Raw genomic sequence first — 55318 nt, forward strand, 5'->3', positions numbered from 1 at the left:
GTGGTGCCGCGCATGTGGGGCGGCGTCACCAATTCCGGGGAATTGCGGGCGATCGCCGACGTGGTCGACAAGTTCGATATCCCCCTGGTCAAGGTGACGGGAGGCCAGCGCATCGACCTGCTCGGCATCGAGAAGGAAGACCTGCCGGCGGTCTGGGCGGATCTCGGCAAGGCCGGCTTCGTCTCCGGCCAGGCCTATGCCAAGGGGCTGCGCACGGTGAAGACCTGCGTCGGCTCCGACTGGTGCCGCTTCGGTACTCAGGATTCGACGGGGCTCGGCATCCGCATCGAAAAGTTCATGTGGGGCTCGTGGACGCCGGCCAAGCTGAAGATGGCGGTCTCCGGCTGTCCGCGAAATTGTGCCGAAGCCACCTGCAAGGATATCGGCGTCGTCTGCGTCGACAGCGGCTTCGAGATCCATTTTGCCGGTGCCGCCGGCCTCGACATCAAGGGCACGGAAGTGCTCGGTCTGGTGAAGACCGAGGACGAGGCGCTGGAGCATATCGTGGCGCTGACGCAGATGTATCGCGAACAGGCCCGTTACCTCGAGCGCATCTACAAATGGGCGAAACGCATCGGCCTCGACGAAATCCGTCGCCAGATCATGGGTGATGCCGACAAGCGCAAGGCCCATTTCGACCGCTTCGTCTTCAGCCAGAAATTCGCCCAGGTCGATCCCTGGTCGGAGCGCGTCTCCGGCAAGGACAAGCACGAGTTCCGGCCGATGGCGACGGTCGGTTTTTCAGAAGCCGCGGAGTGAGGGCATGGATATGAACTGGATCTCAATCGGCGACATCTCCGACATTCCGCTGAGGGGCGCGCGCTGCGTGAAGACACCCCAGGGCAAGATCGCCGTGTTCCGCACGGGCGAAAACGAGGTCTTCGCCATCGAGGATCATTGCCCGCACAAGGGTGGACCGCTGTCGCAAGGCATCGTGCACGGCACGGCGGTGACCTGCCCCTTGCACAATTGGGTGATCTCGCTCGAAACGGGCAAGGCGCTCGGCGCCGACGATGGCGCGGTGCGCACGATCCCGGTGCGCAATGAGGGCGGCGCGCTGTTCATCGCCCTCGAAAGCCTGTTGATTGCGGCGGAGTAATCGCATGGATGATTGCGTTCCCCGTTCTGTTCTCTTGCTCGCTACCTCATGCTCTTCCTCATCCCTGTGCTTGTCACAGGGATCCAGCGGCGCCGTGTCCACAGCGCCAAAGAGTTCGTTCACGCGGAAGACTTCGCGTGGCTGGATTCCGGTGACAAGCACAGGAATGACGGCGGAGGGGCTTCAGGAAGCCGGTTCAACAGCGCCTCAATGCCGGAGGAGGACAGGCAATGCCCTCTGAAACGAGAACCACCTGTCCCTATTGCGGCGTCGGTTGCGGCGTCATCGCGACGGTGGCCGAGGACGGCGCCGTCTCGGTTCGCGGCGACGCCGATCATCCTGCCAATTTCGGCAGACTCTGCTCCAAGGGCTCGGCGTTGGCCGAGACCCTCGACCTCGATGGGCGGTTGTTGCATCCCGAGATCGACGGCAAGCAGGCCGGCTGGGACGAAGCGCTCGATCTCGTCGCCACGCGCTTCGCTCAGACGATTGCCGAACACGGCCCGGACTCGGTTGCCTTCTATGTCTCCGGGCAGTTGCTGACCGAAGACTATTACGTCGCCAACAAGCTGATGAAGGGCTTCATCGGGTCGGCCAACATCGACACCAACTCGCGGCTCTGCATGTCCTCCTCGGTCGCCGGTCATCGCCGCGCCTTCGGCTCGGACACGGTGCCGGGCTGCTACGAGGATCTGGAGCTTGCCGATCTCGTGGTGCTCACCGGCTCCAATCTCGCCTGGTGCCACCCGGTGCTCTACCAGCGCCTTGCCGCGGTAAAGGCGGCGCGGCCCGAGATGCGGGTGGTGGTGATCGATCCGCGCCGGACGATGACCGCCGATATCGCCGACATGCATCTTGCCATCCGGCCGGATGGCGACGTGGCGCTGTTCAACGGCCTGTTCGCCCATCTGGCCGCCAGCCCCACTATCGACCGGTCCTATATCGCCGCCCATACCAGCGGCTTTGCCGAAGCCATCACTGCGGCGAGTGCGCTCGATGCGGTCGCCTTGGCGCAATTGACGGGGCTCGAAGCGTCGGAAATCGCAGCCTTCTTCCGCCTGTTCGAAACGACGGAAAACGTCGTCACCTGCTACAGCCAGGGCGTCAACCAGTCCTCCTCCGGCACCGACAAGGTCAACGCCATCATCAACTGTCATCTAGCGACCGGCCGCATCGGCCGGCCGGGCATGGGGCCGTTTTCGCTCACCGGCCAGCCCAATGCCATGGGCGGCCGCGAGGTCGGCGGCCTCGCCAACATGCTCGCCGCCCATATGGACATCGAGAAGGCCGGGCACCGCGATCAGGTGCGCCGCTTCTGGGGCGCGCCATCGATCGCGACCAGGCCGGGGCTGAAGGCGGTCGACATGTTTCGTGCGGTTGCAGACGGCCGGATCAAGGCGATCTGGATCATGGCGACCAATCCTGTGGTCTCCATGCCGGATGCCGACGCGGTCGAGGCCGCACTCAAGTCCTGTCCCTTCGTCGTCGTCTCCGACGTGCTGCGGGAGACCGACACCACCCGTCACGCCCATGTATTGCTGCCCTCGCTCGGCTGGGGCGAGAAGGACGGGACGGTCACCAATTCCGAGCGCCGTATCTCCCGCCAGCGCGGCTTTCTCGCGGCCCCGGGTGAGGCTCGCGCCGACTGGTGGCAGTTGAAGGAAATGGCGCTCCGTATGGGGTTCCAGGGTGCCTTCGCCTATATCTCGCCCGCAGAAATCTTCGCCGAACATGCCGGTCTTTCGGCGTTCGAGAATAACGGGCGGCGCGATTTCGACATCGGCGCCCATGCCGAGATCGATGCTTCGGCCTACGACGCGCTCGCGCCGTTCCAATGGCCGCAATCGCTGGGGAAGCCAGAGGGCGAGACCCGCTTCTTTGCCGATGGTGGCTTCTTCCACGCGGATGGGCGTGCCCGCTTCGTCGCGGTTGCGAGCGCCGTGCCGGCCCGCGTCAGTGGCGGCTTCCCTTTGACCTTGAACACCGGCCGCGTGCGCGACCACTGGCACACGATGACCCGCACCGGTAAGAGCGCGCGCCTCTCCGCCCACCTCGCCGAACCTTTCGTCGAGATCCACCCGCGTGACGCGATGGATCTTGGCATCGCCCCCGCCGATCTCGTTTCCCTTGAGAGCCCTTACGGCTCGGCGATCGTCCGCGCACTCATCACTGAGCGCCAGGCGCGTGGCAATCTCTTCGTGCCCATGCACTGGAACGACCAGTTTGCCGCCAAGGCGCGCATCGATACGCTGGTCCCGCCGGTTACCGATCCGGTCTCGGGCCAGCCGGCCTCGAAAAATGCCGCCGTTGCGATCCGCCGTTTTTCCGCTTCGACCTACGGCTTTGCGGTCAGCGCGTCGAAACCCTCGGGTCTCGATCTCGGCTACTGGGCCGTCGCCAAGGCGAGGGGCGGTTGGCGTCTGGAACTTGCTGCAGAGACGACGCCGGAGGATTGGGTCGCCTGGTGCCGGAAGACCTTTGGCCTTACTGGGGACATCGAGCCGATCGGCTATGCGGATGGGCCCTCCGGCCAAAGACGGCTCGCCTTCTTCGACGGCGATCGCTTGCTGCTGGCGCTGTTTCTCGCACCTGAACCCGTCGCCGTAGCCCGCAACTGGGCGGTCGAACAGCTGAGCGCCTCGCATACGGACCTGCGCACGCGCTTTGCGCTCGTTGCCGGCCGGCCGGGCGCCGACCGGCCGGACCCCGGCGCGACCGTCTGCTCCTGTTTCAATGTCGGCGTCAATCAGATCGTCGCGGCTGTCCGCGGCGGCTGCCGTTCGGTTGAAGCTGTCGGGCGAGCGCTGAGCGCCGGAACCAATTGCGGCTCCTGCCGCGCCGAGATCAGGGGGATCGTCGATGGATGCCTTGCTGCCGCTGCGGAATGAAATTCAATCGCGCCGCGAGCCGGTGCGCATGGCCGCGCTTGCCAAGCTGCCGGTCTTCTGGTCGCTCGAAGCCAAGCGTGTCGTGGTGGCGGGCGGCAGCGATGCCGCGGCCTGGAAGGCGGAACTGCTGGCCGCCTGCGGCGCCGAGGTTCATATCTATGCGCCGGAGGAAGAGCTCGGCGAGGTCTGCGCGGCTTTGATCAGCCAGGGCGCCGCTCATCCCACTGGTCGTCTCGTCCATCACCGCGAGAGCTGGCAGGCGAATGTGCTTGCCGGTGCCGCGCTTGCGGTCGCCGATTGCGAGAGCGACGACGAAGCGCAAGCCTTTTTTGCGGCGGCGCAACAGGCCGGCGTACCGGTCAATGTCATCGACAAGCCCGCTTTCTGCCAGTTTCAGTTCGGTTCCATCGTCAACCGCTCGCCGGTCGTGGTGTCGATCTCGACCGATGGTGCGGCACCCATCCTCGCCCAGGCGATCCGCCGGCGCATCGAGACGCTGCTGCCGCCGGTGCTGAAGGATTGGGCGGTGCTGGCGCAGGCGCTGAGGGACAAGGTCAATGCCCGGCTCAAGCCCGGCGCACCGCGCCGCGCCTTCTGGGAGCGGTTCGTCGATCTCGCTTTTCAAGCGACACCGGAGGAGGGTGTCGAGACGCGGCTGGTGGCGGAGATGGAGCGCTTGTCGGCGAACCATGCCGCCACCGGTCGCGTGACGCTTGTCGGCGCTGGCCCCGGCGACAGCGAATATCTGACGCTGAAGGCAGTGCGGGCCCTGCAAGCCGCCGACGTCATCCTGTTCGACGATCTCGTTTCGAACGAGGTTCTGGAGCTCGCCCGGCGCGAGGCCAAGCGCATGCTGGTCGGCAAGCGCGGCGGGCGCGAGAGCTGCCGGCAGGAGGACATCAACGACATGATGGTGGCACTGGCGCGCGCCGGTAAACGTGTGGTTCGCCTGAAGGCCGGCGATCCCATGATCTTCGGCCGTGCCGGCGAAGAGATCGCCCGTCTGGAGCAGGAAGGGATCCCGGTTGATGTCGTGCCCGGCATCACCGCTGCGAGCGCCATGGCGGCGCGTCTCGGCCTGTCGCTCACCCATCGCGACCATGCCCAGGCGGTGCGCTTCGTCACCGGCCACTCCCGTCATGGCGGTTTGCCGTCGGACATGGACTGGCGCGCTTTGGCCGATCCGAAGACCACGACGATCTTCTACATGGGCGGTCGCACTGCACCTGCTATCGCCGCGCGCCTCCAGGCGGAGGGATTATCCGGCGAGACCCCGGTCGTCATCTCGGCCAATGTCAGTCGCGACAACGAGCGGCGCTGGCAAGGCGCCTTGCGCGACCTTGCCACAGGCATCGCCGTGATCGGCTACGACGATCCGGTCCTGATCGGCATAGGTGCCGCTTTTGGCGTCAGGCGGGTGCCGAGGGCGGCCATCCGACCTGCGCCTTTTGCCGCAGGTTCGCTTGCAGGTTGAAACTTTCCCTCGCTCGGCGTTGCAATCACCGGCCGCATGCTTACCTTGCCGCGCGGTAGAGTGATGTCGATGACGGGAGATTCGCCAGATGCTGGACCTGCGTGTTCACTTCCTTGAGGCCTATGGATCGCTTGCCGCTTGGCGCGAACAGATTTTGCGCCAGGTGGACGAGACGGCCGAGCGGGTCGGCGCGCGTGTTCCTGCCGCCGACAGTGCCGCTCCCATCGATATCGTCGTCGAAAACAGGCCGGGAGAGACCATTCCCGAACTGGGTGTGGCCGGTAGCTGCTATCGCAGAGGATTGGTCTACCTGACGCTCGACCCCGACAACGAGAACTTCCATGCCAGCCTTGCCGCCGGCGAGTTGCGGAGAATGTTGACGCATGAGCTGCATCATTCCTTCCGCCACGCGACCTGCGGCTACGGCTCCAAGCTCGGCGAAGCTCTGGTCACCGAGGGCCTTGCGGATGCCTTCGATGTCGAGATCAATGGCGGCGACGGCCATCCTTGGAACCACGCGATTGCAGCGGGCGATTGGGCAGATTTGCTGGAGCGCGCCGAGCGGGAACTCTGGGCGGAGGGCTATGATCATGCCGGCTGGTTCTTTGGCTGCGATCGTGCGCTGCCGCGCTGGGCCGGCTATACGATCGGCTATCACCTTGTGAAGACTTATCTCGCAGCGAACCCCGATGCACACCCGTCGCAGATGACGGCGACACCTGCTTCCGTCGTCATCGGCGAAGCCTGGGCGCCGTTGAAGCAAGGCCTGCTGGCCGCCGCTTGAGCGGCCAGAGCGGGATGAGGAAAAGTGTGTGCGGTTTTCCGCCCGCATCCCGCTCTAAACCATCGTGATCTAAGAGTAGGGCGCCTCATCGCGGTCGCGTCCGGGCAGCTTCCTGACGTTGCCGACCCAGGGCAGTGCCGAAGAACACCAGATCTGTGATCGCGGCCTGAGCTCCCGGCGCTGGTTGATCGTGCCGACCCGGATGCCGACTTCCAACGCATCCTCGTCCGTGCCGGTCGTATAGATCGGCGAGCCGCAATTCGGGCAGAAGAATTGCAGCCGCTGGCGACCGTTTTCAGCGACCTTGACGTAGAGCTTCGGTTCGCCGCCGGTCAGCCGGAAGTTCTCGCGGGCAGTACCTGCGGTCACGCGATAGGCGGATCCCGTCAGTTGCTGGCAATCGGTGCAATGGCAGATCGCGACGTCGGCCGGATCGATCTCGGCCTCATAGGTCACGTAGCCGCAGTGGCATTGCCCGTCGATGCGCATGGAGGCCTCCCTGAAAGCACAGAAGCTAGAGCGGAGCGGCAAAAAGTGTATGCCGCTTTCCGCGTTTGAGCTTGGATAGCTCACGCCTGACTATCGACGACAATCGCCACTGGCTGCAGCGGCGGAGGCATGGGGCCATGATTGCGTAAGTAGATACTTACACGCCTGTGAAAAGCCACTCGTGTTCGCGGGCGTTGTGAAATTTCCAGATACGCTTCGGCCCGGCCATGACGTTGAGATAATAGACATCGTAGCCATGCACGGCAGCGACCGGGTGATAGCCCTTCGGCACCAGCGTCACGTCGCCGTCTTCGACCGCCATGGTCTCGTCTAGCGAACGGTCGTCGGTATAGACGCGCTGCATGGCAAAGCCCTGCGGCGGGTTCAGCCGGTGATAGTAGGTCTCTTCCAGATAGCTTTCGGCCGGCAGATCGTCCTGGTCGTGCTTGTGCGGCGGATAGGAGGAGGTGTGTCCGCCGGGCGTAATCACTTCTACGACGAGCAGAGACTGCGCCGAACCGTCATCCTCAGGCATAATGTTGGTGACGTAGCGGGTGTTGGTGCCCTTGCCGCGGGTCATCTGCGGATGCGTGCCCGGCGCGATCACCTTCGCCTTGAAGCCGTCGCCGCCTGGTGCCGAGCAGATGGCGAGATCCAGATCCGAAGTCGCCGTTGCCTGCCAGCGGCTGCCCTTCGGCACATAGACGGCGTAGGGCTGGCCCTCGAACGGCGTCATGCGCTCGCCGAGTTCGCCGAAGCTTTCGCCGTCAACGGATACCTTCGCCTTGCCGGAGACCAGAACCAGGCAGATCTCCTTGTCGGCGGTCTCGCCCTCGGTCGTCTCGCCGGCCTTCAGCCGCTCGAGCGCGAAGCCAACATAGGTCCAGCCGGCGCTCTCCGGCGTCACGTTTTGCATCAGGCCGGACTTGGCCTTCGGTTTGACGAGCAGCTTGGACATATCGGTCTCCTGGTCTTCGTTTCTGCGGGCTTGCCCCTCTCCTCGGGTTTAACCCGAGGACTAACCCTCTCCCCGCAGGCGGGGAGAGGGAATCCGGAGTTTGCCGCATGCTCTCCACCTTACGTCGCGAGGAATTGGGGAGCCAGCGGCATATCCCTTCTCCCCGCAAGCGGGGAGAAGGTGGCGGCAGCCGGATGAGGGGCAATCCCCGTGAAGTCCGGCGACCGAAACCGTGAGCTTACTTGTCGAGCCCGGCTTCCTTGGCAAGGGCCTTCAGCGACTTCAGCCCGAGTGACTGGTATTCGAACGGGTTGCGCACGGCCGAATCCTGTTCGGCCTCGATCACCAGCCAGCCGGAATAGTCGTGCTCGGCCGCGATCTTCAGCACGGGCAGGAAGTCGACGCCGCCCTCGCTGTCGCCGGGCACGGTGAAGACGCCGCGGCGCACGCCTTCGAGGAAGGAGAGGTCTTCACCTTCGACGACTTTGCGGATGGCCGGCCGCACGTTCTTGCAATGGATGTGGCGTACACGGTGCATGTACTTGCTTGCGACTTCCGCCGGATCGGAGCCGCCGAACCAGGCGTGGCCGGTATCGAGCAGCAGCTTGGTCGCCGGCCCGGTGTTCTGCATCAGGAGGTCGATTTCCTCGCCGGTCTGGACGATCGTGCCCATGTGGTGGTGGTAGACGAGGTCGATGCCCTGGTCGGCGCAATACTCAGCGATCGCTTCGAGGTCGGCACCGAACTTCTTCCACTGGTCGGCCGGCAGCACCGGCTTATCGTTGGCAACCGACTTCGTGTCGTCGCCATGAATGGCGTTCGAGGTTTCGCAGACGATCGCCACCTTGCAACCATTGTGCTTCAGGAGGTCGAGATGTGGCTGGATCGCCTTCTTCTCGGCCTCGACGTCGTGGGTGAGCAAGTTGGTCGAATGCCAGCCGGAAACGAAGACGAGATCGTAGGAGGCGAGCTTCTGCTTCAGTGCCTCCGGATCGCTTGGCATCTTGTGCCCCTTCTCGATGCCGTCGAAGCCGATCTTCTGGCAATCGGAGAGGCAATCCTCGAGCGTCAGATGCGCGCCGATCGTATGATCGTCGTCGTTGCTCCAGGCGATCGGGTTGGTTCCGTAGCGGATCATGTTAGTCGTTTCCTATAGCATTGTCCGCGCAGGCGGATCGTTCGTGGTGCCTCATGGGTGCGCAGCGGGGACGGGGCGATTGCCCCCTCATCCGGCTGCCGCCACCTTCTCCCCGCAGGCGGGGAGAAGGGAAATGCCGCGCCCTCCGTGTTCCCTCTCCCCGCTCGCGGGGAGAGGGTTAGGGTGAGGGGCCGCTCTCGATGTCTCATCCTTCCGGACGTTGCCCGACAGGCAAAGACGCGGGCGCCGAAAGGGCAATCTTAGCCGAAGCGCTGGGAGGTGAGCGCCTTTACGTAGCCCTCGCGCGCCTCGTTGACTTGCTTGCGGCCCGAGACTTCGGGCACTGCCACATCCCACCAGTGGCCGCCGGCCTCGGTGGTGATCAGCGGGTCGGTGTCGATGACGATGACGGTCGTGCGCGCCTCGCCCGCCGTCTCCTTGAGGGCCGCTTCGAGCTCGGAGATCGAGCCGACCTTGCGGGTGACGGCGCCCATCGCGGCAGCGTGGGCCGCGAAGTCGATCTGCGGCAGCTCGACGTGATGGGTGTCCTTCAAGAGATTGTTGAAGTTGGCGCCGCCGGTGCCCATCTGCAGCCGGTTGATGCAGCCGTAGCCGGCATTGTCGAGCAGCACGATGGTGAACTTGGCGCCGAGCATGATCGAGGAGGCGATCTCCGAGTTCAGCATCATATAGCTGCCGTCGCCGACCATGACGATGACATCGCTCTCAGGCTTCGCAAGCTTGACGCCAAGGCCGCCGGCGACCTCGTAGCCCATGGTCGAGAAGCCGTATTCCATGTGGTAGCCGCCAGGCTCTTCCGCCTGCCAGAGCTTGTGCAACTCGCCGGGCAGACCGCCGGCGGCGCAGACGAGCGTCGTGTTCTTGCCGCCGCGGGCGCGCTGCACGGCGCCGATCACCTGGGCGTCGGAGGGAAGCGCCGAATTGGTCGTGGCGGTCGCCTTGTCGGCAGCGGCGAGCCATTCGGACTTGCCGGCCTTCGCCTTCGCGGTCCAGCTCGGATCGGCCTTGTAGCCGCCGAGGCCACCGGAGATGCGGTTGAGGCCGGCGCGTGCGTCGGCGATCAGCGGCAGGCCGTTGTGCTTGCCGGCATCGAACGGTTGGACGTTGAGGCCGATGATCTTCAAGGCATCATTCTTGAAGAGCGCCCAGGAACCGGTGGTGAAGTCCTGCAGGCGCGAGCCGACAGCAAGCACCACGTCGGCCTCTTCTGCGAGCGCGTTGGATGCGGAGGTTCCGGTCACGCCGACCGAGCCCATGTTGAGCGCGTGTGAGTGCGGCAGCGCCGACTTGCCGGCCTGGGTCTCGACGACGGGGATGCCGTGCTTTTCAGCGAAGTCGCCGAGTTCCTTGGTCGCTTCCGAATAGAGCACGCCGCCGCCAGCGACGATGATCGGCTTCTTCGCTTCCTTGAGCGCCGCAATCGCTGTCGCCAGCTCGTCGAGATCGGGCTCGATCCGGCGCGGCACCCAGACCTTCTCGTCGAAGAAGTTTTCCGGATAGTCGTAGGCCTCCGCCTGCACGTCCTGGCAGAGCGACAGCGTCACCGGACCGCAATCGGCCGGATCGGTCAGCACCTGCATGGCGCGGCGCAGCGCCGGGATGATCTGTTCAGGGCGGGTGATGCGGTCGAAGTAGCGCGATACCGGACGGAAGCAGTCATTGGCCGAGATCGTGCCGTCGCCGAAGCTCTCGACCTGCTGCAGCACCGGATCGGGGCGGCGGTTGGCAAAGACATCGCCCGGCAGGAAGAGCACGGGCAGGCGGTTGACGTGGGCAAGGGCAGCCGACGTCACCATGTTGAGCGCGCCGGGGCCGATCGAGGTCGTGCAGGCCATGAAGCGGCGGCGGAAGCTCGCCTTGGCAAAGGCAATCGCGGCATTGGCCATGCCCTGCTCGTTCTGGGCGCGATAGGTCGGCAGCGTGTCCTTGATCGCATGCAGCGCTTCGCCGACGCCGGCGACGTTGCCGTGGCCGAAAATGGCGAAGACGCCGCCGAAAATCGGCACCTTCTTGCCGTCGATGACGGTCATCTGGCGCGTCAGGAACCGCGCCACGGCCTGTGCCATGGTCAGGCGCACGGTCTTCTGGCTCATAATCTGTTTCCTCCTCGTGGCGGAATCGTCCGGTTCCGCCCTGCTTGCCGCATTGTCGACGGGTGCCCGTCGATCCTATGCCGCCTTTGTTTCACCCAGTTGCAGCCAGAGATCCACCAACGCTCCAAATTTTCCGGCCATGTCGGCGATCGCCTGCTCGTCGCTCATCGTACCGCCGAGCCAGGCCTTGCCGGCATCGGCGAAGATCGTGCGGCCGACGGCGAAGCCCTTGACCGTCTTCGAGGTGCGGGCGGCTGCAAAGCCATCCTTCAGCTGCTCGTAGGGCGCTTCCAGCCCGAGCAGCACCACGCCGCGGCAGAGCGGATCGCGCGCCTCGATCACGGCGTCGATCGCCGCCCAGGCGCCGCGGCTTGCCTGCGGCTCGAGCTTCCACCAGTCGGGCTTGAGGCCGGCGTCGTAGAGTTCGGTCAGCGCCCGCGGAATGGTCTGGTCGTCGAGCTTGCCGTGCTTGCCGGCGATGATCTCGATCAGGATCTCGCGGCCGACCTTGCGGGCCGCCTCGAAGGCCGAGCGAAGCTTCGCCACCTGCTGCGCCTTGAGGTCTGCCGGATCATCCGGGTGGTAGAAGGAGAGCACCTTGATGCAATGATCGACCGGCCAATCGATCAGGCGACTGCCGAGATCCTGGCTGAATTCGAACTGCAGCGGCCGCGAGCCCGGAAGCTCGATCGGCTTGCCGATCCAGAAATCCCGGTGTGCGCCGGCGGCATAGAGCGCATCGCGGCCGTACTTGTCGTCGATCAGCATGCCGAAGCCCGAGCGTCCCGCAGCAACTTGTGCCGCAGCCTTCACGGCCAGCACCTTGAAGGCGGGAATACGAGCAAGCAGAGCCTGGTCACCGGCGGCCATGTCTTCGAGCTGGCTGCGATGGTCGATGGCGAGCGCCATCAGAAGCGGAATGTCGCGGCGGCGGGTGGTGGCCCAGTGCACGTGGTTGATCGCCTCGTCCTTGCGCAGCGCCCGCTCCTTGCTACCGTTATCGAGGAAGAACTGCAGCTCGGTCCAGGTCGGGATTTCCGGGGCGCAGAGCAGGCGCGAGACGGCAAAGGCGCCGCAGGCATTGGCCCAGGTGGCAGACGTCGCATGCGGCTCGTTCTTCAGCCAGCCGCGCAGGAAACCGGACATGAAGGCGTCGCCGGCGCCGAGCACGTTGTAGACCTCGATCGGGAAGCCCTTGCCGACGATTCCGTCCTCGAGATTGTCGGAGATCGGGCCGTCATAGACGATGCAGCCCATCGGCCCGCGCTTCAGTACTATCGTTGCCTTGGAAAGCGAGCGGATCGTCTTCAGCGCTTGCAAGAGGTCGCTTTCGCCCGATGCGATCAGCACTTCCTCTTCCGTGCCGACGATCAGGTCGCAATCGGCAAGAACGGTCTTCAGGTGCGCCGAGACGCGGTCCGACGCGATGTAGCGGCTTTCGCCGGCGTCATGGCCGGCAAGGCCCCAGAGGTTCGGGCGGTAGTCGATGTCGAAGACGACCTTGGCGCCGCTTTCCTTGGCGATGCGGATCGCCTTGCGCTGGGCGGCGTCGGTGTTCGGCTTGGAAAAATGCGTGCCGGAGACAAGCACGGCGCGCGCGGAACGGATGAACTCTTCCGAAACGTCGTCTTCGCAGAGCGCATTGTCGGCGCAGTTGTCGCGATAAAAGAGCAGCGGGAAGGACTTGTCGTTCTCGACAGCGAGGATCGCAAGTGCTGTCAGCCGTTCGGGGTCGGTGACGATGCCGCGCGTCTCGACGCCTTCACGGGTGAGCTGCTCGCGGATGAAGCGGCCCATCTGCTCGTCGCCGACGCGGGTCAGCAACGCCGACTTGAGGCCAAGACGGGCCGTGCCGACCGAGATGTTGCACGGGCAGCCGCCGACCGACTTGGCAAAGCTCGAAACGTCTTCAAGCCGTGTGCCGATCTGCTGGCCGTAGAGATCGACCGAGGCCCGGCCGATGGTGATCAGGTCGAGCGGTTTTGCTCCCTGTGCCGAAACGTTCTGGCTCACTGCTTCCTCCCCGCGGACACCTTGGCGGGCCCGACCATTTTCGTACTGTGGGTGATGGCGCTATGAAACATAAATTCCGACGTTTCGTCAATATGGAATTTTCATTCTATCTGTTCCGTTTGGCCTAGCCACCTTCGGCAAGGCGCTGACGCTTCTCCGCAATGGCGACCGTAAGCGCCATGGCAAAGGCCATGCTGGCGGAAAGCGAACGGAACCCGGCATGGTCGGCCTCGACCAGTTCGAACCAGACCTTCGAGGATTCCGCGAGCGGCGAGAAGGCCGAATCCGTCAGCGACACGACCGGCACCTTGCGTTCGGCGAGAAGCCGCGCCTGGGCGGCGCTTTCGGAGGCATAGGGGGAGAAGCTGACGGCAAAGGCCGCATCGTTCTTCGTCGCCATGGCCAGCACATCCTCGTCGATGCCGGCGGCCGTGCCGACGAGCTGGTACTTCACCTTCAGCTTGCCGAAGGCATAGGCCATGTAGCTGGAGATCGGGTAGGAGCGGCGCTTGGCGATCAGGTAGATCGTGTCGGCCTTGGCGAGGATATCGACGGCGCGCTCGAAGGCTTCGGGATCGACCGAGGAGGCGATGTTGTCGAGCGAGCGGTGGGCGGCGGCGACGAAGCCGTTGAAGATCGAGCCGCTTTCGAGCTTGCTGTGATCGTTGGCGCTGAGCGCCTTCAGCCGATCCTCGTAACCGGGCGTGCGCTCGCGCAGCCGCGCGCGAAAGATCTGCTGCAGGCTGGAGAAGCCCTCGAAGCCGAAATGCTGGGCGAAGCGCACCAGAGTCGACGGCTGCACTTCGGCGGAGGTCGCGATGCTTGCCGCCGTGCCGAAGGCGATTTCGTCAGGGTTGTCGAGCGAGTAGGCGGCGACCTGGCGCAGCCGTTTCGGTAGCTGCGCCTTGCGTTCCAGAATGGCGGCCTTCAGCGCCTCGAAATCCTGCGGGACCTCCGTCGTCGTTTCCGGCATGGCCATGTCTTATTCGTCTCCTCGGTCTTCGGTGTCGTTTGCATCCTCACTCTAATCGATTAGTCGGGAACGGCATAGAACAGACGTTCCATTTTCTAGATATGCACCCATTCATTGGTCCTGGCAGACTGATAGGTCGCCGACAGCACCTTCTGTACCTCAAAGCCTTCGCGGAAATCGGTCGAGGGTGATTTGCCCCCGGCGATGGCGTCGAGGAATTCCTTGACCTCGATCGCCTTCAGGTCGTTGAAGCCGATCTGGTGGCCGGGAGCCACGCAGAAGGCGCCATAGGGCGGATGCTCGGGTCCCGCCCAGATGGTGCGGAAGCCGCGGGTGCGGATGTCGTCGCCAGTCTTGTAGAGGCGGATTTCGTTCAGCCGCTCCTGGGTGAAGACGATGCTGCCCTTGGAGCCGTAGATCTCGAAATCGTGCTGCATCTTGCGCCCCGTTGCGATCCAGCTGGCCTCGAAGCTGCCGGTGGCGCCGTTCTCGAACCGCACGAAGGCGCGCGTGATGTCGTCGACCTCGACGGCGCGTGTTTCGCTGGAGCCGGCGGCAACGGGGCGTTCCGGAATCTGGATGATGGTTTCGGCCAACACCGCTTTGATCGGGCCGACGAGGTGGCGCATGGAGGCGATGATGTGGCTGCCGATATCGGCAAGCGCGCCGCCGCCGCTGGCCGGGTTCAGGCGCCAGCCCCACGGCACGTTGGCATCGGCCATGAAATCTTCCGCATGGATGCCGCGCATCGAGCGGATCTCGCCGATCTCGCCGCTTTCGATGATGTCTTTGGCAAGGAAGATCAGCGGGTTCTTGAGATAGTTGAAGCCAACCTGGGTGACGACGCCGGCCTTCTCGGCGGCCTCGACCATCTCGCTGCATTCGGCGACGGTCGGCGCCAGCGGCTTTTCGCAATAGACATGCTTGCCATGGGCGATTGCCGCCAGCGCCATTTCCTTGTGCAGGAGGTTCGGCGTGGTGATGTCGATGATGTCGATATCCGGATCGGTCAAAAGTTCGCGCCAGTCGGACGTCGCCTTGCGGAAGCCGAGCTGGCCGCGCGCGCGTTCAGCGCTTTCGACGGTCACGTCGGCGACCGAAACGAGATCGAGCTCGAAGGGCAGGTCGAAGACCCGCGCGGCAATGGTGAAGCCGAGCGCATGGGCCTTGCCCATGAAGCCCGTGCCGATCAGGCCGATCCCGAGTTTGCGCTTGCTGGCCATGTTGAAGTCCTCCCGGTCGGCGCCGCTGCAATCGGTCTAAAATGAAATGAATTGTGCAAGTTTTGTCAATATGGAATATTTATTCGAAATGCGACGGTAATAGGGGAACGGTGTCCATCGAAACGGCCAAATCTGTGCGTTCCGGCCAGGCTCATCTTGACGAAGGGGGAATGTGTTAACGCATTTTTACCATGTTCCGTTGGAACATCGCACTTCGTCATGGTTAACGAATCGCTCCGGAGTCTACGGGGCGGAGCTGGAGTGAAATCAGCATGTGCCGCTGGGCAGCCTATCGCGGGGACCCGCTCTATCTCGAGGAACTGGTAACCTCTCCCGCGCACTCGCTGATCGAACAGTCCCATTGCGCGACGCGGGCGAAGACGGCCACCAATGGCGACGGCTTCGGCATCGCCTGGTATGGCGATCACCCGGAGCCGGGGCGCTACCGCGATATCCTGCCCGCCTGGTCGGACTGCAACTTGAAGAGCATTGCTCGCCAGATCCGCTCGCCGCTCTTCCTTGCCCATGTGCGCGCCGCGACCGGCGGTGGCACAAGGCGCGACAACTGCCATCCCTTCGTCTTCGGCCGCTGGTCGTTCATGCACAACGGCCAGATCGGCGACTTCGAGCATCTGCGCCGGCCAATGGAGAGCATGCTCGACAACGACCTCTATTCGGCCCGCACCGGCACGACCGACTCCGAGCTTCTGTTCCTGCTCGCCATGCAGTTCGGGCTCGACCGCGATCCGCTCGGCGCGATCGCCGAGGCACTCGCCTTCGTCGAGCAGCTTGCCGAACATCTCGAACGCCAGGTGCTGGTCCGCTTCACCGCCGCCTTCTCCGACGGCCAGGATCTCTACGCCGTGCGCTATGCCTCCGACTGGAAGGCGCCGACGCTCTACGCTGCACCCATGGGCCCAAGCGGCGGCTATTGCCTCGTTTCCGAGCCGCTCAACGACGACGATAGCGCCTGGGTGGAAATCCCGGACGGCACGGCGGTCATTGTCGGTGAGAATGGTGTCGATGTCCGGCTGTTCTCGACGCAGGGGACGCCGGTGAAAACACGTCAGATGGCTTGAGGCGCAGTATCTTGATGGTCGATGGCAGGTGGCCCCTCATCCGGCTGCCGCCACCTTTTCCCCGCAGGCGGGGAGAAGGGACATGCCGCACTCTCCCGAACCTATCTGCTTGCTGCGAACGCTTCGTTCACTCAGGGCACGTCCCCCCTCGCCCCGCTTGCGGGGAGAGGGCTAGGGTGAGGGGCATCGGTAATTCGGAGCTAGCCCTTGTCGATCCGCGCCAGTTGCTCGGCAATCATCACGGCCAGCTTTTCCGCAACCGCGTCCTTGTCCATCTCCGGCCAGTCGTCGTTGCCGGCAGGGGAGATCAGCTTCACCTTGTTGCGGTCGCCGCCCATGATGCCGGTTGCCGGCGAAACGTCGTTGGCGAGGATGAAGTCGGCGCCCTTGCGCTCGAGCTTGGCGCGGCCGTTGTCGGCGACGTTTTCGGTCTCGGCGGCAAAGCCGATCACGAGCTTCGGCCGCTTGGTATGATGGCCGACCGTCTTCAGGATATCGGGGTTTTCGGCAAGCTGCAGCGGCGGCGGGGCCTCGCCCGGCTTCTTCTTGATCTTGTTGCCGGCAGCGCTGGCTACCCGCCAGTCGGCAACGGCGGCAACCATCACGGCGACATCGGCGGGCAGGGCGGTTAGCACCGCGTCGCGCATTTCCTCGGCCCGCTCCACGTGCACGACCTTGACGCCGGCGGGATCCGGGATCGTCACCGGGCCGGAGACGAGTGTGACATTAGCGCCGAGCTTTGCCAGCGCGGCGGCGATCGCGTGGCCTTGCTTGCCGGAGGAACGGTTGGCGATGTAACGCACTGGGTCGATCGGCTCATGCGTCGGCCCTGAGGTTACGATCGCGCTGCGCCCGGCAAGCGGCTTCGCGGCGCCGCCGAGAAGATCCTCGACGGCGGCCACGATCGAAAGCGGCTCGCTCATGCGGCCTTCCCCGGCCTCGCCGCTTTCCGCCATCTCGCCGGCTTCGGGGCCAATGAAGCGGATGCCGTCTTTGGCGAGCGTCGCCCGGTTGCGGCGCGTTGCCGGATGCGCCCACATCTTCGGGTTCATCGCGGGAGCGATCAGCACCGGCCGGTCGGTCGCGAGCAGGATGGTGGAGGCGAGGTCGTCCGCATGGCCGTTCGCCATCTTGGCCATCAGGTCGGCGGTCGCCGGCGCAACGACGATCAGGTCGCACTCGCGCGCCAGTCGGATATGGCCGACATCCTGCTCGTCCTCGCGCGAAAAGAGATCGATATAGACGTGCGAGGCGGACAGCGCGCCGACGGCAAGCGGGGTCACGAACTGCTGCGCGGCGGCCGTCATCACCGGCCGCACGCTCGCCCCGCGTTCCCGCAAACGTCGGATGAGATCGAGGCTCTTATAGGCCGCGATGCCGCCGGAGATGATCAGGAGAATACGCTTGCCCGACAGTGTCATTTGCACCCGGCCTTTCGGCCGTCCTCTTGCCCGGCATGGGCTGCCGGGTTCTACGCGATACCAGAATATTCCAGCGGCTGGCCTCACCAGCGCATTCGAGATCGAACCTACTTGAGCGATCCGCTGCGCGCAACGTGTCCCACCGGAGGAGGTAGCCTGCGCTGACATCCGTGCGATATGGCGTTTCGCTATGCTGGCCCCCCGGGCATCACCACCGGTTGTTCCCGCCCGTAGCGCGCAATGGAACAAAAGCCGTGCCGCCCGCGTCAACATGCTCCGGGCCTGTTGCCGAAGCCAGGGAATGCGATTAATCCGCTTTCAATCCGCGCAGGGTAAGCTCTTCTCATGCGAATAAATGCGATCACCAACTGGGCCTACGGCGTCACCGTGCTTCTGACGGGGCTTTCGGGCGCCGCCTTCATCCTGTCGACGAATAGCGCTCTCGAGGAGAGGCGCGCGGTCGAACAGCATCTTGCCCTCGATACGCTTGGCGAAGAACTTGCGCTCGGAGCGGAAGTACGGACCGACGAGGCGCGCCTTTACGTCATGCGCGGCGACGAGCGTCACCTCGAAACCTTCCATCGCGCGGAGGAAGAGGAGCGCAAGCGCGAAGAGGCGATCAAGACGGCCACGAGTTTCGGCGCGTCCCAGGGCGAGATCGCAGCCCTTCAGGAGACGATGCGCGAGGCAGAGGCACTCGACAAGATCGAGGTTGCCGCCATCGAGGCCTATCAGAAGGGCGATCGCACGACCGCCCTGGAGAAGCTATTCGGCCCGGAGCACGAGCGCCTGCAGACAGCGCTTCTCGACACGGTCGCACGGTTTCGAGACTTGACCAATGCTCGCACAGGCGGGGCGCTCAACGAGGCACAGGCGCGCAGCGACTGGTTCGCCATCGCGGCCAAGACGATGCTTGGCATCACCGCCGCCCTGTTCCTGAGCGTGCTCTATTTCATTCTCAAGCGCCGCGTCGCCATGCCGCTCACCCGCATGAGCGGCATCGTCACGCGTCTCGCCGAGCAGGACTACGCTGTGGAGGTCCCGCTCGACCGGCGCAGCGACGAGATCGGCGAGATGAACAAGGCGATCCACATCTTTCGGGAAAACGGTATCGAGCGTGATCGGCTCGATGCGGAGCGGCGCCTGGATCAGCAGACCAAGGACCTTATCCTGCAGATGATGCACCGGCTGCAGGCCTGCCAGAGCCAGGACGAACTGGCGGAGGTCGTGGCCCGCTTTGCGCCGCAGGTCTTTCCCAATCTTGCCGGCCATCTCTACGTGCTGAACGACAGCCGGACGCTCTTGACCCGCGTCGGCAGTTGGTTCGATCCGCAGCATTCTGCGCCATCCTTCCCGTCCAGCGCCTGCTGGGGACTTCGCCGCGGCCGGCCGCATGTCAGCAATCGCGGTCACAGCGACATCGCCTGCCAGCATCTCGACGACGATGGCGCGGTCGGTCTCTGCGTGCCGCTGACAGCCCAGGGCGATACCATTGGTCTCCTCTATTTCGAGGAGCGCTCTGACGAAACATTCGCAGTCGAAGCGTCGCGCCTCTATCTCGAATTGATCGCCGAAAACATCGGGCTCGCCGTCGCCAATCTTCAGCTGCGCGAGAAGCTCACCAATCTGGCGGTGCGCGACGCGCTGACGGGCCTGCTCAACCGGCGCTGCCTCGACGAGGCGCTGAACCGTGAACCGCGCGGGCAGGGCGGCAAGCCACTCACCTGCCTGATGATCGATATCGACCATTTCAAGCGCTTCAACGATGAGTTCGGCCACGATGCCGGCGACGTCGTCATGCAATATGTCGCGCAGATCATCGTCGATACGGTGGCCGACGCCGGCAGCGCCTATCGTTTCGGCGGCGAGGAATTTACGGTATTGCTGCCGGAAGCAGGCGAGGCGGCAGGTTTCGAGCTTGCCGAGCGGCTGAGGACCAGGATCGGCACCACCCCTCTGTCGCATCGCGGCCGGATTCTGGGCACGGTTTCAGTCTCGGTCGGCATTGCCTCGGCTCCGGACGACGGGCCCGTCGCTACCCTGCTGACGCGGGCTGACGCCGCTCTTCTCGACGCCAAGAACCACGGCCGAAACCGAAGCGTGCGCGCCTCCGGACTGACTTTCGGCGATGACCAGGCGCGGCGCAGTCTCGCCTGACAGCATCGTTCTCGCCGCGCTTCATCGAATGTGCCGCCTTGAAACTGGCACATTCGATGTTATCTATTGCGGCGATAGAAATTTGAACAGGATACACGCATCGATGGATTTCACCCTGACCGCCAAGCCGAACCGTCTTGCCATCAGGGAAAACCGTATCCATGCCTGCTTCGATTTCACTCTCCCAACTTTCGTGGTCCACGCCTGAGGGCCGAAACCTCTTTTCCAATCTCGACCTGACCTTTGGTCCTGTTCGTACCGGCCTTGTCGGCCGCAACGGCGTTGGCAAATCCACGCTGCTGCGCCTGATCGAAGGCGCGCTCGTGCCGCAGGCCGGCAACGTCGCCGTCGCGGGCAGCCTCGGCATGCTCAGCCAGACCGTCCAGGTCGCGGACGATGAAACCGTCGCCGACCTGTTTGGCATCTGCGATGCGCTTGGCGTCCTCAAGCGTGCGGAAGAAGGGCTGGCCAGCATGGACGAGCTTGCCGCGGCCGACTGGACGCTCCAATCCCGCCTTGAAGCAACGCTCGCGCGCGTCGGTCTCAACGCATCGGCGAAAACGCGCCTTGCCGCGCTTTCCGGCGGGCAGATGACCCGTGTGAAGCTTGCCGCGCTCGTCTTCCAGGAACCGGATTTCATCCTGCTCGACGAACCCACCAACAATCTCGACCGCGAGGGACGGGCTGCCGTTGCCGCGTTGATGGAGGGCTGGCGGGGCGGCGCCATCGTCGTCAGCCATGACCGCGAACTCCTGGAGACGATGGATGCGATCGTCGAGCTGACGTCGCTCGGCGCCACGACCTATGGCGGCAACTGGAGCCACTACCGCGAGCGCAAGGCAATCGAGCTCGCGTCGGCCCGTCACGATCTCGCCGACGCGGAGCGCCGTCTGGCCGAGGTCCAACGAAAAACGCAAGAGATAGCCGAGCGCAAGGCGCGCAAGGACGCGGCAGGCCGCCGTAAGCGGGCCAAGGGGGATGAGCCGCTGCTGCTGCTTGATGCGAGGAAGGAGCGCAGCGAGAAGACGGGCGGCGACAATGCCCGTCTTGCCGAGCGCCGCCGCGATTCTGCGATCGGCGATCTGGCCGAGGCACGCGAACGCATCGAAATCCTGCAGCCTTTGACCGTCCGCCTGCCTTCGACCGGCCTGCCCGCCGGCCGGGGCGTGCTGCAGGTCGATGCCGTCACTGCGGGTTATCAGCCGCGAACGCCAGTGATCGACCGGCTGTCGCTCTCGATCGTCGGCCCGGAGCGTGTAGCACTCACCGGCCGCAATGGCTCGGGCAAGACGACGCTGCTGTCGCTGCTGACCGGTGCCCTCCAGCCCTGGTCAGGTAATGTGCGCGTCCTGGTCGACCACGCCATGCTCGACCAGCAGGTGAGCCTGATCGATCCCGGCCTTTCGATCCGTGACAATTTCCGGCACCTCAATCCTGACGCCAGCGAGAACGACTGCCGGGCGGCACTCGCCCGTTTCATGTTCCGGGCAGACGCGGCCTTGCAGGTCGTTTCGAGCCTCAGCGGCGGTCAGATGCTGCGTGCAGGGCTTGCCTGCGTGCTCGGAGGCCGCAGCCCACCACAGCTCTTGATCCTCGACGAGCCGACCAACCATCTGGACATCGATTCCATCGAGGCGGTCGAGGCGGGTCTCAGAGCCTATGACGGCGCGCTGCTCGTCGTCAGCCACGACCACGCCTTCCTGGAGGCGATCGGCATCAACAGGCGGATCGAGCTTTCCTGACGGGGGAAGATTACTCAGCCCAGCGCGCTTCGCCGGTAAAGGCGATCGTCAGCCAGCGGTCGTGGCCGGGATCGCCGATCTCCTCGCCGACCTCGGCGCGGATCCGGTCGAGTTCGGCGAGGGTGCCGACCTTGGTTTCCGGCGTTCCGATAAGATAGACCTCGATCGTCTTGGAGCGCCCGACCTTGGCGACATAGGTGCGATAGTCGGCAAAGCCGTGGCGCGCGACCGCATTTGCCGCCGCCTGACGCACGCGCTCGTCGAGTTCGGCAGGCGCAACCAGGAAGATCTCCTTCAATGCCTGGAAGACCGTGCGGATCGGCAGCGGGATAAGGCAGAGCGTCAGCACGATCAGGATCGCCGGGTCGACATAGGGCGTCCAATGTTCGTAAGCCGTACCCTTCAACGCCGCGGCGATCACGAAGGCGACGAGCAGGGCCGAGGTGATCGCACCGGACATCGCCCAGGCACGCACGTCGAGCGCCAGGAACTCCGAGCCGATCGGCCGGTTTGCCCGGCGAATGTAGAAAAACATGACGAGGCAGATCACCACGACGACGGCGGCATAGGCAATCGCCCAGTCGAAGGCGAGATGGTTGCCACCCGACAGGAGCGATCCGACGGCGTTGACCATCGCGTAGAAGGAAAGCAGCGTCAGCAGCCCGGCATTGAAGAGCAGCACCATGGGCTCGATATGCCAGAAACCCATCTGGAACCGCTTGCTCTGCTTTGGGATCAGTTGCGTCACGCCGAGCGCAAGCACGGTCATGGAGGCATCGACGGCCGAGAACACGCCGTCGAAGACGATGGAAACCGAGCCCGAAAGCAGACCGAAGATCACGCCCGTCACCCCGACGACGACGGTGGCCGCGATCGATTGCTTGAGGACTGTCTGTTCGCTTGGGGCGGTCATGATGTTGTTTTTACTCCTGTTTCGGCGCGGCGCTTACGGGTTGGCAATGTCGAAATGGTGGCGGCGGCTGCAAACATAGCGGTTTGCCTGCAGGCAAGACAGCTTTTGCGTGCATTTGCTAATAAAGCGAGGCGTTGTGTTTCCAGGCCTCGACGCTCAGAATTGCCGATGTTATCGGCGGCCGGCGGAGGGGAAAATGATCGTCGAGATGTTGCTCGGTGCCTTATTCGTCTTCGGCACGGTCGCCCTGACGCTCGCGTCCTACTTTGCAATGCGGCTGATCATGGGCGGCGAGGCGGAAGGGCACGAAAAGGAACTTGCCAGTTTGGTCATCTTTCGCATTTCGGCGCTGCATGGCTTGATCCTCGCGCTGGTCTTTGCGCAGGAGATGGTCGAGTACCAGCAGCTCAAATACGAGATGGCTACCGAAGCCGGGGCGACCGCTGACATCTTCTACGACGCCGAACGTTACGGTGAAGCCGTCAAGGCGCCGATCCAGCAGGCGATCTCCGCCTATGCGGCCGAGGTGATCGATGGTGAATGGCAGTCACTGGCGGACAAGGGACGTCTTTCACCACAGGCTTGGGTGCACTGGGATCGCGCCTATCAGCACGTGCTGAACCTGGTCCCGGCCGACAAGCGCCAGGAGAGCCTGCGCAGCCAGATGCTGGAGCGGCTGCACGACATCTCGCAAAGCCGGACCAAGCGGGAAAGCAATGTCGCGGACTCGATCGACAGTATCTTCTGGTTCGCGGCACTCTCCGGCGTCATCTTCATCGCGCTCGCCTATTATTCCTTCCCGCCAATGCGGCGCAATCTGCTGCTGCTCTGTCTCTTCGGCGCCTATACCGGCATCATCCTGTTTCTGATCTATGCCTTCTCCAATCCGTATCAGCCGCCAGCGGCGTTGGCGCCGGGGCCACTCGAACGGGTGCAACAGCAGATCAACGCCTCGTCGGCGCCTGCGACGGGAGGATAACGGCGCTAGGCGAATTGACCCAGCCGTAGGAGATCTCCGTTGAGGGCGCCACTGCCGAGCCTATCGGCGCGTGCGGTCTCAGGGCGCGGCGGCGGCATGGAGTGGCCGATCGCAAAGAGAAGCGCGCTGGCCGCCGAAAGCAGCGCGAACAGCAGGAACATGCCGGCGCCGCCGACAGTGCCGAGTGCCAGGCCGCCGATCAGCGGCCCGAGGAAGTTCCCGACCGTCGAGAGCGAATGGGCGCCGAAATAGGTGCCGCGATTGCCGGCATTCGAAATGCCGTCGACCAGCACATATTCCGAGGGCACGATGAGCACCTCGCCGATGGTGAAGAGGATCATCGAGGCGACGAGCATTTCCATTCCGGAGGAGGCTGCGAAACCGATTTCGCCGAGCAGGAAAAGCAGGCAGCCGAGCGACAGCGCCGGCAGTGCACCGATCCGTTCGATGACGAAGCGGGCAGGCGTGCTGGCGATCAGCACCGTTGCGGCATTGGTCGAAACCAGGAGCGCGAAGAGGGTGACGCCATCCGCAAAGCCGGTGTTGAGATACTGCGACAAGGTCACCGACCATTGACCATGAACGGCCAAGAGCAGCGTGCCGCCGATGACGAAGAATACGAGCCTTCGGTCGCGCAGGGCGGCAACAAGCCCGCGCCAGCCACCGGCAGCCTGTGTTGCCCCTTTGGTTTGGATCATCTGCCTGTTGCCGGCTTCGGGCACGTTCAAGAAGAGCACCAGGCCGAAGGCTGCGTGCATGACGCCGGCGCTGACGAACAGCGTCGAATAGGCAGCACCGACCCAGACGCCGATCAGCGGCCCGATGGCCCAGCCGGCATTGATGGCGAGATAACGCCAGGAGAAGACTTTAAGGCGCAGATGCTCAGGCGCTGCATCGCTCATGAAGGCACGCGCAACCGGTTCGTAGACGGCGGCTGCGACGGCAGACACGATGTGCGCCAGCGCGAAGGCGGCGATCGATTGCGCCAGTCCGAGCCCCGCCAGCGCCAGCCCGGCCATGAAAAGCGCTGCGGTCAGCACCCCTTTTCGGCCGATGCGATCGGACAGCGTGCCGGCAAAGGGGCTGACGATTGCGCCGAGCAGCGGGCCGGCGCCGATGAGAGCGCCGATGCCTGCGGGGCTGAGGCCAAAATCACGCTGCAGGCGGATCGCGAGGAAGGTCAGGCTCATGCCCTTGGCGATCGTCACCACGCCGGAACCCGCGATGAGAAGCAGCGCAACACGGCGACCCGCTTTTTCGGAATAGGCATTCATCACGGGCACCTGCAGGCTGGGAGCGCTCGGTTTCCGTGGGAATGTCGAGCGACGGGCGTAGGGAAGAAGACTCCCTTTGCGATTACATCCTTCGCGTGTACTCGGCAAGTGGGCAGCTATCCAGCGGCAATCTGTCCCTGTCGGCTGAGGGCGTCGGTTTCCCACTCGGCCGTGGTCTGAACGAAAATGCAAGGCGGCCACCGGCCGTGGCCGCCTCAGGGCTGTTTCACCTGCCGGCTATTCGTTCCCCTGCCGCTCCTGCCAGGTCACGTAGAGCGGTGTTGTGTCGGTATCGTCGACCGGTACATGGCGGAAGCGCATGGCCTGCTCGGCAAGCGGTTTTGCCAGTTCCGCGTAGATCGCCGCTGTCGACAGGCCGAAAGGTTCGGCATCGGCGTTCGAGTTCGCATAGGCGATCTCGGTGATCCCGGCCATGCGCATGGCCGCAAGGCACATCGGGCAGGGCTGTCCACTGGCATAGACGGCAGCACCTTCGAGCCGCGGGGAGCGGAGCGTCCGGGCGGCGGCACGCAATGCGTTGAGTTCCGCATGCGAAGTCGGGTCCCCGGTCGACAGCATCTCGTTGACGCCGCGGCCGACGATCTCGCCGTCCTTGACGACGACAGCGCCGAAGGGCCGTCCGCCATCCTCGATGTTGCGGCGGGCAAGCGTTACCGCCTCGGCCAGATAGGTCTGTTCCTGGTTCATGGGAGTTCTTTCTAACGCGCGCCGGCGTCGACCAGCAGCGTCTCAATGCTGCCGTAGCCGCGCTGGCGCGCGTGGCTCAGCGGGCTGACGCCTTCGCCATCGGCGAGGTTGACGTCGGCGCCGGCCTTGATCAGCAGCCGCACGATCTCGGTGTGCTTTTCGCCGCCGGTGCCAAGGATGATCGCCTCAAGCAGCGCTGTCCAGCCGAGGCGATTGACGTGGTTGATATCGACGCCGGCTTCGATCAGCGCCTTGACGGTCTCGACATGGCCGCGCTCGGCGGCCGGAATGAGCGCCGTGCCGCCATAGCGGTTCGTGCTCTTGAGGTCGGCGCCATGGGCCAGCGTCAGCTTCATGATTTCGAGATGGCCACGTGCGCCGGCGTAGAGGTAAGGACTGTCCTGGATCTTGTCCTTGGCGTTGACGTCGGCGCCGGCCTCGATCAGCGCGCGTGCCGCATCGACGCGGTTTTCGTGGGTGGCGACGAGAAGGGCCGTGGCGCCGCTGGTATCACGGGTCTCGATGCTTGCGCCCTGTTGCAGCAGCGATTTGACCTTGTCCGTATCACCGGCCTCGGCAGCAGAAATCAGTTGGGTTTCGAGCATGGAGGCCCCCACGGCTGCGGGTGAAAGGCTGAAGGCGGCGATCGATGCGCCGACCAGCGAGCCGAATAGTCTTGGTCGCATTTGGTCTTTCCGATCATGCCGACCGGTCGAACAGGCCGACCGATCGCAGTGGTTCCGGTTGAGGGCGAGACGTGGAAGCCCGGAATTGGCCGCGCTTTCGTGCCGCTCTCGCTCTTTGCGATCTCGTGCTTACTTGAGCCGGCCCGTGACCTTTTCAAGGGCGCAAGATGCGCGTCTTGCCGAACCTGTCCCGCGCCCGGCATGGCGCCCTCGACGCCGACCGTAGGTGGCGGGTCGTCCATTTGGAAATTAAATGTATGAATGATGAAAAGTGGAAATATGAATGCGTTGCCGTTCGACCCGGATCTGCTTTCGCGACCGTGGTCGATTGCGGAGGCTTCACGGCCTCGGTTGATCGCCGCGCATTCCACGCAGTCGAGCGTCAGCCAGGAGGTTATGGCAGCCCAGAAGCGGGGTGTGATCTGCTGAACGGTCACACCATCCGTGGACGGACACTGTCCTGAACGGCCCTAGAGCATCGAGCGGCTGAGGCCACCGTCGACGGGCAACGCGACGCCGGTGATGTAGCTTGCCTGGCGGCTGGCGAGGAAGGCTGCGGCCGCGCCGAATTCCGCCGGCGTGCCGTAGCGCCCGAGCGGGATCTCCTGCTGGCTGCGTGCCGCGACCGTCGCGATGTCGACGCCTTCGCTTTCGGCATCCATCCGGTCGAAGCTGAGCGTGCGGTCGGTGGCAAGCCGCCCCGGTAGAAGCAGGTTGACGGTCACGCCCTCGGCTGCGACCTCGCCGGCAAGTGTCTTCAGCCAGCCTGCGACAGCGCTTCTGAGCGCATTCGAAGCGGTGAGCCCGACGATCGGCTCGCGGATGCTGGTGGAGGCGACGGCGATGATGCGTCCGAACCGGCGCTCGCGCATGCCGGGCAGCAGCCGTCCGGTGATGCGCATGCCGGCCAGTACCATGGTTTCGAATTGCGCCCGCCAGAAATCGGGCTCGATCGCCGAGGCCGGCGAGGGCGGCGGTCCGCCGCCATTCAGCACCAGAATGTCGATCGCGCCGAAATCGGCGTCGAGCCGATCCAGCAGGCCGTCGAGCATATCGGGTTTCGAGAGGTCGAGCGCGTAGCCCCGCGCCGACGGGCCGATGTCGCTTGCGACCTTGGCCGCCGATGCGGCATCGCGACTGGTCAGCGCAACGATGACGCCTTCGCTTGCCAGCGCCTCGGCGATGCCGCGGCCCAATCCCTTGCTGCCGCCGAGCACCAGCGCGCGCTTTCCAGCAATACCAAGATCCATGACCGGTTCTCCTCGATGTGGAATTCAGAATGACCAGGAATTGGAGCTACTACAGTTTTGTTCCAAGCGGAATCGAATTGACCGTCGGCGAATGACGAAGGTAGGCCGAACAGAAAAGCCCGGCCGGAAGACCGGCCGGGCCTTTGCCCCCTCGCCCTTCTTGAGTGCATCAGCGGCAGATGCGAATTTTCTTGAAGTAGACGTTGCCGTAGTGGTCGTAGCGCTTGACCTTCTTGATGAAGCAGTACGGTTCGTCTTCGTAATAATAGGGGCCGCCGTAGTAGTCGCCGACATAGCCGACATGCCCACCCCAGCCATGACCGTAGTGGCCATTGCTGAAACCGATCGAGAAACCGCCGGCCTGCGACGGTGCGGCAAAGGAGACGGCGGCGGTAACGGCAACAACGGCTGCGATGATGATCTTGCGCATGATGTTCTCTCCTCTGGATTGGTTGGGATGAGCCTTCGTCATCCATGAGGAGAAGATCGCATGGGGCCGATATATTCGCAGTTCCGGATGGAACACGGTGTAGCCGGCGGTTGCGGGGGATCGCGATCCGCCGGCTTTAGCGGTTGCCCAATGCCAAAGCTCGAGACCTTCCGCTAGGCGCGCAGTGCGGCTGGAGCGCGAATGCGCGCCATGGCGAAAACGTCTGCAAGCACGCCGTTCCTGAGCGCATAGGCCCTGTGTGTGCCCTCCATCTCGAAACCCGCCTTGCGGTAGAGCGCGATCGCAGGCTCATTGTCGGTGAAGACCGTGAGCTCGATGCGGCTAATGCCCAGCCAGTTGTCGGCGGCATCGATCAAAGCCGTAAGCAATGCCTTACCGATGCCCTCGCCACGGTGATTGTCGTCGACGCTGATGCCAAGGGCGGCCGAATGCTGACGACGTCCCTTGCTGCGGTGCAGACCGGCCATGCCGACTATATGCCCGTCGCGTTCGGCAACGATGACCGTGTCGTCATCCGATCTCGTCTCCATCCACTTGCGTGTCTGTTCCGGGGTGGAAAAGGGCAATCGGAGTGTTCCAGATCGGATGCCGGGCTGGCTCATCAGGGCGGCGACCGCCTCCCAGTCGACGATGCGCGCCGCGCGGATCTTGGTTTCAGGAGGAGCGTGTGTTTCGGTCATTGTTTCCTCTCTTTGCTCCGAGGAAACAGGACCCAACCCTGCTCGCCTCGGCAGGGTTGGTGGGGGACATTTCGCTTAAATCAGCGCAACAGGTCTCCCGCACACCCCTGGGGTATGCGTGCAAAGCACCATTGCGATCGTCGAGTGATTGTCCATCGCGGAAGAATAACAAGCGCAAGTGCAAAGGCAAGTCCGCAGAACGCGCCGAACGCTGCGCGCCGCGATCAGGTGACCTGCCAGGCGATATAGACGAGCGTGGCGGCGATCAGCCAGAGGGCGACGCGGCCTGAACGGGTATGCCGGGCCTCCGCCTTGCCGATCGCGTGCGCCGTCTCGGCGTCGAAGCGCAGGCCGTTCTCGCTCATCGCCATGATCTCGCTGGAGAATTTTTCCGTGCGGGCGGCGATCTCGGGGGCGGCCTCGGCGAGCCGGAGCGCCGCGTGCAGGCCGTCGCGCAGATCCGTGACGATGCGCTTCGGTCCGAGATTGTCGCGAATCCATTTGCCGACGACCGGTTCCGAAGCCTTCCACATGTTGAAGCGCGGATTGAGCGTGCGGGCCACACCTTCGACGACCACCATGGTCTTCTGCAGCATCACGAGCTCGGGGCGCGTCTGCATGTCGAAGAGCTCGGTGACCTCGAAGAGCAGCGTCAAGAGCTTCGCCATCGAGATGGTTTCGGCCGGCTGGCCGTGGATCGGCTCGCCGATCGCACGGATTGCCTGGGCGAAGCTCGCGGCGTCGTGATGCGAAGGCACGTAGCCCGCCTCGAAGTGCACGTCGGCGACGCGCTGGTAGTCGCGGGTAATGAAGCCGAAGAGGATCTCCGCCAGGAACCGGCGCTCCTTCTTGCCGAGACGGCCGACAATCCCCATGTCGACGGCGACGATATGGCCGGCGTCGTCGACGAAGAGATTGCCCTGGTGCATGTCGGCATGGAAGAAGCCATCGCGCAGCGTGTGGCGCAGGAAGGACTGGATCAGCGTCTCGGCAAGCTGGTTGAGGTCGTGCCCGGCGGCCTTCAACCCCTCGATATCCGACATCTTGACGCCGTCGATCCATTCCATGGTGACGACATCGCGTCCGGTCCGTTCCCAATCGACTTTCGGCACGCGGAAGCCGGAATCGTCCTTGGTGTTTTCGCCAAGCTCGGAAAGGGCGGCGGCCTCCAGCCGAAGGTCCATTTCGATCTTCGTCGTCTGCTCCAGCGTCTTGGTGACCTCGACCGGCTTCAGCCGGCGCGTATAGGGCAGGAACCGCTCCTGCATATGGCTGACGAGATACATCGCCTCGATATCGGAGGCGAAACGCTGGCGCACGCCGGGGCGGATGACCTTGACCGCGACCTTTTCGGGCTTGCCGTCGCGAAGCACGATGGCCGGATGCACCTGCGCGATCGAGGCGGCCGCCATCGGTTCGGAGAGCTCGGCGTAGAGGTCCTCGACCTTGCGGCCGAGCGAACCTTCGATTGCGGCCTTCGCCTCGCTCTGCGGGAAGGTCGCCATGCTGTCCTGCAAGAGCGACAGGTCGGCCGCGAACTCTGCGCCGACGACATCCGGGCGCGTCGCCAGGAACTGACCGATCTTGACATAGGAGGGCCCGAGGCGGGCGACCGCGCGTGACAAGCGGTCGCTGCGCTCCTCGCCCGGCACCCTGCGGCGTGCCAGAAGTCCCGCCGCCTTCTGGGCGAAACGGGCAAACGGCGGCAGATGCTCGGTTGGGACGGCTGAGACGACGCCTTCGCGCACGAGAACCCACCCGATCCGCGCAAGGCGGACATATGTTCCAGGCGTGCTCATAGGGTTCAGATTTTCCAGCCGGAATGCAGCGCTGCGATGCCGCCGGTGTAATTGGTGAAGGCGACGCGGGAGAAGCCGGCCTCCTTGATCATGGTCGCGAAGTCGCGCTGGTTCGGGAACTTGCGGATCGATTCCACCAGATACTGGTAGGGCGCCTCGTCGCCGGTGATCAGCTTGCCGAATTTCGGGATCGCGTTGAACGACCAGGCATCATAGAAGCGATCGAGCAGCGGCATCTCCACTTCGGAGAATTCCAGTACCAGCAGGCGACCGCCGCGCTTCAGCACCCGGTGCGCCTCTTTCAGCGCCACGTCGATGCGCGGCACGTTGCGAATGCCGAAGGCGATCGTATAGGCGTCGAAGGAATTGGCCTCGAAGGGCAGTTCCTCGGCATTGGCCTCGACGAATTCGAGATTGGCGGAAAGCTTCCTCTTCTCCGCCCGTTCGGCGCCGACGGCGAGCATCGAGCCGTTGATGTCGAGCACGGTCGCATGCGCCTTGCGGTCGGAGGCCTCGATGATGCGGAAGGCGATATCGCCGGTGCCGCCGGCAACGTCCAGAACCTTGTAGTCTTCGCGGCGCGGCGGGTTGAGGGCGGCGATCATCGCGTCCTTCCAGGCGCGGTGTAGGCCGGCCGACATCACGTCGTTCATGATGTCGTAGCGCTTCGCCACCTTATGGAAGACGTCGTTGACGAGCGGCTGCTTTTCGCCGGCGTCGACATTGCGGAAACCGAAGGATGTTTCCATGCCGCCATCGGCCGATACGCGCTGATCCGTCATACGAAGAACTCCACCTGAACCAATTTTTCCGGCACCATAGCGAAAAGGCCCCATCCGCGCTATCTCGTGGACGGGACCGCGCCTGCGGCATAGCGCACTCCCTATAGGATAAGAAGGCCGCCAAGGAAATGCCAACCACCGCATCCGGTGGCTGAGATCGTAGGAGTGCATTTATGCCGGAGTTGCCCGAGGTCGAAACCGTCAAGCGCGGCCTGGCGCCGACCATGGAGGGCGCGCGGATCGTCAATGCGGAATTGCGCCGTCCGGACCTGCGCTTCCCGTTTCCGGAGAATTTTTCTTCGACCGTTGCCGGCCAGCGCATTGTCTCGCTGTCACGACGGGCGAAGTACCTGATGATCGATCTGGAAGCCGGCGACGTGATCATCGCCCATCTCGGTATGTCCGGTTCCTTCCGCATCGAGGCAGGGCCGGCTGCAGCGACGCCGGGCGAGTTTCACCATCCGCGCGGCAAGGACGAGAAGCACGATCACGTCATCTTTCATCTCGACGGCGCCGAAGGCCCGGTGCGGGTGATCTACAACGACCCGCGTCGTTTCGGTTTCATGGATCTTGCCCGCCGCGACACGGTGTCAAGCCACGCCTATTTTCGCGCGCTTGGCGAGGAGCCGACCGGAAACGCGCTCGATGCCGCCTATCTCGCTGTACGCTTTTCCGGCAAGGCGCAGCCGCTGAAGGCGGCCTTGCTCGATCAGAAGAACATCGCCGGTCTCGGCAATATCTATGTCTGCGAGGCGCTCTGGCGCTCGAGTCTGTCGCCGGTGAAGCCCGCCGGCGAACTCGTCGACAAGCGTGGCAAGCCCAAAGATGGCCTGGTGCGCCTGACGGACGCGATCCGCGAGGTCATCGCCGATGCCATTGCGGCCGGCGGCTCGTCGCTGAAGGACCACATCCAGGCCGACGGCTCGCTCGGTTACTTCCAGCACTCCTTCTCCGTCTACGACCGCGAAGGAGAGGCTTGCCGCACGCCAGGCTGCGACGGTACGGTCGCCCGTATCGTGCAGGCGGGCCGGTCGACCTTCTATTGCCCGCATTGCCAGAAATGAACGCCGGGCTGTCCGCGGCCTGGCGTCGGAGATGAACCGGAGGAAAACAGGAATGACTTACGAAACGCTGCTGGTCGAAACGCGCGGCCGCGTCGGCCTCGTGACGCTCAACCGTCCGCAGGCGCTGAATGCGCTGAATTCGACCGTCATGCGCGAGCTTGCCGCAGCGCTGAGGGCCTTCGATGCCGACAGGGAGATCGGCGCCGTCGTCGTCACCGGCTCCGAGAAGGCCTTTGCCGCCGGCGCCGACATCAAGGAGATGCAGACGCTCGATTTCGTCGACAGCTATCTCGGCGATTTCATTGGCGGCTGGGACCAGGTGGCTGCGGCCCGCAAGCCAGTGATCGCCGCTGTTTCCGGTTATGCGCTCGGTGGCGGCTGCGAGCTGGCGATGATGTGCGACTTCATCATCGCCTCCGAGACCGCGAAGTTCGGCCAACCCGAAATCACCCTCGGCGTCATTCCCGGCATGGGTGGCTCGCAGCGCCTGACGCGCGCCGTCGGCAAGGCGAAGGCGATGGACCTGGTTCTGACCGGCCGCATGATGGACGCGGCGGAGGCGGAACGCGCAGGACTCGTTTCGCGTGTGGTGGCGCCGGAGAAATTGATGGAGGAAGCGCTGGCTGCCGCCGAGAAGATCGCATCCTTCTCGCTGCCGGCGGTCATGATGGCGAAGGAGGCGGTGAACCGTTCTCTCGAGCTGACGCTCGCCGAAGGCCTTCGTTTCGAGCGGCGTCTGTTCCACTCGCTGTTTGCGACCGAGGACCAGAAAGAAGGCATGGCCGCCTTCGTCGCCAAGCGTAAGCCGGAGTTCAAGCATCGCTAGAGCGGGATGAGGAATAGTGTTTACGGTTTTCCGCCCGCATCCCGCTCAAGCCTGTTAGAAACGATCACGTTTATGGTTTTGGGTCGATCAGACCCAAGACCATCGTGATCTAAGCCAGAGCACGGCGCAGATTCTAGAAAATGCGCGTTGACGGGGCGGCTGTTTCCCGCTATACGCCGCCCTCAGTTTGGAACGCCATTTTGGGCTTTCCGGAAATATTCCCGAATTGCTTTGATGACAGGTCGCAGTGACCCGGCACGGCGAGGGCGGAGTTCATGTCAGTTTTCGAAGAGAGGCACCAATGGCCAATACAACTTCGGCGAAAAAGGCGACCCGCAAGATCGCACGCCGCACCGCAGTGAACAAGGCCCGTCGTTCGCGCGTTCGCAACTTCATCCGCAAGGTCGAAGAAGCGATCGCTACCGGCGATCAGGCAGTTGCAGCCGCAGCGCTCAAGGCAGCTCAGCCCGAGCTGATGCGCGCAGCCACCAAGGGCGTCCTGCACGCCAACACTGCATCGCGCAAGGTTTCGCGCCTCGCGCAGCGCGTGAAGTCGCTTTCGGCCTAATCCGGCTAAGAAAAATCTGTTGACGAAAAGCCCGGCCCTTGCGCCGGGCTTTTCGGATTCATACTTCTGTCATCGCGATGGTTAATCCGACGGTATTACGTTGTGTCAATGCGATGACAAAATTTATGAAATAAATTCAATGACATACGGGAGGTCCTTATCAAAAGGATGTCTCTGGCCGGGGCTCTCCTGACCCCGTAATGAGTCAAGCGATTTTTTATTTTTTTTCTTTTTCGCCAGCTAAGCAAAGGGCGAAAAATCAAAACCCTTGATTCAAAAGCGATTCTTCACGGACTCGGAATGCGGCAAGCAAAAGGCAGGCTGAGAGTCAACGGTCAGTGCCTAAGGTTGCTTAAAAATCGCGATTGATCTTGCCCATCGATCCTGCCTAAATGCCCTCCACAGGGGACACGGACCACATCTGTAAAGGAAGCAGAAGACGCCATTTCGAAGAAATGGTTTCGATGTTTCTGTCCTTTGTATCAGGGCGGCTCCGCGTCGTTCAATCAGACAAGTCGAAGGTGAAAAAACCGGATGGTTCGTTCCACTCCGGGTGAGGAGCTTTCGTCCTATGGTTGTGTGGCGGGGCTTGGCTCGTGACGGCGGGTGCAAGCGGCGCCTGCCGGCAGACAAAGGTCCAACGCGCGGCTCATCGCTTCGTACGAGGGTGCGAAGAGCTGTTGACGAGGAGGAGGATCCGAGGCGGTGCGGAAGCGCACCGGAGGATTGTTGACAAGAGGCGCGAGGGGACATCTCCGGCCACAGGTGGGCTGGTGGATGCGCGTAGCGCGCAGCGAGGCGGGAGATGAGGAGCCCGGCGTCGACTGCGACTGTGACGTTCGGCGAGTGCGGCATGGCCTTTCCGGGCGCCGCGGGCGACGGACATACGAGATGACGCCGGCAGTGATGACGGCATCTGAACATGAACTGGAAGGCGGCAAAATGCAGATGAATTTGGTGACGGCGGGCGCACTTCAGAAAGAAGGAGACGCATTCCAAGCCGGAAGCAATCTATCTCAGGCGGCGGGGGAAAAAGTCGACATGAGGCACGACGCACTGTTCGAGCGAGTAAGTGCGCGTCTCAAGGCTCAGGTCGGTCCGGATGTCTTTGCGAGCTGGTTTGGGCGTCTGAAGCTCCATTCCGTATCCAAGAGCGTCGTGCGCCTCTCGGTGCCGACCACGTTCCTGAAGTCCTGGATCAACAATCGTTATCTCGATCTCATCACGTCGCTCTTCCAGCAGGAAGACGGCGAGATTCTGAAGGTCGAAATCCTGGTGCGCACCGCGACCCGTGGCGCCCGGCCGACGACACAGGAAGACGTGTTGCCGCAGGCGACCGAAGCGGCTCCAACCGCACCGGCGCGCCGTCCGGCAGCAGCCCAGCCGGTCGCAACCGTTGCCGCAGCGGCGATTGCGAGCGTACAGAGGCCTGTCCAGGCGCCGCTTTTCGGCTCGCCGCTCGACCAGCGCTATAATTTCGAAAGCTTCGTCGAGGGTTCCTCGAACCGCGTGGCGCTTGCCGCTGCCCGGACGATCGCGGAAGCCGGCGCCGGTGCCGTGCGGTTCAACCCGCTCTTCATCCATTCGAGCGTCGGTCTCGGCAAGACGCACCTCCTGCAGGCCATCGCCATCCAGGCGCTGCAGAGCGCGCGTGCACCGCGTGTCGTTTATCTGACGGCCGAATATTTCATGTGGCGTTTCGCCACCGCCATTCGCGACAACGATGCGCTGTCGCTCAAGGAGTCGCTGCGCAACATCGATCTGCTGATCATCGACGACATGCAGTTCCTGCAGGGTAAGTCGATCCAGCACGAGTTCTGCCATCTCTTGAACATGCTGCTCGACTCCGCCAAGCAGGTCGTCGTCGCCGCCGACCGCGCTCCGTGGGAACTGGAATCGCTCGACAGCCGCGTTCGCTCGCGTCTCCAGGGCGGTGTCGCCATCGAGATGGACGGCCCCGACTACGACATGCGCCTCGAAATGCTGAAGCGTCGGCTGGACGTCGCCCGCCAGGACGATGGATCGCTCGACATTCCCGGCGATATCCTGAGCCATGTCGCCCGCAATGTGACGGCGAGCGGCCGCGAGCTGGAAGGCGCGTTCAACCAGCTTCTGTTCCGTCGTTCCTTCGAGCCGCAGCTTTCGATCGAGCGCGTCGATGAACTGCTCGGCCACCTCGTCAATGCCGGCGAACCACGCCGCGTGAGGATCGAGGACATCCAGCGCGTCGTCGCCAAGCATTATAACGTCTCGCGCCAGGAGCTCGTCTCCAACCGTCGCACCCGCGTCATCGTCAAGCCGCGCCAGATCGCCATGTATCTGTCGAAGACGCTGACGCCGCGCTCCTTCCCGGAGATCGGCCGTCGCTTCGGCGGACGTGACCACACGACGGTGCTGCATGCCGTGCGCAAGATCGAAGAGCTGATTTCGGGCGATACCAAACTCAGCCACGAGATCGAGCTTCTGAAGCGTCTGATCAACGAATAGTCGCAGCTGACCGTTTCAAAGAAAAGGCCCGGTTTTCCGGGCCTTTTTTCGTTTGGGCTAACGCACCGCCTTCAACGTCGGTCGCTGAGACGGCCTGATCGGCTGGTCCTCGACGACCTGCGATGTGCGGGCCTCCGCGATGATCCAGCTGCGAAAGGCGACGACAGGCGGTCGGTCGAGAGCGGCCGGCGGATAGACGAGGTGATAGGCAAGGCCGGTCATCACTCCCTCCGGGAAGGGGGCAACCAGCAGGCCTTCCGCAAGCTCCCGCGCCACGAGCGACAGGCGCACCAGGGCGACCCCGTCGCCGGCCTTGGCCGCCTCGATGGCGCCGTTGCTGTTGACGAAGACCGGCCCGCGCCCGGGATCCACCCCTTCGGCCCCTGCCGCATCCAGCCACAGCCGCCAGTCCTGGCGGTGCACGTCGTGCAACAGCGCATGGCGGGCGAGGTCGCTGGGCGTGTCGAGCGGCAGTTTGGCCCGAAGCGCCGGATGGATGACCGGAACCGGGTCGTCGTCGATCAGCCGTTCGCTGACCAGGCCGTCATACCGGCCGAGCCCATGCCGGATGGCGACGTCGACGCCGTCACTGTTAAAATCCGTCAGCCGGTTCGTGGTGCTGATGCGGACGTCGATGCCAGGCACCTTCTGTTCGAAGGCGCCGATGCGCGGCACCAGCCATTGCGCGGCGAAGGTCGGCGTGCAGCTCACCGTCAGCACCGGCGCACGTTTGCGCGCCGTCAGCTCCTCGGTTGCCTCCCGCATCATGCGGAAGGCACGTCGGAGCGTTGCGAAATAGAGGCTGCCGTCTTCCGTCAGAACCAGTTGCCTGGGCCTTCGTTCGAAGAGCGTTACACCCAGCGTCTGCTCCAACTCCCGCACCTGCAGGCTGACGGCGCCCGGCGTGACGTTGAGTTCGTGCGCGGCCTTGGTGACGCTTGAATGACGCGCCGTCGCCTCGAAGGCGCGAAGCGATGCAAGGGAGGGAAGGGATGTGGCCATGGTTTAACCAAACTCAATCATACAGCGAGAAATGATCGTTTGTCCGAAGCGTAATATGCTGAGAATAATGGCATAAATTCACGACGGTCAACACCGTTTCGATTTAGTCAGATAAACAAATGAGGGTTTTCGCGATGGTGCAGCCGGTTCAGGCCAAGGTCATGGGAGCGCAGGAATGGGGCATGTTGATCATGCTCTCTCTCCTCTGGGGCGGCTCCTTCTTCTTCATCGGTATCGCCGTCAAGGCGCTGCCGCCATTTACGATCGTGGCGCTGAGGATCAGCCTCGCGGCGGTCGCACTGCTCGTTTTCCTGCGCCTTGCGGGACTGTCGATGCCGCGGGACCCGCGTGTGTGGCTGGCGTTCTTCGGCATGGGGCTGCTCAACAATCTCATCCCCTTTTCGCTCATCGTCTGGGGGCAGACGCATATCGCCAGCGGCCTCGCCTCGATCCTCAACGCCACCACGCCGCTTTTCGGCGTGATCGTCGCGCATCTGCTGACCGATGACGAGAAGCTGACCGTCAACCGCTTCGCCGGCGTGGTCGTCGGTTTCCTGGGCGTTGCCATGATGATCGGTCCGGCGGCACTCGGCGGGCTCGGCTCGAACCTTGTTGCTCAGCTTGCCGTTCTCGGTGCGGCGCTCTCCTATTCGCTCGCCGGTGTCTTTGCCCGCCGCTTCAAGCGCATGGGCGTGGCACCGATCGTGACGGCCACCGGCCAGGTCTCTGCTGCCAGCATCATGCTGGTGCCGCTGTCGCTGCTCGTCGATCATCCCTGGACGCTTACGATGCCCGACCTCGACGTCTGGGCCGCGATCGTCGGCATTGCTCTGGTCTCCACGGCGCTCGCTTATGTCCTGTTCTTCCGCATCCTGGAAACGGCTGGAGTCACCAACCTGATGCTCGTCACCTTCCTGATCCCGGTCAGCGCCATCCTGCTTGGCGCGATGTTCCTGGGCGAAACGCTGGAACCCAAGCATTTCCTCGGCATGACCTTGATCGCAGCCGGTCTGGCAGCAATCGACGGGCGACTTCTTCGCCTCTTTTCTCGGCCGGCCGCCGACCCCAAGTTAGAGTGCCGCGAGAACGTCTGAGCGTTCCCTTCTTACACGCATTGCGGGCCGGTGGGCGAAAGCACCACCGGCTCTGTTTTTTTCAGCTGGGTTGTCGGCTATTCCTTGCCGCCACCGTCTTTGTTTCAGGAGCAGGAGTTCCGATGCTTTACGCCGTGTTTTGCTACAACAACGAAAATGTCACCAGTGAGTGGAGCAAGGAGCAGGATGATAAGGTCATGCGTGACTTGGCGGCCGTACAGAGCAAATATGCTGAAGCCGGAAAACTTGGGCCGGTGGCCCGCCTGATGCCAACGACAACGGCGACGACGCTTCGGCACACTCACAGCGAGACGATCGTCACCGACGGCCCTTTCGCCGAAACCAAGGAACAGTTGCTCGGCTTCTATGTCGTCGACTGCGCGTCTATGGACGAAGCACTCGAATTTGCTCGTGATCTGAGTTCTGCCAATCCGGCGGCCGGCTCCTACGAAATCCGACCCCTTGCCATCTACAAACCCAGTGAGCTTGCTTCATGACAGACACAGCCTGGATAGACCTCGCACTCGTTTCAGCCCGGCCGCAGGCAGTGGGCGCATTGCTGCGCTACTTCCGCAATCTCGATACGGCCGAGGAAGCGTTCCAGGAGGCTTGCATCCGGGCTTTGAAGACCTGGCCGAAGAGTGGCCCGCCGCGCGATCCTGCGGCGTGGCTGATCTTCGTCGGCCGCAACAGCGGCATCGACAAGGTCCGGCGCCAGTCCCGCGAGACTGCACTGCCGCCGGAGGAAATGCTCTCCGATCTGGAGGATCAGGAGAGCAATCTCGCCGACCGGCTGGATGGCTCGCAATATCGCGACGACATTCTTCGGCTGCTGTTCGTCTGCAGCAACCCGGCTCTGCCGGCAACCCAGCAGATCGCGCTGGCTCTGCGCATCGTCTCGGGCCTTTCGGTCAAGCAGATTGCCCGCGCCTTTCTCGTCAGCGAAGCGGCGATGGAGCAGCGCATCACCCGCGCCAAGTCCCGCGTCGCGGCGGCCGGCCTTGCTTTCGAGACGCCCGATGCGGCCGATCGCGCCGACCGGCTCGCCGCCGTCGCAACGATGATCTATCTCGTCTTCAACGAAGGCTATTCGGCGATGAACGGCCCGGACAGCGTCTCGGCCGATCTCTGCGAGGAGGCGATCCGGCTCGGGCGTCTGCTGCTGGAGCTTTTTCCCGCGGAACCGGAGATCATGGGGCTGACGGCGCTGATGATGATACAGCATTCCCGCGCGCGCGCCCGTTTCGATGCCGATGGCGCCGTCATCCTGCTCGAAGACCAGGATCGCGGATTGTGGAACCGGCCGCTGATCAACGAGGCGCTGGCGCTGATCGACAGGGCGATGCGCCATCGCCAGCCCGGCGCCTATCAGATCCAGGCCGCGATCGCTGCCCTGCATGCGCGGGCGGAACGCCCTGAAGACACCGACTGGGCGCAGATCGATCTGCTGTACCAAGCGCTGGAACGGCTGCAGCCCTCGCCGGTGATTACCCTCAACCGGGCCGTTGCCGTCTCGAAGCGTGACGGTCCGGAGGCGGCACTCGCCATGATCGAGCCGCTGGCCGGCAAACTGTCTGGCTACTTCTATTTCCACGGCCTCAGCGGCCACCTCCTGAAGCAGCTCGGCAAGGTCCGCGAGGCACGCGTCGCTTTTGATCATGCCATCGCGCTTGCGACCAACGCCGCCGAATGCGCCTATATCCGCATGCAACTCGACAAGCTCGACGAGGAGCCGGGCGTCGAAGACACCGTCGTCAAAAAAAGATGAAAAAGCCACGAGGCGGCTGTCGGGGCGGGCCGCCTTGCTTCGTCCTTGGACTGAAAACGAGATCCAAGGAGAAATCCCAGTGAATACCAGCCTTGCCATTTCCGCCCCGACTGCCAAGTCCGTCATCCTCGGCCGCGTCCTCAGTGGCGTGCTCGTCGCCTTCCTGGTCTTCGATGCCGTCATCAAGCTCGTGCCGCTTCAGGTCGTTACCGAAACCATGGTGGCGCTTGGTTACTCCGCAGATCAGAACCTGGCGCGTCTGCTCGGGGTGCTCACACTGCTCTGCACCGTGCTTTACGTGATCCCGCGGACCTCGATCCTCGGTGCCATCCTGCTGACCGGCTATCTCGGCGGCGCGATGGCGACGCATCTGCGCGCCGGCAGCCCACTCTTTTCCCACCTGCTCTTTGGCTTCTATCTCGGCGTCATCGCCTGGGGCGGCCTGTGGCTCCGAGATTCGCGCCTGCGCAGCCTGATCCCATTCAAGAACTGAAAACTGCCTTCCAACCGAACAAGTGAAAGTCGATCATGACCAGGACTGTCGAAGATTACATTGCCGGCCTTTCCGGGGTTCCGGGAGACGTGGCAAAACGTCTGCACGCAGCGCTCATTGCCGCAGGCGGGCTCACCGATATCGTGAAGTGGGGCCACCCCATCTACGAGGCCGGCGGCGCAGTCTGCCTCCTGAAGGGAGCAAAGGATCACGTGACCTTCGGCTTCTGGCGTGGGGCGGAGATGCTCGATCTCGATCCACGCCTGGAAAAGGGCGGCGGCAAGGGTGACATGGCCTATATCCGCCTGCGCGCCACGGACGACGTCGACGACGCCCAGGTGGCCCGCTTGGTCGCAAAGGGCATTGAACTTAACCGGCTGAAAGGCGATCCGATGAAGTAGCGGTTCGCGAAACAAACTTGCAACGCGGCCGGCAAAACAGAGCGCCTTTATCGGCTGCGATGCAATATCTCTTCACGGGAACAGGAATTCACGCCAGATCCCGCGAGGCAAACATGATCCTCTACTATCAGACCCATTCCCCCTTCGCCCGCAAGGCGCTCGTCTTCGCTCACGAGATCGGCCTTGCCGAACGGCTCAAGGTCGTCCACCACGAGACTAGCCCGACTCGGCGCAACGACGAAGTCTATGCCGAAAATCCGCTCGGCAAGGTTCCGGTGCTATTGCGCGAGGGGCAGGAGCCGATCTTCGACAGCGACGTCATCTGCGCCTATCTCGACACGCTGCATGACGGACGCAAGCTGATCCCGGAAAGCGGCGAACCGCGCTGGCGGGCGCTGCGCATGCAGTCGGTGGCGCAGGTCCTTGCCCAGACCGGGATCGGTTTGCGCTGGGAGTGGGAGAGGCGCCCGGAACATCTGCGTTATCCGGAACTCGCCAAGGGGTATGAAGAGAAGATCGAGGAAACATATGATTGGCTGGAGCGCACGCTGGAGCCCGAGGCGGCCGTTGATATCGGCCAGATCGCGCTGGCGACGGCGCTCTCCTGGATGGCATTTCGCAACCTGCCATCGTTCCGTAACCGCCCAACGCTGACACGCTGGTTTGACGTGTTCGAGGAGCGCGCCTCGATGCGGGCGACGCCGCTCTCCGGTGAAACGTTCGATTGAGTCTGTAGCCGGCGAAGACCGCCTGCTGCCTCAGGGGCAAGCGAGGTCGGCCACCACGGCGTCGAGGATCATCATGCCGGCCGGCGTGCAGCGCAGGCGCGAATTTCCGAGCCGCTCGATGAAGCCGTTGTCGATCAGGAACTGTTCGCGCTCCGGGTCCGGATCGCGGCCGGAAAGGGTCTGCCAGCGGGCAAGGTCGACGCCTTCCTTGAGGCGCAGGCCCATCAGCAGCAGTTCATCCGACTGCGCTTCGAGATCGAGCGCCTCGCGCTCGACCATGCCGTGGCCGTAGGTCTCGACGAGGCGCAGCCATTCCTCGGGCTTGCGTTCGGTGGCCGTGGCGATCTTCCCGCTGCCGATGCCGAGGCGCCCGTGTGCGCCGGGGCCAATACCCGCATAGTCGCCATAGCGCCAGTAGGTCAGGTTGTGCCGGCTTTCAGCACCCGGACGGGCGTGGTTGGAGACCTCGTAGGCCGGCATGCCGATCGATGCCGTGATCTCCTGCGTTGCCTCGTAGAGCACGGCCGATTGTTCGCCGTCCGGAACGATGAGCTTTCCGGCCTTGTGCAGGCCGTAGAAGGGCGTGCCCTCTTCGATTGTCAGCTGGTAGAGCGACAGGTGATCGACCGCGTAGGAGACGGCCTCCTTCAACTCGCGCTCCCACTCTTCGACCGTCTGGTTCGGGCGGGCGTAGATCAGGTCGAAGGACATGCGCGGGAAGATCTCGCGCGCCAGCCGGATCGCCTTCAGCGCGTCTTCGACATTGTGCAGCCGCCCCAGGAATTTGAGGTCGCGGTCGTTCAGCGCCTGGACGCCGAGCGAGACGCGGTTGACGCCAGCAGCACGATAGCCGTGGAAGCGCGTCGCCTCGACACTCGAAGGGTTGGCTTCCATGGTGATCTCGATGCCGTCGGGCACGTGCCAATGGCGAGCGATACCCTGGAGGATCGCGTCCACCGTCGAGGGCTCCATCAGCGACGGCGTGCCGCCGCCCATGAAGATGCTGGTGACGGTGCGCGGACCTGAGAGCTCACGCACCTCTTCCATCTCCTTCAGAAACGCGGCAACGAAACGCGGCTGGTCCACGGGCTGGTGGCGCACATGGCTGTTGAAGTCGCAATAGGGGCATTTGGCCGCGCAGAACGGCCAGTGTACATAGACCCCGAAACCGGGGTCCATGCCGTCACCAATCGCCGATAGCGTGGCCGTCTGCATCGTTGCGTCTCTCATGGTCACTTTCAGTAGGGAGCGGGATGCGGGCGGGAAACCGCACACACTTTTCCTCATCCCGCTCAGATCAGGCTCCGAGGCAGGTCTCGGCAAAAATCTTGAAGGCGCGGGCGCGGTGCGACAGGGCCTGCGCATCGCCCGGCTTCCAACCGTGTTTCTCGTCGGCGCTCATTTCGCCGAAAGTGGTCTCGTAGCCCTTCGGCTGGAAGACCGGATCGTAGCCAAAACCCTGGCTGCCGCGCGGCGGCCAGACCACGAAGCCTTCGACCTCGCCACGGAAGAGCTCGACATGGCCGTCCGGCCAGGCAAGGCAGAGCACCGAGACGAAGCGGGCGGCGCGCTCGGAGGGCGTCGTTGCGCCCTTTTCCTGCAGTGCGTTTTCGACCTTCTCCATCGCCATAGCGAAATCACGGCTGCCGTCCTCGCGCTCGGCCCAGTTGGCGGTATAGACGCCGGGCGCACCGTCGAGTGCGTCGATTGAAAGACCGGAATCGTCCGAAAGCGCCGGCAGACCCGAGGCCTTGGCGGAGGCGAGCGCCTTGATGGTGGCGTTCTCCTCGAAGGTGGTGCCGGTTTCGTCGGGCTCGATGAAATTGAGGTCCGCCGCCGACTTCGCCTCGAAGCCGAGCGGGCCGATGAGATCGCGGATTTCGCGGATCTTGCCGGCATTGTGGCTGGCGACGATCAGCGTCTTGTTGTCGAGTTTGCGCATGGTATCTCGTTTCATATTCATTCGATGGACCAGAGGCCCGGCTCCGCACATTCAAGGCTGTTGCCGGCCGGATCGCGGAAGTAGAAGGATCGCGCCCCGTTCGGCCAGCGAAGATCGCTTTCGATCTTGATACCGGCCGCTACCAGTTTCGCTTTCCAGGCGTCGAGCGCCTCGGCGCGCACGCGAAAGCACATGTGTCCCCGGCCGGTCGTGCCATGCGGTGGCACCGGCAGGGTGGCGTCCGGCGCCGGCGGTTTCACCGTCTCGGCCGGATTGAAGATCAAAAGCACGCCTTGGCCGCAGCGGAAGAACACGTGCCGGTTTCCAGCGCGGGTGATCTTCTCAAGGCCGAGAACGCCGCCGTAGAAGGCCTCGGCGGCATCGAGATCGGTCGCGTAGAGCGCAGTCTCGAGTATGCCTTCCAGTGCCGGGGCCATCTTTTCTCCTGTGGTCAGCCTGCAATCGCCTGCTTCTGCAGCGCGACCAGTTCGGCAATGCCGTTCTTTGCCAAGCCCATCAGGCTTGCGAATTCCTCTTCCGAGAACGGCTTGCCTTCGGCCGTGCCCTGGATTTCAACGATGCCGCCGGAGCCGGTCATGACGAAGTTGGCGTCGGTCTCGGCGGCGGAATCTTCGAGGTAATCGAGGTCGATCACGGACTGGTTGGCGAAGATGCCGCAGGAGATGGCGGCGACATGGTCCTTCAGGACCTTCTCGACCTTGACCATGTTGCGCGCTTCCATCCACTTCAGGCAATCGTAGAGAGCGATCCAGGCACCGGTGATCGAGGCCGTGCGCGTGCCGCCATCGGCCTGAATGACGTCGCAGTCGATCGAGATCTGGCGCTCGCCGAGCGCCGGAAGGTCGACGACGGCGCGCAGCGACCGGCCGATCAGGCGCTGGATTTCCTGGGTGCGGCCGCTCTGCTTGCCGTTTGCCGCCTCACGCTTCATGCGCTCGCCGGTGGCGCGCGGCAGCATGCCGTATTCCGCCGTCACCCAACCCTTGCCGCCGTTGCGCAGCCAGGCCGGAACCTTTTCCTCAAGGCTGGCGGTGCACAGCACGTGCGTGTCGCCGAACCGCACCAGACAGGAGCCTTCCGCGTGCTTGGAAAAATTGCGCTCGAAAGAAACCTTGCGCATTTGGTCGGTTTTTCTGCCGGATGGCCGCATCGTCAACTCCTATCGTATCTCGTCAGCCTTCTAGAGCATGGCGCAGGCAAAGGGAACCGGTGGATAGCCGGGGGACCAGTCGATTTTTCCCTTTTGCCATCGGGCGGCAGGATCATTATATTCCGGGCACGGCAGGATGTGCCTGCGAGTGTGGAGTGACATGGTACTGCGCAATCCCGGAGCAAAGGAAATCGCAGCCGCGCTGGATGAGCGCTCGGGCGAAATTTTCCGTCGCATCGTGGAAACCTATCTGACGAGCGGCGAGCCGCTCGGCTCGCGCAATCTGTCGCGGCTCCTGCCGATGTCGCTCTCTCCCGCTTCCGTTCGCAATGTGATGAGCGATCTCGAAGATCTCGGTCTCATCTACTCGCCGCATGTCAGCGCTGGCCGTCTGCCCACCCAGACGGGGCTGCGCTTCTTCGTCGATGCCTTCATGCAGGTCGGCAATCTCTCGGTCGAGGACCGGGCGTCGATCGACCGTCAGGTTCGGCGCGATGATCATATGCAGCCGGTCGATGCGCTGCTGACCGAAGCCAGCCAGATGCTGTCAGGCATGTCACGCGGGGCCGGCCTCGTCATCACCGCCAAGGCCGATCCCGTACTGAAGCATGTCGAGTTCATTCGCCTGGCGCCGACCAAGGCGCTGGCCGTTCTCGTCGGCGAGCACGACCAGGTGGAAAACCGCATCGTCGAGCTGCCCGCCGGGGTCACCAGCTCGCAGCTCACCGAAGCCGCGAATTTCCTCAACGCCCATCTTGCCGGCCAGACGATCGGCGAGGTGCGCGCTCAGCTTGAAACGGTGAAGCGGACGGTGCGCGGCGAACTCGACGCGCTGTCGCAAGACCTCGTCGAGCGCGGTCTCGCCATCTGGTCGGGCAATGAAGGCGACGAGAAGCCGGCGCGGTTGATCGTGCGCGGCCGTGCCAATCTGCTCGAAGGGCTGGAGGGGGCCGAGGATATCGATCGGCTGCGCATGCTCTTCGACGACCTCGAAAAGAAGGACAGCCTGATCGAGCTGCTCGATCTTGCCGAGAGCGGTCCGGGCGTCCGGATCTTCATCGGCTCGGAAAACAAGCTCTTCTCGCTCTCCGGCTCCTCGCTGATCGTCGCGCCCTATCGCGATGGCGAGGATCGCATCGTCGGCGCGGTCGGCGTCATCGGGCCGACGCGGCTCAACTACTCCCGCATCGTGCCGATGGTCGATTATACCGCGCAGCTGATGTCGAGGCTTTCCCGCTAAAGGCGGGCTTTTAGTCGCTGCATGTCTCCTTAAATCGACCTCGATCAAGGACAAAGACATGCAGCAAATCAAAGTGTTACAGCGACCTTTGCGCGTCTGATAAGTCGCGCGGCGCTGTAGGAGCGCGATTGGACCCTTGATTTTTCGGCCCCAAACCTCGATATCGGCTTCAAATCCAGTCACAGCGCATTTTTGCTGACACGCAGGCTCGCGCTTGCGGCGTGGAAATGCGAAGGACGATAGAGACGACACTGCGGAGAACGTCATGACCGACGATACGAACAAGCACGGACCCGAGGCCACCGACGAGGTATTCGATGCCGCGCCCGATGTTGCCGACGCCGCTGAAGCTGCGCCGGTTGCCGAGCCCGATCCGTTGGAGCTCGCGAGAGCCGAGAGCGCCGAGCTGCGTGACAAGTACCTTCGACTTGCCGCCGAGATGGACAACCTGCGCCGCCGCACCGAACGCGACGTGAAGGATGCGAAGTCCTATTCCGTCGCCGGCTTCGCCCGCGACATGCTCGCCGTTTCGGATAACCTGCGCCGCGCCCTCGATGCCATTCCGGCAGAGGCCAGGGAAGCAGGCGAGGCTGGCCTCACCGCCCTGATCGAGGGCGTGGAAATGACCGAGCGCTCGATGCTTTCAGCGCTTGAGCGCCACGGCGTCAAGAAGCTTGAGCCGGAAGGCCAGAAGTTCGACCCGAACTTCCATCAGGCAATGTTCGAGATTCCCAATGCGGACGTGCCCAACAACACGGTGTTGCAGGTCGTTCAAGCCGGCTACGTGATCGGTGACCGTGTTCTGCGTCCGGCCATGGTCGGCGTCTCCAAGGGCGGACCGAAGGTCGTGGCCGGCGAAAACGGTGACGCACCGACTGCCTGATCCAACTGATCAGAGTTTAAAGAAACGCCGCGCGAAGTTCGCGCGGCGTTTTTGTTTTGAGCGGCGTCAGCCGCAAACGCTATCCGAAAAGCTGGTGCAGGTGATCGTTGAGGAAGCGGCCCTCCGGATCGACCTTGGCCCTCAGCGCCCGGAAATCGCCTGCACGGGGATAGAGCGCCGTCACATCCTCGGCGCCGAGGAAATGCAGCTTGCCCCAATGCGGCCGTGAGCCGTACTGCCGCAGGATCGTATCGACATCCCTCAGGTAGTCCCAATAATCGGTTCCCGGCTCGCCCGAGACCGAGAGCGTGATCGAGTCCTGCTCGAAGAAGGGGCTGATCCAGCCGGTGTCTCCGGCGGTGAAACGGTACTCGATCGGATAGATGCAGGTCGGGTGCTTTTCCAGCATCAGCTTGCGCACCGCCTTCACCGCATCCTTGCCGTGGGCGACGGGCACCGCATATTCGAGTTCGTGGAAATTCGGCACGTATTCGATCGGATAGATCTCGGAGGAATATGCGATCTTCTCGAAGCGGCGCTCCGTCGGTGCTTCCTCGGTGATGTCGATCACCTTCATCTCGCAGACGTCGGAGGTGCTGTCTGTGGTCGAGACCGATGCGGTGTCCGGCAGGCAATAGCAATGCCGGCTCTCGGGCACTGGGCACCAGAAAAAGCCGAAGTGGCGGTGTTTGGCGGCCAGTTCGTCGTGCTGTTCGATCATTTCGTCGAAGGTGCAGCGCCAGAGCCTTTCATGCAGATTGTAGCTGTCCATCGCCTGCAGCGTGATCTCCGAGATCACACCAAGCATGCCGACCGATACCCGCGCCGCCTCGAGCAGATCCGGTGTCGTCTCGTCGACAACGAGAATGCTCCCATCCGGCTGCACCAGGCGCATGCCGACGATCTGCGAGGCCATGTTGCCGAGCTTGGCGCCGGTCCCATGCGTCCCGGTCGTCAGCGCGCCAGCCAACGCCTGGCTGTCGATGTCGCCCTGATTGATCAGCGACAGGCCGTTGGATTTCAGCACCTTGCCGAGCTGATTGATGGTGGTACCCGCCTTCACCGCGACGCGCTTGCGCGCGTAGTCGATGCCGACGACACCCTGCATGTTGGAGAGCGTCAGCTGCAGCCCGCTGGTCAGCGCCACCGGCGTGAAGGAATGGCCGGAGCCGGCGCAGCGCACGTTCAGCCCTTGCGACGTCGCCTCGCGCACCATTTCGGCAAGAGCTGCCTCGCTCTCCGGCGCGCCGCGATGACGCACGATGCATGATTGGTTTCCGACCCAGTTGCGCCAGTGGCCACCTGCCTGAAGCATTTTCCCCTCCCTCAAACCGCGGTGAAGCAATTGTCGACGAACAGATGCGTGCCGTTGATGAAGCTCGCCTCATCGCTCGAAAGAAACAGCGCCGCGTTCGCCACCTCTTTCGGGTCGCACATGCGGCCCTGCTGCACGGCGATGGCCGCCTCCGAAACGTCGACCCCGTATTTGCTGAGGCCGACGAGCTCGCGCTTGCCATGATCGGTGGCGATAAAGCCCGGGCAGACGGCATTGCAGCGGATGCCGCGGTCGCGGAACTCGACGGCGATGGCGCGGGCGAACATGTGGCAGGCGCCCTTGGTCGTGTCGTAGAGCACCTCCATCGGCGTTGCCGCCACGGCCGAGATCGACGAGGTGCAGACGATGCTGCCGCCGCCGGCGGAAAGCATGCCGGGCAAAACAGCCTTGGTCATCAGAAACATGCTGCGCACATTGACCGCCATCAGTCGGTCCCATTCGTCTTCCTCGACCTCGAGGAAGGGGCCGACGGCAAGAATGCCGGCGTGATTGAAGAGCACCGTGATGGCGCCGAACGCCGCCTCCACCGCCTTGACGGCCGATGTCACTTCTGCGGATACCGAGACGTCGGCAGGGGCAAAAATCGCCTCGCCGCCATTGGCGCGGATCGATGCCGCGACCTCTTCGCCCTTGCTGCGCGGCAGGTCGACGATACCGACCTTGGCGCCTTCGCGCGCGAAAAGCTCCGACGCCGCCAGGCCGCAGCCTCCCGCGCCACCGCTGATCAGCGCCACCTTGCCTGAAAGCCTGCCTGCCATTGCGCCCTCCTCATCGGCGTTCGCCGCAGTGTTCGCCAAGGGCGACCCGTTTCGCGACGACCTGTTGCTCTCCCGGGGGGAATTATTGTTGACGAAGCAGGGGCTGTCGATATCCCATGGGGGATACGAGGAGCGGGGGGATGAAACCGGAATGCTGGCAAGGGAGTCCGCTGATATTTCGGCGATGATCGGTCTGATCGGCACGCAGGATTTCGGCCAGGCGCTCGACCGGATGCTGCGGTCGTTCACCAGTTTCGACCTCTCCGTCGCCTTTGCCTATCCGTACGATGCCAGGCCGATCGTGCTGCACGACGGCTACACGGCAAAGGTATCGGCGAGCGCGCTTTCCGCCTATCTCGGCGGCGCCTATCTGCTCGATCCCTTCTACGTCGCCTGCTCTGCCGGCCAGCCGGCCGGCCTCTGGCGCATGCGAGAACTCGCGCCGGACCGATTCTTCCAGTCCGACTTCTCGTCGTCCGCCGAGGTTCACCCCTGCGTATCGATGGAATCGGGTGTGCTGGTGGAGGAGGTCGGCTTCGTCATTCCGCTCGACGGTGGCCTGCAGGCGACCTACTCGCTGATGCGCGGCCGCGGCGGCCAGCCTTTCAGCGAGGCCGAACTCGAGCGACTGCGCGTCTATGAGCCGATCGTGCGCGAGGCGGTCCGCTCGAACTGGCGCCAGCACGGCCGGAGCTTTGCGCCGCCGCCCTCCGAAGAGGGCGACAATGTAATGGAAGCGGCGTTCGACAGCCTTTGTTCAGACCGGCTGACGAAGCAGCAGCGCAACATCGTGCGGCTGATCCTTCGGGGACACAGCAACCTTTCGATCGGCAAGGTGATGAACATTGCCGAGGGAACGGTCCGGATCCATCGCAAGAACATCTATCGCCGGCTCGGCATTTCGAGCCAGGGCGCTTTGTTCCGGATTTTCATAGATCATTTGAACGGTCGTCAGCTTTACTGACGCAGGCACTGCGCGTCCGGCGGACGCGCGCCGTTGCTATTTTCAGGCGGCGTGCGAGGTCGCGTCGTCGTCGAGCAGCGTGTAGATCGCGCTGGCGGAATCGCTCGAGCGGATCTTGGCGACCATGTCCTGATCACGCAGGACGCGGGCAATGCGCGACAGGGCCTTGAGGTGATCGGCGCCGGCACCTTCCGGGGCGAGCAGCAGGAAGACGAGGTCGACGGGCTGGTCGTCGAGCGCTTCGAAATCGACAGATGTTTCCAGTCGCGCGAAGATGCCGATGATCGAGGGAAGATTGTTGAGCTTGCCGTGCGGGATGGCGATGCCATTGCCGACACCGGTGGAGCCAAGACGCTCCCGCTGCAGGATCACGTCGAAGATTTCACGCTCGGGAAGCCCGGTGATCTTTGATGCTTTTGCCGCCAATTCCTGGAGGAGCTGCTTTTTCGAGTTGGCCCTCATGGCCGGGATGATCGCATTTTGATGCAGTAGACCTGCCAATGCCATTCTTTTGTCCTCGTTCGCCGGTTAGAGCCGGACAACATCATCATAAATGCGTCGCAATGGCTCTAACCATCTTTGTCATGGCGGGTTCCATGCACAGAAAAGTCACATTTTCCGGCCTGCCCGCTGATTCTGGGCGCGGGGAGTGCCGGCGTGCCGGCACTCCCCTATCCGCTCATGCTTTGATATTGGCAGCGTCAATCCAGCCAATATTTCCATCGTTGCGTCTGTAGACGATATTCAGATCGTCCTTGCCGGGGCTACGGAACATCAGGACGGGTTCATCGGTCATGTCGAGTGCCATCACGGCGCTGGCGACAGACATCGTCCTCAATTGTTTCGTGCTTTCGGCGACGATCGTCGGTGCATAATCCTCGGGGACCTCATCGTCCTCGAACGGCACCGAATCCATCACTGTGTAAGCCACTTCGGCAGCATTCGTACCGTTGCCGTTATGGTGATCCTTCAGCTTCCGCTTGTAGCGGCGCAGACGCTTTTCGATGCGATCCGACGCCGCGTCAAACGCAGCCTGTGGGTCGTTCGCCTGACCGTTCGCCTGCATAACCACGCCCGTATCGAGATGAAGCTTGCAGTCGGCGCTGAAGCGCGGCCCGGATTTTTCCACAGTGACCTGGCTTGAATATCCTCCGTCGAAATATTTGGTAACGGCCTGCTCGATCTGCTCGCCGATGCGAGCTCGAAACGAATCGCCGATTTCCATCTGTTTACCGGATACACGCACACTCATGGAGTTTCCTCTCTCGTTCGTGATTTGCGCAGCCAGTCTATTCCAAGCGGTCCCGTCATCCAAGCCTTTCAGGCTTGCGGGCGCGCCTCTGTCGCAGCTACCGGTCGTACCGGTCCGCTTCCGGGGCGAGCTTGTCCCCGGCAATTGCGGCGGGCTCATATCGCCTGTGTCGGAGAGAGTCAATCGAAGGTCGCAAAAAAGTTAATGCGGCTTAACTTCCGGTGCTCAGAAACCGGCGGCTTTGGCCAGCGCCCGCTTTTCCCGTCGCCGCTGTACGGAGGAGGGGATGCTCATCGCTTCGCGATATTTGGCGACAGTGCGACGGGCAAGGTCGATACCAGCCTTCTTGAGGACATCGACGATATCGTCGTCGGAAAGCACCGCTTCGGCGCTTTCCTCCTGGATCATCGCGCGGATCCGGTGGCGCACGGCTTCCGCCGAATGGCTGTCGCCGCCCTCGGCCGAGCCGATCGAGACGGTGAAGAAATATTTGAGTTCGAACAGCCCGCGCGGCGTCAGCATGTATTTGTTCGAGGTGACGCGGCTGACGGTCGATTCATGCATCTTGATCGCGTCAGCGACGGTCTTGAGGTTCAGCGGCCGTAGGTGACCGATGCCGTTGGCCAGGAACGCGTCCTGCTGGCGAACGATCTCCGTGGCGACCTTCATGATCGTTCGGGCGCGCTGGTCGAGGCTGCGTGTCAGCCAGTTGGCGTTCTGCAGGCATTCGTTGAGGAAGGCTTGGTCGGCACTGTTTTTCTGCGTCCCGCGCGAGACCTTGGCGAAATAGTCCTGGTTGACCAGCACGCGCGGCAGCGCGTCCGGATTGAGTTCGATCATCCAGGAGCCGTCGGGCGCGGCCCGCACGACGATGTCGGGCACGATCGCCTCGCTGACGCTGGTCTCGAAACTGGTTCCGGGCTTCGGATCGAGCTTGCGGATTTCCGCCAGCATGTCGATCAGGTCCTCTTCATCGACGCCGCAGATCTTCTTGAGCGTCGCGAAATCGCGCCGCGCCAGCAGTTCGAGATTGGCGAGCAGTGCCTCCATCGCCGGATCGAGGCGGTCGCGGGCGCGCAACTGGATTGCAAGACATTCGCCAAGCGAACGCGCGAAGACACCGGGCGGATCGAACTGCTGCAGCGTCAGCAATACCCGCACGACATCCGTATGCGCGGCGCCCAGCCGTTCGGCGACTTCGCCAAGGTCCGCCTGGAGATAGCCGGCGTCGTCGAGCTGATCGATAAGGTGCTGCGCGATCAGCCGATCCGAGGGGGCGGGCAGCGCAAATGGCAATTGCTCCGTGAGCGTCTCGCGCAGGCTCTTGCGGCCGGCAACGAAGTCGTCGAGGTCATAGTCTTCGCCTTCACTGCTGCCGGGCATCGATTTCCACTGGCCGAGCAGTTCCGGGGCATCGGCGCGCTGCGGTGTCGTGTCGTCCTGAAAGACATTGGCGAAGTCGGCGTCGAGTTGCTCGCCAAGCCGCTCGCTGGTCGGCGATGTCGCGCTGTCGTAGAGATCGTCCTGCGCGCCGAAGTCGTCGCCGGCAGGCTCGTCCCCGGCTGTGCTCTCGCCGCGCTCCGGCGTGCCTGGCAGATCGTCATTCGCCTGAAATTCGAGCAGCGGGTTCTTTTCGACTTCCTGGGCGATGAACTGATTGAGTTCGAGATGCGTCATCTGCAGCAGCTGGATCGACTGCATCAGCTGTGGCGTCATCACCAGGGACTGGGACTGGCGCAGATGAAGGCTGGCGGACAGTGCCATGCTGACGCGAAACTCCCGAGAAATCTCCTGGGCCGCGGTGTTTCTCCGGTCGCCGGGGTGGCCCTTATCAATTGGCCCAAAAATTGCTTATCGAGAAGGTTTGGTCAAGCGTGGTCGCGGGCGGAATCGCCCGCGAAGCGGTCTCAAAGGCTGAAATTGTCGCCGAGATAGAGCCGGCGCACGTCAGGATTGGTGACGATATCGTTGGCGCGACCATGAGTCAGCACTTCGCCGGCATGGATGATATAGGCGCGGTCGATGAGGCCGAGCGTCTCGCGGACGTTGTGGTCGGTGATCAGCACGCCGATGCCGCGCGAGGTCAGGTGACGGACAAGCGCCTGGATATCGGCGACCGAGATCGGATCGACACCGGCAAAGGGCTCGTCGAGCAACATGAAGGTCGGATCTGTCGCAAGCGCACGGGCGATTTCGAGACGCCGCCGCTCGCCGCCCGAAAGCGCAATCGCGGGGGACTTGCGCAGGTGCGTGATGTTGAACTCGCCGAGCAGGTCGTTGAGCTTGCTCTCGCGCCGCTCCAGGTTCTTGTCATGGACCTCGAGCACGGCGCGGATGTTTTCCTCGACCGTCAGCCCGCGAAAGATCGATGCTTCCTGCGGCAGGTAACCGACGCCAAGACGGGCACGCCGGTACATCGGCATGGTCGTGACGTCGTTGCCATTGATCTCGATCGAGCCTTCGTCGACCGGTACGAGGCCGGTGATCATATAGAAGCAGGTGGTTTTGCCGGCGCCGTTCGGTCCGAGCAGGCCCACGGCTTCGCCGCGCCGCACCACCAGTGAAACGCCGTTGACGACGCGGCGCTCGCGATAGGCCTTCGTCAGGCCGCGCGCGATCAGCGTGCCGTCGTAACGCGCCTTGTCGACCGCGTGTCCGGAAACAACCGCAGCTGTCGCCGACGGCTTGCGGACCCGTTTGCGCTTGTGAAGGAAGGGAAAGTGCACGAGCGATCTACGTCAGTTCTGCTTGCGGGACTTCGGGTCGAGCTGGATCTGCACGCGGCCGCCGCAGGCTTCGAGCTGAGCCTCCCCGGTTTCCATTTGGACGTTGAGCTGGCAGCCGACGAAGACGTTTTTGCCTTCCGACAACACCACCTTTTCGCCCTTCAGCACGAAGACCTGTTTCGTCATGTCGAAGGAACCGGTGTCTGCCGTTGCCTGCTGCGTGCCCGAGCTCAGGAAAACCTTCTGGCTGACCTCGATGCGGTCGATGTCGGCGTCGCCGCTCGAAACCGAGCCGCCGCCGGACTTGTAGTACACCACCATGTTGCCGGCCTGCAGCGTCGTCGTGCCCTGCACGACCTTGACGTTGCCGGTGAAGATCGCCTTGCTCTCCGGATCCTTGATTTCGAGCTTGTCGCTCTCGATCTGGATCGGCTTGTCGTTGGAGAGTTCAAGGCCCTTCATCTTGCTGGATGTGGCCTGCGCCGAAGCGCCGGAGGCAATGATCAAAGCGCCGACACCGGCAATCGCCAGGCTGGCGGAAATCTTGAAAAAAGAGGCGGTTGTGACCGACATGGAGTGCACCGGGTCCTATTTCGCGTTCTTGCGGATGGCGGTGGGCTCGACGTTCACCCTCACCATGCCCTCAAATATTACAATACGTCCCTTATCCGTCATTCGCAGCGTCTGCGCAATGATCGAACCGCCCTTCATGCTGATCGCAACGGGCTGTTTCGTTTCCATCTCGCCGGCATTGATGTCCAGATAGGCCGACTGGAAGTCGGCGTTGATGCCATTATTGACGGAAATGGTGAACGGGGCGTTCATATCGAGCGTATTGGCGCCGCGGTCGTAGATGCCGTTGGTGGCGTCCACCGTCGCGACCATCGAATCCTTCATCGGCATTTCCGCATGGATCGTCTGCAGCGTGATGATGTCAGGATTGGCGATGTCCTGGAGCGCCCGCTGGGCCTTCATCGAATAGCTGATGCCCTGCTTGTTGCGGCCGGAGATGGCCGGATTCTGCATCACGATCTTGCCGTCCTCGATCGTCGCCGTTTCGAGTTGCAGATCGACGGGCATGAAGGCCCGGACGAAGGAAACGGCGGCAAAGATCACCGCGATGACACCGGCGACCACGGGCAGGATGACTTTCAGCCGGCGGACGCGCACGGAGTGTCTCGCGGCGAGCGCATAGGCGTCGGCGGAGCTCTCACCCGTATCGGCAAAAATGCCCGGGGCTGGCGCGTGGTTCAACATGAAAGGGCCTGTCGGTTCTACTGCTTTTATCGCTGAACCCATCAAGGGGTCATATACATACAATGGTGTAAGTCGTCGCAAATATGGATATTTTTTGCTGCTGCACAATGGCGCTGCAAAAAAACTGGGGTGAAGCACGAAAACGCCAGCCGCGGCTTTCAACCGTGGCCAAGCGCGTTTATGGAATATGCCTCTGCGCGCGCAGATAGCACGTTCCCGCGGAAACTGACAGAAGCTGCGCCAACAATTCGGGAGAAACCCACATGGACGAACTCGCCATCGCC

General features: G+C 63.3%; 52 protein-coding genes and 1 pseudogene (1 of these 53 cut by a window edge). 23 read left to right on the forward strand and 30 right to left on the reverse strand.

Annotation, left to right across the window (positions count from 1 at the left end; translation table 11 throughout):
• The 5 genes and pseudogenes from ACTJKM_RS16320 to ACTJKM_RS16340 form a co-directional block, all read left to right on the forward strand.
• Window positions 1-759: pseudogene (locus ACTJKM_RS16320) on the forward strand (nitrite reductase large subunit); the annotation flags it as partial.
• Between the two features lie 4 nt (window positions 760-763).
• The gene (gene nirD / locus ACTJKM_RS16325) at window positions 764-1099 is read left to right on the forward strand and encodes a nitrite reductase small subunit NirD (RefSeq protein ID WP_440660630.1); all 336 of its coding nucleotides are present in this window, start codon (window positions 764-766) and stop codon (window positions 1097-1099) included.
• Between the two features lie 230 nt (window positions 1100-1329).
• Window positions 1330-3987 carry a nitrate reductase gene (locus ACTJKM_RS16330; protein ID WP_440660631.1) on the forward strand — a complete coding sequence of 886 codons (2658 nt, stop codon included), beginning with the start codon at window positions 1330-1332 and terminating at the stop codon, window positions 3985-3987.
• Entirely contained in the window at window positions 3959-5461 is a 1503-nt protein-coding gene (gene cysG / locus ACTJKM_RS16335; protein ID WP_440660633.1) for a siroheme synthase CysG, read from the forward strand. The genes ACTJKM_RS16330 and cysG overlap by 29 nt, the downstream gene beginning before the upstream one ends.
• A gap of 88 nt (window positions 5462-5549) precedes the next feature.
• A complete protein-coding gene (locus ACTJKM_RS16340; RefSeq protein WP_112994153.1) occupies window positions 5550-6245 on the forward strand; it encodes a DUF2268 domain-containing putative Zn-dependent protease in 696 nt (231 codons plus the stop codon).
• A gap of 69 nt (window positions 6246-6314) precedes the next feature.
• Here ACTJKM_RS16340 and ACTJKM_RS16345 read toward each other — a convergent pair whose 3' ends face one another.
• From ACTJKM_RS16345 to ACTJKM_RS16375, 7 genes are all read right to left on the reverse strand, one after another.
• A complete protein-coding gene (locus ACTJKM_RS16345) occupies window positions 6315-6734 on the reverse strand; it encodes a GFA family protein (protein ID WP_440660634.1) in 420 nt (139 codons plus the stop codon).
• A gap of 157 nt (window positions 6735-6891) precedes the next feature.
• Entirely contained in the window at window positions 6892-7692 is an 801-nt protein-coding gene (gene iolB / locus ACTJKM_RS16350; RefSeq protein WP_440660635.1) for a 5-deoxy-glucuronate isomerase, read from the reverse strand.
• A gap of 238 nt (window positions 7693-7930) precedes the next feature.
• Complete coding sequence (gene iolE, locus ACTJKM_RS16355; protein WP_440660636.1) at window positions 7931-8830, reverse strand: myo-inosose-2 dehydratase; 900 nt, start codon at window positions 8828-8830, stop codon at window positions 7931-7933.
• 260 nt (window positions 8831-9090) lie between these two features.
• Entirely contained in the window at window positions 9091-10944 is a 1854-nt protein-coding gene (iolD, locus tag ACTJKM_RS16360; protein WP_058329122.1) for a 3D-(3,5/4)-trihydroxycyclohexane-1,2-dione acylhydrolase (decyclizing), read from the reverse strand.
• A gap of 75 nt (window positions 10945-11019) precedes the next feature.
• A complete protein-coding gene (locus ACTJKM_RS16365; protein ID WP_440660638.1) occupies window positions 11020-12957 on the reverse strand; it encodes a bifunctional 5-dehydro-2-deoxygluconokinase/5-dehydro-2-deoxyphosphogluconate aldolase in 1938 nt (645 codons plus the stop codon).
• A 124-nt stretch (window positions 12958-13081) separates the two neighbouring features.
• A complete protein-coding gene (locus tag ACTJKM_RS16370; RefSeq protein WP_058329120.1) occupies window positions 13082-13936 on the reverse strand; it encodes a MurR/RpiR family transcriptional regulator in 855 nt (284 codons plus the stop codon).
• A gap of 89 nt (window positions 13937-14025) precedes the next feature.
• The gene (locus ACTJKM_RS16375; protein WP_440660640.1) at window positions 14026-15153 is read right to left on the reverse strand and encodes a Gfo/Idh/MocA family protein; all 1128 of its coding nucleotides are present in this window, start codon (window positions 15151-15153) and stop codon (window positions 14026-14028) included.
• Window positions 15154-15425: 272 nt separating this feature from the next.
• Here ACTJKM_RS16375 and ACTJKM_RS16380 point away from each other — a divergent pair, with 272 nt between their 5' ends.
• The gene (locus tag ACTJKM_RS16380) at window positions 15426-16232 is read left to right on the forward strand and encodes a class II glutamine amidotransferase (RefSeq protein WP_057247962.1); all 807 of its coding nucleotides are present in this window, start codon (window positions 15426-15428) and stop codon (window positions 16230-16232) included.
• Between the two features lie 200 nt (window positions 16233-16432).
• Here the strand turns inward: ACTJKM_RS16380 and coaBC are convergent, their stop codons facing one another.
• On the reverse strand, window positions 16433-17653 hold the full coding sequence (gene coaBC, locus ACTJKM_RS16385; RefSeq protein WP_440660642.1) for a bifunctional phosphopantothenoylcysteine decarboxylase/phosphopantothenate--cysteine ligase CoaBC: 1221 nt from the start codon (window positions 17651-17653) through the stop codon (window positions 16433-16435).
• 345 nt (window positions 17654-17998) lie between these two features.
• On the opposite strand from coaBC, the gene ACTJKM_RS16390 reads away from it, so the two are divergent.
• A complete protein-coding gene (locus tag ACTJKM_RS16390; RefSeq protein ID WP_440660644.1) occupies window positions 17999-19810 on the forward strand; it encodes a diguanylate cyclase in 1812 nt (603 codons plus the stop codon).
• 161 nt (window positions 19811-19971) lie between these two features.
• Entirely contained in the window at window positions 19972-21552 is a 1581-nt protein-coding gene (locus ACTJKM_RS16395) for an ABC-F family ATP-binding cassette domain-containing protein (RefSeq protein ID WP_440660645.1), read from the forward strand.
• Window positions 21553-21562: 10 nt separating this feature from the next.
• Here ACTJKM_RS16395 and ACTJKM_RS16400 read toward each other — a convergent pair whose 3' ends face one another.
• Window positions 21563-22465 carry a cation diffusion facilitator family transporter gene (locus ACTJKM_RS16400; protein WP_057247966.1) on the reverse strand — a complete coding sequence of 301 codons (903 nt, stop codon included), beginning with the start codon at window positions 22463-22465 and terminating at the stop codon, window positions 21563-21565.
• Window positions 22466-22661: 196 nt separating this feature from the next.
• Here ACTJKM_RS16400 and ACTJKM_RS16405 point away from each other — a divergent pair, with 196 nt between their 5' ends.
• Window positions 22662-23444 carry a DUF4239 domain-containing protein gene (locus ACTJKM_RS16405; protein ID WP_057247967.1) on the forward strand — a complete coding sequence of 261 codons (783 nt, stop codon included), beginning with the start codon at window positions 22662-22664 and terminating at the stop codon, window positions 23442-23444.
• A gap of 5 nt (window positions 23445-23449) precedes the next feature.
• Here ACTJKM_RS16405 and ACTJKM_RS16410 read toward each other — a convergent pair whose 3' ends face one another.
• The 8 genes from ACTJKM_RS16410 to ubiE form a co-directional block, all read right to left on the reverse strand.
• Window positions 23450-24718 (reverse strand): MFS transporter, encoded by a 1269-nt coding sequence (locus tag ACTJKM_RS16410; protein ID WP_440635169.1) that lies wholly within the window; start codon window positions 24716-24718, stop codon window positions 23450-23452.
• A 237-nt stretch (window positions 24719-24955) separates the two neighbouring features.
• On the reverse strand, window positions 24956-25426 hold the full coding sequence (locus ACTJKM_RS16415) for a nucleoside deaminase (protein WP_058323685.1): 471 nt from the start codon (window positions 25424-25426) through the stop codon (window positions 24956-24958).
• An 11-nt stretch (window positions 25427-25437) separates the two neighbouring features.
• Window positions 25438-26031, reverse strand: coding sequence for an ankyrin repeat domain-containing protein (locus tag ACTJKM_RS16420; protein WP_440660660.1), 594 nt, complete (start codon window positions 26029-26031; stop codon window positions 25438-25440).
• Window positions 26032-26582: 551 nt separating this feature from the next.
• Window positions 26583-27362, reverse strand: coding sequence for an SDR family oxidoreductase (locus tag ACTJKM_RS16425; RefSeq protein ID WP_058329112.1), 780 nt, complete (start codon window positions 27360-27362; stop codon window positions 26583-26585).
• A gap of 169 nt (window positions 27363-27531) precedes the next feature.
• Window positions 27532-27792 carry a hypothetical protein gene (locus tag ACTJKM_RS16430; protein ID WP_058323683.1) on the reverse strand — a complete coding sequence of 87 codons (261 nt, stop codon included), beginning with the start codon at window positions 27790-27792 and terminating at the stop codon, window positions 27532-27534.
• Between the two features lie 173 nt (window positions 27793-27965).
• Window positions 27966-28493, reverse strand: a complete 528-nt coding sequence (locus ACTJKM_RS16435) for a GNAT family N-acetyltransferase (RefSeq protein ID WP_058329111.1) — start codon at window positions 28491-28493, stop codon at window positions 27966-27968.
• Between the two features lie 224 nt (window positions 28494-28717).
• A complete protein-coding gene (gene ubiB, locus ACTJKM_RS16440; RefSeq protein WP_058323681.1) occupies window positions 28718-30292 on the reverse strand; it encodes a 2-polyprenylphenol 6-hydroxylase in 1575 nt (524 codons plus the stop codon).
• 5 nt (window positions 30293-30297) lie between these two features.
• Window positions 30298-31074: a bifunctional demethylmenaquinone methyltransferase/2-methoxy-6-polyprenyl-1,4-benzoquinol methylase UbiE gene (gene ubiE / locus ACTJKM_RS16445; protein ID WP_058329110.1), complete on the reverse strand. Its 777-nt coding sequence runs from the start codon at window positions 31072-31074 to the stop codon at window positions 30298-30300.
• Between the two features lie 173 nt (window positions 31075-31247).
• Between ubiE and mutM the strand changes: the two genes are divergently transcribed.
• From mutM to dnaA, 4 genes are all read left to right on the forward strand, one after another.
• The gene (gene mutM / locus ACTJKM_RS16450) at window positions 31248-32138 is read left to right on the forward strand and encodes a bifunctional DNA-formamidopyrimidine glycosylase/DNA-(apurinic or apyrimidinic site) lyase (RefSeq protein WP_058329109.1); all 891 of its coding nucleotides are present in this window, start codon (window positions 31248-31250) and stop codon (window positions 32136-32138) included.
• 52 nt (window positions 32139-32190) lie between these two features.
• The gene (locus tag ACTJKM_RS16455; protein WP_058329108.1) at window positions 32191-32964 is read left to right on the forward strand and encodes an enoyl-CoA hydratase; all 774 of its coding nucleotides are present in this window, start codon (window positions 32191-32193) and stop codon (window positions 32962-32964) included.
• A 301-nt stretch (window positions 32965-33265) separates the two neighbouring features.
• On the forward strand, window positions 33266-33532 hold the full coding sequence (rpsT, locus tag ACTJKM_RS16460; protein WP_034797494.1) for a 30S ribosomal protein S20: 267 nt from the start codon (window positions 33266-33268) through the stop codon (window positions 33530-33532).
• Between the two features lie 1041 nt (window positions 33533-34573).
• Window positions 34574-36019: a chromosomal replication initiator protein DnaA gene (gene dnaA, locus ACTJKM_RS16465; RefSeq protein ID WP_057248246.1), complete on the forward strand. Its 1446-nt coding sequence runs from the start codon at window positions 34574-34576 to the stop codon at window positions 36017-36019.
• 57 nt (window positions 36020-36076) lie between these two features.
• Here the strand turns inward: dnaA and gcvA are convergent, their stop codons facing one another.
• A complete protein-coding gene (gene gcvA, locus ACTJKM_RS16470; RefSeq protein ID WP_058329107.1) occupies window positions 36077-37021 on the reverse strand; it encodes a transcriptional regulator GcvA in 945 nt (314 codons plus the stop codon).
• A gap of 161 nt (window positions 37022-37182) precedes the next feature.
• Here gcvA and ACTJKM_RS16475 point away from each other — a divergent pair, with 161 nt between their 5' ends.
• From ACTJKM_RS16475 to ACTJKM_RS16500, 6 genes are all read left to right on the forward strand, one after another.
• A complete protein-coding gene (locus ACTJKM_RS16475) occupies window positions 37183-38115 on the forward strand; it encodes a DMT family transporter (RefSeq protein WP_440660661.1) in 933 nt (310 codons plus the stop codon).
• A gap of 122 nt (window positions 38116-38237) precedes the next feature.
• Window positions 38238-38612, forward strand: coding sequence for a YciI family protein (locus ACTJKM_RS16480; RefSeq protein ID WP_057247978.1), 375 nt, complete (start codon window positions 38238-38240; stop codon window positions 38610-38612).
• Window positions 38609-39883, forward strand: a complete 1275-nt coding sequence (locus ACTJKM_RS16485) for an RNA polymerase sigma factor (RefSeq protein WP_058329106.1) — start codon at window positions 38609-38611, stop codon at window positions 39881-39883. Before ACTJKM_RS16480 ends, ACTJKM_RS16485 begins: the two co-directional genes overlap by 4 nt.
• 79 nt (window positions 39884-39962) lie before the next feature.
• Window positions 39963-40376, forward strand: a complete 414-nt coding sequence (locus ACTJKM_RS16490; protein WP_245296245.1) for a DoxX family protein — start codon at window positions 39963-39965, stop codon at window positions 40374-40376.
• Window positions 40377-40411: 35 nt separating this feature from the next.
• Window positions 40412-40777, forward strand: coding sequence for a DUF1801 domain-containing protein (locus tag ACTJKM_RS16495; protein ID WP_058329105.1), 366 nt, complete (start codon window positions 40412-40414; stop codon window positions 40775-40777).
• Between the two features lie 113 nt (window positions 40778-40890).
• A complete protein-coding gene (locus ACTJKM_RS16500; RefSeq protein ID WP_058329104.1) occupies window positions 40891-41505 on the forward strand; it encodes a glutathione S-transferase family protein in 615 nt (204 codons plus the stop codon).
• Window positions 41506-41535: 30 nt separating this feature from the next.
• Here ACTJKM_RS16500 and hemW read toward each other — a convergent pair whose 3' ends face one another.
• The 4 genes from hemW to rph form a co-directional block, all read right to left on the reverse strand.
• On the reverse strand, window positions 41536-42720 hold the full coding sequence (gene hemW / locus ACTJKM_RS16505) for a radical SAM family heme chaperone HemW (protein ID WP_058329103.1): 1185 nt from the start codon (window positions 42718-42720) through the stop codon (window positions 41536-41538).
• An 82-nt stretch (window positions 42721-42802) separates the two neighbouring features.
• Window positions 42803-43447 carry an RdgB/HAM1 family non-canonical purine NTP pyrophosphatase gene (gene rdgB, locus ACTJKM_RS16510; protein ID WP_057247983.1) on the reverse strand — a complete coding sequence of 215 codons (645 nt, stop codon included), beginning with the start codon at window positions 43445-43447 and terminating at the stop codon, window positions 42803-42805.
• A gap of 17 nt (window positions 43448-43464) precedes the next feature.
• Window positions 43465-43884 carry a VOC family protein gene (locus ACTJKM_RS16515; protein WP_058329102.1) on the reverse strand — a complete coding sequence of 140 codons (420 nt, stop codon included), beginning with the start codon at window positions 43882-43884 and terminating at the stop codon, window positions 43465-43467.
• Window positions 43885-43898: 14 nt separating this feature from the next.
• Complete coding sequence (rph, locus tag ACTJKM_RS16520) at window positions 43899-44618, reverse strand: ribonuclease PH (protein ID WP_057247985.1); 720 nt, start codon at window positions 44616-44618, stop codon at window positions 43899-43901.
• Window positions 44619-44778: 160 nt separating this feature from the next.
• Between rph and hrcA the strand changes: the two genes are divergently transcribed.
• Together hrcA and grpE are read left to right on the forward strand one after the other, a co-directional pair.
• Entirely contained in the window at window positions 44779-45858 is a 1080-nt protein-coding gene (gene hrcA / locus ACTJKM_RS16525; protein WP_058329101.1) for a heat-inducible transcriptional repressor HrcA, read from the forward strand.
• A 265-nt stretch (window positions 45859-46123) separates the two neighbouring features.
• The gene (gene grpE / locus ACTJKM_RS16530) at window positions 46124-46741 is read left to right on the forward strand and encodes a nucleotide exchange factor GrpE (protein ID WP_058329100.1); all 618 of its coding nucleotides are present in this window, start codon (window positions 46124-46126) and stop codon (window positions 46739-46741) included.
• A gap of 79 nt (window positions 46742-46820) precedes the next feature.
• Here the strand turns inward: grpE and ACTJKM_RS16535 are convergent, their stop codons facing one another.
• Both ACTJKM_RS16535 and ACTJKM_RS16540 read right to left on the reverse strand, forming a co-directional pair.
• Window positions 46821-48056: a D-arabinono-1,4-lactone oxidase gene (locus tag ACTJKM_RS16535; protein WP_057247988.1), complete on the reverse strand. Its 1236-nt coding sequence runs from the start codon at window positions 48054-48056 to the stop codon at window positions 46821-46823.
• An 11-nt stretch (window positions 48057-48067) separates the two neighbouring features.
• Entirely contained in the window at window positions 48068-48835 is a 768-nt protein-coding gene (locus ACTJKM_RS16540; protein ID WP_057247989.1) for an SDR family NAD(P)-dependent oxidoreductase, read from the reverse strand.
• Between the two features lie 151 nt (window positions 48836-48986).
• Here ACTJKM_RS16540 and ACTJKM_RS16545 point away from each other — a divergent pair, with 151 nt between their 5' ends.
• Window positions 48987-49799: a helix-turn-helix transcriptional regulator gene (locus ACTJKM_RS16545; RefSeq protein WP_057247990.1), complete on the forward strand. Its 813-nt coding sequence runs from the start codon at window positions 48987-48989 to the stop codon at window positions 49797-49799.
• Window positions 49800-49841: 42 nt separating this feature from the next.
• Here ACTJKM_RS16545 and ptsN read toward each other — a convergent pair whose 3' ends face one another.
• From ptsN to lptC, 6 genes are all read right to left on the reverse strand, one after another.
• Window positions 49842-50306 (reverse strand): PTS IIA-like nitrogen regulatory protein PtsN, encoded by a 465-nt coding sequence (ptsN, locus tag ACTJKM_RS16550; RefSeq protein ID WP_057247991.1) that lies wholly within the window; start codon window positions 50304-50306, stop codon window positions 49842-49844.
• A 172-nt stretch (window positions 50307-50478) separates the two neighbouring features.
• On the reverse strand, window positions 50479-51051 hold the full coding sequence (gene hpf / locus ACTJKM_RS16555; protein ID WP_057247992.1) for a ribosome hibernation-promoting factor, HPF/YfiA family: 573 nt from the start codon (window positions 51049-51051) through the stop codon (window positions 50479-50481).
• A gap of 225 nt (window positions 51052-51276) precedes the next feature.
• Window positions 51277-52815 carry an RNA polymerase factor sigma-54 gene (gene rpoN / locus ACTJKM_RS16560; protein ID WP_057247993.1) on the reverse strand — a complete coding sequence of 513 codons (1539 nt, stop codon included), beginning with the start codon at window positions 52813-52815 and terminating at the stop codon, window positions 51277-51279.
• Window positions 52816-52958: 143 nt separating this feature from the next.
• On the reverse strand, window positions 52959-53777 hold the full coding sequence (gene lptB / locus ACTJKM_RS16565; protein ID WP_057247994.1) for an LPS export ABC transporter ATP-binding protein: 819 nt from the start codon (window positions 53775-53777) through the stop codon (window positions 52959-52961).
• A 12-nt stretch (window positions 53778-53789) separates the two neighbouring features.
• Entirely contained in the window at window positions 53790-54350 is a 561-nt protein-coding gene (locus ACTJKM_RS16570) for an LptA/OstA family protein (protein WP_057247995.1), read from the reverse strand.
• Between the two features lie 15 nt (window positions 54351-54365).
• A complete protein-coding gene (gene lptC / locus ACTJKM_RS16575; RefSeq protein ID WP_057247996.1) occupies window positions 54366-55034 on the reverse strand; it encodes an LPS export ABC transporter periplasmic protein LptC in 669 nt (222 codons plus the stop codon).
• A gap of 263 nt (window positions 55035-55297) precedes the next feature.
• Here lptC and sppA point away from each other — a divergent pair, with 263 nt between their 5' ends.
• Window positions 55298-55318, forward strand: the start of a protein-coding gene (sppA, locus tag ACTJKM_RS16580; protein ID WP_057247997.1) for a signal peptide peptidase SppA. 939 nt of this gene lie beyond the right edge of the window; only the first 21 of its 960 coding nucleotides appear in the window; it begins with the start codon at window positions 55298-55300; its stop codon lies beyond the right edge, outside the window.

The sequence above is a fragment of the Ensifer sp. 22460 genome, assembly GCF_052044935.1.
In the GTDB taxonomy this organism is placed as follows: domain Bacteria; phylum Pseudomonadota; class Alphaproteobacteria; order Rhizobiales; family Rhizobiaceae; genus Ensifer.

Excerpts from the sequence above, each read along its gene's own strand:
- nirD (WP_440660630.1), top strand. The coding sequence starts at position 764 with ATGGATATGAACTGGATCTCAATCGGCGACATCTCCGACATTCCGCTG.
- ACTJKM_RS16330 (WP_440660631.1), top strand. The coding sequence starts at position 1,330 with ATGCCCTCTGAAACGAGAACCACCTGTCCCTATTGCGGCGTCGGTTGC.
- cysG (WP_440660633.1), top strand. The coding sequence starts at position 3,959 with ATGGATGCCTTGCTGCCGCTGCGGAATGAAATTCAATCGCGCCGCGAG.
- ACTJKM_RS16340 (WP_112994153.1), top strand. The coding sequence starts at position 5,550 with ATGCTGGACCTGCGTGTTCACTTCCTTGAGGCCTATGGATCGCTTGCC.
- ACTJKM_RS16345 (WP_440660634.1), bottom strand. The coding sequence starts at position 6,734 with ATGCGCATCGACGGGCAATGCCACTGCGGCTACGTGACCTATGAGGCC.
- iolB (WP_440660635.1), bottom strand. The coding sequence starts at position 7,692 with ATGTCCAAGCTGCTCGTCAAACCGAAGGCCAAGTCCGGCCTGATGCAA.
- iolE (WP_440660636.1), bottom strand. The coding sequence starts at position 8,830 with ATGATCCGCTACGGAACCAACCCGATCGCCTGGAGCAACGACGACGAT.
- iolD (WP_058329122.1), bottom strand. The coding sequence starts at position 10,944 with ATGAGCCAGAAGACCGTGCGCCTGACCATGGCACAGGCCGTGGCGCGG.
- ACTJKM_RS16370 (WP_058329120.1), bottom strand. The coding sequence starts at position 13,936 with ATGGCCATGCCGGAAACGACGACGGAGGTCCCGCAGGATTTCGAGGCG.
- ACTJKM_RS16375 (WP_440660640.1), bottom strand. The coding sequence starts at position 15,153 with ATGGCCAGCAAGCGCAAACTCGGGATCGGCCTGATCGGCACGGGCTTC.
- ACTJKM_RS16380 (WP_057247962.1), top strand. The coding sequence starts at position 15,426 with ATGTGCCGCTGGGCAGCCTATCGCGGGGACCCGCTCTATCTCGAGGAA.
- coaBC (WP_440660642.1), bottom strand. The coding sequence starts at position 17,653 with ATGACACTGTCGGGCAAGCGTATTCTCCTGATCATCTCCGGCGGCATC.
- ACTJKM_RS16390 (WP_440660644.1), top strand. The coding sequence starts at position 17,999 with ATGCGAATAAATGCGATCACCAACTGGGCCTACGGCGTCACCGTGCTT.
- ACTJKM_RS16395 (WP_440660645.1), top strand. The coding sequence starts at position 19,972 with ATGCCTGCTTCGATTTCACTCTCCCAACTTTCGTGGTCCACGCCTGAG.
- ACTJKM_RS16400 (WP_057247966.1), bottom strand. The coding sequence starts at position 22,465 with ATGACCGCCCCAAGCGAACAGACAGTCCTCAAGCAATCGATCGCGGCC.
- ACTJKM_RS16405 (WP_057247967.1), top strand. The coding sequence starts at position 22,662 with ATGATCGTCGAGATGTTGCTCGGTGCCTTATTCGTCTTCGGCACGGTC.
- ACTJKM_RS16410 (WP_440635169.1), bottom strand. The coding sequence starts at position 24,718 with ATGAATGCCTATTCCGAAAAAGCGGGTCGCCGTGTTGCGCTGCTTCTC.
- ACTJKM_RS16415 (WP_058323685.1), bottom strand. The coding sequence starts at position 25,426 with ATGAACCAGGAACAGACCTATCTGGCCGAGGCGGTAACGCTTGCCCGC.
- ACTJKM_RS16420 (WP_440660660.1), bottom strand. The coding sequence starts at position 26,031 with ATGCTCGAAACCCAACTGATTTCTGCTGCCGAGGCCGGTGATACGGAC.
- ACTJKM_RS16425 (WP_058329112.1), bottom strand. The coding sequence starts at position 27,362 with ATGGATCTTGGTATTGCTGGAAAGCGCGCGCTGGTGCTCGGCGGCAGC.
- ACTJKM_RS16430 (WP_058323683.1), bottom strand. The coding sequence starts at position 27,792 with ATGCGCAAGATCATCATCGCAGCCGTTGTTGCCGTTACCGCCGCCGTC.
- ACTJKM_RS16435 (WP_058329111.1), bottom strand. The coding sequence starts at position 28,493 with ATGACCGAAACACACGCTCCTCCTGAAACCAAGATCCGCGCGGCGCGC.
- ubiB (WP_058323681.1), bottom strand. The coding sequence starts at position 30,292 with ATGAGCACGCCTGGAACATATGTCCGCCTTGCGCGGATCGGGTGGGTT.
- ubiE (WP_058329110.1), bottom strand. The coding sequence starts at position 31,074 with ATGACGGATCAGCGCGTATCGGCCGATGGCGGCATGGAAACATCCTTC.
- mutM (WP_058329109.1), top strand. The coding sequence starts at position 31,248 with ATGCCGGAGTTGCCCGAGGTCGAAACCGTCAAGCGCGGCCTGGCGCCG.
- ACTJKM_RS16455 (WP_058329108.1), top strand. The coding sequence starts at position 32,191 with ATGACTTACGAAACGCTGCTGGTCGAAACGCGCGGCCGCGTCGGCCTC.
- rpsT (WP_034797494.1), top strand. The coding sequence starts at position 33,266 with ATGGCCAATACAACTTCGGCGAAAAAGGCGACCCGCAAGATCGCACGC.
- dnaA (WP_057248246.1), top strand. The coding sequence starts at position 34,574 with ATGAGGCACGACGCACTGTTCGAGCGAGTAAGTGCGCGTCTCAAGGCT.
- gcvA (WP_058329107.1), bottom strand. The coding sequence starts at position 37,021 with ATGGCCACATCCCTTCCCTCCCTTGCATCGCTTCGCGCCTTCGAGGCG.
- ACTJKM_RS16475 (WP_440660661.1), top strand. The coding sequence starts at position 37,183 with ATGGGAGCGCAGGAATGGGGCATGTTGATCATGCTCTCTCTCCTCTGG.
- ACTJKM_RS16480 (WP_057247978.1), top strand. The coding sequence starts at position 38,238 with ATGCTTTACGCCGTGTTTTGCTACAACAACGAAAATGTCACCAGTGAG.
- ACTJKM_RS16485 (WP_058329106.1), top strand. The coding sequence starts at position 38,609 with ATGACAGACACAGCCTGGATAGACCTCGCACTCGTTTCAGCCCGGCCG.
- ACTJKM_RS16495 (WP_058329105.1), top strand. The coding sequence starts at position 40,412 with ATGACCAGGACTGTCGAAGATTACATTGCCGGCCTTTCCGGGGTTCCG.
- ACTJKM_RS16500 (WP_058329104.1), top strand. The coding sequence starts at position 40,891 with ATGATCCTCTACTATCAGACCCATTCCCCCTTCGCCCGCAAGGCGCTC.
- hemW (WP_058329103.1), bottom strand. The coding sequence starts at position 42,720 with ATGCAGACGGCCACGCTATCGGCGATTGGTGACGGCATGGACCCCGGT.
- rdgB (WP_057247983.1), bottom strand. The coding sequence starts at position 43,447 with ATGCGCAAACTCGACAACAAGACGCTGATCGTCGCCAGCCACAATGCC.
- ACTJKM_RS16515 (WP_058329102.1), bottom strand. The coding sequence starts at position 43,884 with ATGGCCCCGGCACTGGAAGGCATACTCGAGACTGCGCTCTACGCGACC.
- rph (WP_057247985.1), bottom strand. The coding sequence starts at position 44,618 with ATGCGGCCATCCGGCAGAAAAACCGACCAAATGCGCAAGGTTTCTTTC.
- hrcA (WP_058329101.1), top strand. The coding sequence starts at position 44,779 with ATGGTACTGCGCAATCCCGGAGCAAAGGAAATCGCAGCCGCGCTGGAT.
- grpE (WP_058329100.1), top strand. The coding sequence starts at position 46,124 with ATGACCGACGATACGAACAAGCACGGACCCGAGGCCACCGACGAGGTA.
- ACTJKM_RS16535 (WP_057247988.1), bottom strand. The coding sequence starts at position 48,056 with ATGCTTCAGGCAGGTGGCCACTGGCGCAACTGGGTCGGAAACCAATCA.
- ACTJKM_RS16540 (WP_057247989.1), bottom strand. The coding sequence starts at position 48,835 with ATGGCAGGCAGGCTTTCAGGCAAGGTGGCGCTGATCAGCGGTGGCGCG.
- ACTJKM_RS16545 (WP_057247990.1), top strand. The coding sequence starts at position 48,987 with ATGCTGGCAAGGGAGTCCGCTGATATTTCGGCGATGATCGGTCTGATC.
- ptsN (WP_057247991.1), bottom strand. The coding sequence starts at position 50,306 with ATGGCATTGGCAGGTCTACTGCATCAAAATGCGATCATCCCGGCCATG.
- hpf (WP_057247992.1), bottom strand. The coding sequence starts at position 51,051 with ATGAGTGTGCGTGTATCCGGTAAACAGATGGAAATCGGCGATTCGTTT.
- rpoN (WP_057247993.1), bottom strand. The coding sequence starts at position 52,815 with ATGGCACTGTCCGCCAGCCTTCATCTGCGCCAGTCCCAGTCCCTGGTG.
- ACTJKM_RS16570 (WP_057247995.1), bottom strand. The coding sequence starts at position 54,350 with ATGTCGGTCACAACCGCCTCTTTTTTCAAGATTTCCGCCAGCCTGGCG.
- lptC (WP_057247996.1), bottom strand. The coding sequence starts at position 55,034 with ATGTTGAACCACGCGCCAGCCCCGGGCATTTTTGCCGATACGGGTGAG.